The organism is Paenibacillus montanisoli (assembly GCF_003268025.1).
Classification (GTDB): Bacteria; Bacillota; Bacilli; order Paenibacillales; family Paenibacillaceae; genus Paenibacillus_Z; species Paenibacillus_Z montanisoli.
In genome coordinates this window covers 1-57671 of sequence record NZ_QLUW01000008.1, presented here as the reverse complement: position 1 = coordinate 57671, position 57671 = coordinate 1, and the positions used below count along the sequence as shown (strand labels likewise).

Genomic DNA, 57671 nt, shown 5'->3' with positions numbered 1-57671 from the left:
ACAGGCCGCCGCCAAGCAGTATGCCGCACAGCAGGCGCAACAGGGTTATCAGCCGCAAATGCAAGCGCAGACGCAGCAATCGTCATATAGGCCGCAAACGGCTCGCAACCCCTTTATGCAGCCTCAAGGCAATACGCCGCAGCGGCAACAGGCTGCCAGCACCGTACCGGCTTACATGCATCAAGCCGTGCAAGCCGCACAGCAGCAAGCTTCTCAATTTCACCCCCAATAAACGAGGGTTATGTCAAGCTAAGATGATGGGCAGTCCCGCGGCTGCTCAATGCTCTTAGCTTTTCTTTTGACCTTTTGTTATAATATGTGAAGTTTAACGATAACGGACGGGTGAGGCTCATATGAAGATTTACGAAAAGGCGCCGGCGAAAATCAATCTGCTGCTGGATGTCAAACGAAAGCGCGAGGATGGTTTTCACGAGGTCGAGATGATCATGACGATGGTCGATTTGGCGGACCGGCTCGAGATGGAGGAGCTGCCGCGGGATACGATCATTATATCGAGCCAAGCCGGGTACATTCCGCTTGATGAGAAGAATTTGGCTTTCCAAGCGGCAAGGCTGATCAAGGATCGCTACAATGTCCGCAAGGGCGTTTATATCCACTTGGATAAGAAAATACCGGTCGCCGCGGGGCTGGCCGGCGGAAGCAGCGATGCAGCGGCTACACTGCGCGGGCTGAATCGGCTGTGGCAGCTGGGCATATCGGAGGACGAGCTGTGCACGCTGGGCGCGGAGCTTGGCTCAGACGTGCCGTTCTGCGTCACAGGCGGCACCGCTATTGCGCGCGGGCGCGGAGAGAAACTTGAACGGATCAGCAACCCGCCGCAATGCTGGGTCATTCTCGCCAAGCCGCCGATCAACGTATCGACGGCAGACGTGTACGGGAAACTGCGCGCATCGGAGTTGAAGCACCATCCGTCCACGGCGGATATGCTGGATGCGATCAAGAACGGTTCTTTCAGCGACGTTTGCACTTACTTGGGCAACGTACTGGAGACCGTTACGCTGCAGCTCCATCCCGAGGTGCTTCAATTGAAAGAAATTATGCAGCGTCTTGGCGCAGACGGCGTCCTCATGTCAGGAAGCGGCCCGACGGTTTTCGGCTTGGTAAGCAAGGAAGCCAAGGTATCGCGCATCTATAACGGACTTCGCGGTTTTTGCAAAGAAGTCTATGTGGTAAGAATGCTGACATAAAGCCTACGTGCGTCTTGATCAAATCCGTATGAAAATGTTATATTGTCATTATAATATTCGGATTTAGGTAGGGGGAATGCACGGTGAAGAAGTTAAAACGAAGTGCAAGGTTAGTAGAAATGACGCAATACTTACTTACACGCCCCCATACGTTAATATCTCTAACAGCATTTGCGGACCGTTATCAATCGGCAAAGTCCTCCATCAGCGAGGATCTGGCGATTATTAAAGAAGTTTTCGAAGAAGAAGGGCTCGGCGAGCTGCATACGCTTGCAGGCGCGGCCGGCGGCGTGAAATATACACCGAAGATGGGACATGAAGAGGCGCTGGCCATTATGAACGGCGTGTGCCGTCAATTGGAACAGCCGGAGCGGGTGCTCGCAGGCGGTTATCTCTATATGACGGATATGCTGGGACAGCCCGGCTTGCTTGCGGATGTCGGACGCATGTTTGCAACCGCATTCGCGGCTTCGGAAATTGACGTCATTATGACGGTAGAGACGAAGGGGATTCCGCTTGCTTACGCAACGGCGGCCTGTATGAACCTGCCTGTCGTCATCGTCCGTCGGGACAATAAGGTAACGGAAGGCTCTGCCGTTAGCATTAATTACGTATCGGGCTCCAATAAGCGCATCCAGACAATGTCGCTTGCTAGGCGCGCGCTGAAGGAGCATGCGCGGGTTCTGATCATCGACGATTTCATGAAAGCCGGCGGGACGATCCAAGGGATGATGGATTTGCTGTTCGAATTCAACGCCAAGGTCGCCGGGGTCGGCGTATTCGTGGAATCGGGCGGGCTTGAAACGGAGGACCGGCTGCTTGAGGATTACGTTTCGCTTGCTAAGCTTACGGCCGTCGATATGAAAACGAAACAAACGACCGTTGTGCCGGGTAACTATTTCACGCGTACGGAAGCTACATAGCAAACAATCGAGGAGGATTTATTGGCAATGAAAGTACAACCGCAACCTATAGCAACGACCAAAGCGCCTGCGGCCATCGGACCGTATTCGCAAGCGATGAAGCTTGGCAATTTGCTGTTCACTTCCGGTCAAATTCCGCTGACGGCGGAAGGCGCGCTCGTAGAAGGCGGCATCGAAGAGCAGACTCATCAGGTTTTCCGCAATCTGGAGGCTGTCCTTGCCGAGGCGGGCGCTTCGTTCGCCGACGTAGTCAAGGCGACTGTCTTCATTAAAGACATGAATCAGTTCGCAGCGCTCAACACGATCTACGCATCTTACTTTGGCGACCATAAACCGGCTCGTTCAACCGTAGAAGTGGCACGGCTTCCGAAGGACGTTCTTGTCGAAATTGAGCTGATCGTGGCGATTGGAGTCGAATGATAAAGGATAATATTTGACTTTAAAAAATATTTTTATTATAGCCAGATATTTTCCAGATCCATGAAGGAATTCGCATCAAAACGTGGAAGTATACACCAAGTCTTTGATAGGCAAAGGTGGTGAACACAGATGCAAATTACCGATGTTAGACTCCGCCGAGTAAATTCCGAAGGCCGGATGAAGGCAATCGCCTCAATTACCATTGACAATGAATTTGTCGTTCACGATATTCGCGTGATAGACGGAAACAATGGAATGTTTGTGGCAATGCCAAGCAAGCGTACTCCTGATGGAGAATTCCGCGATATCGCACACCCGATTTCTTCGACGACACGGGAGAAGATCCAAGCTGCCGTCCTCGCAGAATACGAACGTGCAGCGACGGAAGAAGAGGTTATCGAAGAAGGCGCCTAAATCAAAGCATTGGGACGTCGAGCAAAGAGAGCCCGTTTACGGACGGCTCTCTTTTCTTTTGCCCGGAGATACGATATGCTCAATAGAGCATTTATGAGCGATGCGTTATGAAGGGGTAAGAAAGCTAGGAGGGACATCCTTTGAAAGTAATGGCAATTGTATTGGCAGCAGGGCAAGGAAAACGAATGAAATCAAAATTATATAAAGTACTGCATCCTGTGTGCGGCAAACCGATGGTAGGGCATGTACTGCAGACGGTAAAGGACGCCGCTTGCGAGCGTACGGTCGTCGTGCTCGGTCACGGCGCGGAAACGGTACGCGCGTACCTCGGGGACGGCGCGGAGTTTGTCCTTCAGGAGCAGCAGCTCGGCACCGGCCATGCCGTGCAGCAGGCGGAGCCGCTGCTTGGCGAAGAGACGGGCACGACGGTTATTCTGTATGGCGATACGCCGCTAGTCACGGCGGCAACGATCGGGGAGCTGCTTGCGCTGCATCATAAGACGGAAGCTGCGGCAACCGTGCTGACGGCTGTTGTGCCGAATCCGCAAGGGCTTGGCCGCATTATCCGCGATGAGGCCGGCAACGTGCTGCGCATCGTGGAGCAGAAGGATTGCACGCCGGAACAAGCGGCGATTACGGAAATCAACACAGGCATGTACTGCTTCGACAATAAAAAGTTGTTCCAGGCATTGAAGCAAGTGACCAACAACAATGCGCAGGGCGAGTACTACCTGACGGACGTGATGGAAATTTTGAAGAACGCCGGCGAGACGGTTGGCGCTTACTGTGCGCCTGACTTTGCCGAAGGGATCGGCGTCAATGACCGTGTCGGCTTGGCTGAGGCGGAATCGCTCATGCGCGCGCGGATTAACCGGAATCATCAAATCAACGGCGTAACGATCATCGATCCGGCCGCAACGTACATCGAAGCGGACGTAGTGATTGGCTCGGACACCGTGATTTATCCGGGCACCGTGCTGCGCGGCCGTACCGTCATCGGCGAAGATTGCGCAATCGGTCCGCATGCGGATGTGACGGATACGCAAATCGGCAACGGCGTGACCGTGAAGCATTCCAATGCCGTGGAGTCGGTGATAAGCGACGATTGCGCGGTAGGCCCGTATGCCTACCTGCGTCCTGGTACTAAGCTAGGCGCTGGCTGCAAAATCGGCGATTTCGTGGAAATCAAGAATGCGGAGCTTGGCGAGGGAACCAAGGTTTCGCATCTGAGCTATGTCGGCGATGCGAAGGTCGGCAAGGACGTCAATATCGGCTGCGGCGCGATTACCGTCAATTACGACGGCTATAACAAGTCGCTGACCGAGATTGGCGACCGTGCGTTTGTCGGCAGCAACGTCAATTTGATCGCGCCCGTGAAGATCGGCGACGGCGCCTATGTGGTTGCCGGCTCGACGATTACGCAGGATGTGCCTGACAACGATGTGGCGATCGCCCGCGAGCGCCAAATCAACAAACCGGGCTATGCGGAGAAGCTGCGCGGCCGCGCGAAAGCGAAGAAAGAGAGCCAAGCGAAGGGGTAGTCCGCCTGGGCCGTTTCATCTTAGTCGTTTATTTCGAAGCCGGAATGGGAAAGAATATATGGAAATCACAACACTCTTTGGAGGTTTCCGACTATGGCGATACCATTTCGGGCAGAAGCACGGACGACTGCCACGCAAGGCCAATTGAAACAAATGAGACAGCAAGGCTTCGTACCTGGCGTCGTATATGGATCCAAGCTGAGCAAGCCGATTCCGGTCTCGGTCAATGAGAAGGAGCTGTCCGCGCTGCTGCGTTCGCATCCGCATGCATTGCTGGAGCTCGACATTCCGGGAGCGGGGAAGCAGCCGGTCATGCTGACCGAAGTGCAGCGCGAGCCGCTTACACGCAACCTGCTTCATATCGATTTCCATCAGGTTAATATGAATCAGTCGATCAAAACGCAGGTACGGCTTGAGATGATCGGCGACTCGACAGGCGTGCGCGAAGGCGGCATCTTGCAGCCGATGCTCCATGAGCTGGAAATCCATTGCTTGCCGAATCAAATTCCGGATGCCATCGAGGTCGACGTATCTGGGCTTGGCATGGGGGAGAACCTGCTGGTCAGCGATTTGCGGCTGCCTGCCGGCGTATCGACGAAGGTGGACACCGATCAGGTGGTCGTCACCATTCTAGTGCCTCAGAAGGATTTGACGGCGGAAGAAGCGGAAGCTGCCGCGGTAGAAACGCACGAAGCGGAGCAGCGCGCGCATGAAGCGGAAATGCATGCTGTAAATTTCGAATAACGGTAGGATTTGGGCTGCGGGCATGGAAGCAGCCCTTTTATTTTTTAATAGCCCGGTCTGGAAACGAAGGTAAACTGCTTGCGGCTGTAGAAAACATTATTCATCATGATGTACGATGGACTGATCGTTTCGACGTAGCCGATATCATGGTGTTCTTTGCGCCAATAGACTTGAACGGGAACCTGGTACTCGTGGTGGTCTTGGAAATGACTGTCGTCGAAAATCAGCTGGCCGTTGACATACATCGAAAATTACGCCCCTTTGCACACGAAGTCCGGCTGCAGTGCCGAATCTATACATATGACAATTGAAGATGAACATTCGTTGCAGGGTGATTTAGAAAATTTTTTTGGCACAGGAGTTGAGCTGTCAGCATGAAATGGATTGTCGGATTAGGCAACCCCGGCACCGCGTATCAAGGGACGCGGCATAATGTGGGCTTTATGGTCGTAGATGAGCTTGCGAAGCGGTGGGGGATTAAAGTCACGCAGAGCAAGTGCAAAGGACTGATCGGGGAAGGCAATGTGGCCGGGACGAAAGTCGCACTTATTAAACCGATGACGTATATGAATTTGTCCGGCGAAACGGTAAGAGGGTATATGGATTACTATAAAACGAGTCTTGAGGACGGCATTATCGTGTATGACGATCTGGATACGGAAACGGGCAAAATCCGTCTTCGCTACCAGGGCAGCGCCGGCGGCCATAACGGGATCAAGTCCATCATCCAACATACCGGTACGCAAACCTTCAATCGGATCCGCATTGGCATTTCGCGGCCGCAGACGGGGATGAGCATCTCAGACTACGTGCTTTCTAATTTCCCGAAGAGCGAGCAGGATCTGCTGAAGGCAATGATTGACGAAAGCTGCGACGCGGCGGAATTTGCGCTGACGAATTCATTCGAACGCACCATGGCCAAATATAACCGTTAAATTTCAGCCATTGCGGGCATACTGAGGGTATAACGACTACTCAGGAGGCATACATATGGCTGTAAATTATATTTGCCGGCATTGTAAATCGCAAATCGGGTCGATCAATAACGCCCATATTTCAGAAACGCAGCTTGGTTTCCATTTCTTGACCCCCGAAGAACGCAGCGATATAATAGCGTATAATCCGAACGGCGACGTTACGGTGAATGTCGTCTGCGATTATTGCCGCGAGGCGATTGACAGCAACCCGGAGCTGCTGCTTGTATCCAACCCGCTGCAGTAATAAGGGGCAAGTGAATGAACAAAGAGCCTTGGCGTATGGCTGAGGCTTCTTTTTGTAATGATCGAAACGGAGAAATGCAGGTTGCTAGAGAGGGAATCCGGCCGATAGCCGATTTTTCATCGAATAGAAGTGTTGTCTTGTGGAAAGAAACGAGGTGCCGCTAACGTTGAAAGCATTACTGGAAGCTTATGCAGCGGATACGGATTTTGGTTCGGTCGTATCCGGAATCAAGAAAGGAATGCAGGAGCAGCTCATATCGGGGCTGGCCGGTTCTTCGCGTCAAGTGATGATCGCTGCGCTGAAGCGGGAGTTCGATCGCCCGATGCTCGTCGTCACCCACAATATGTTCGCTGCCCAGAAGATCGCGGAAGACCTTGTGGAGTGCCTGTCCGAGAGCGAAGTGCTGCTGTATCCCGCCAATGAATTAGTCGCTGCCGAAGCAGCCATTTCGAGCCCGGAGACGCTCGCACAGCGGATGGATGTGCTTATCCGACTGTCGCAAGGGTTTCGCGGGATTATTGTCGTGCCTTTTTCCGGTGTCCGGCGGTTCCTGCCGGTTAGCAGCGTCATGGCTGCGGCTCGGATCGAGCTGAAGGTCGGGGAGACGCTATCGTTGGAAGCGTTTTTACGTCAAATGGTAGAGCTCGGCTATGTGCGTGTCGACAAGGTCGAGGGTAAAGGCGAGATGAGCGTCAGAGGGGGCATCGTCGACCTGTTTCCGCTCACGTCGCCGCATCCGTACCGGGTCGAATGGTTCGACGACGAGATCGATTCGATCCGTACGTTCTATCCGTCCGAGCAGCGCTCCATCGATAAGCTTGAGCAGTATACGGTGCCGCCGTGCCAGGAGCTGACCGCCGACGCAAGGCGCTTCGAGAACGCGGCGAAGCACGCTGCGGACCTGCTGGAACAGCAGCTGCAGAAGATGACCGACCGTACGGCCAAGGACCGCCTTCGTTCCGAGATCGGCTCGGAAATCGAGAAGCTGCGCCAGCATCAGTATTTTACGGAAATCTATAAATATATTTCGCTGCTCTACCCGGAGCGGCAAACGTTGTTTGATTACATGCCGAAAGATACCCTGCTCATCTATGATGAGCCGACGCGTCTGATCGAAACCGGCCGCCAGCTGGAGCGGGACGAAGCGGAATGGGCGATGCACCTCATGACCAATGGCAAGGCGCTTCCTTCGCTTGCGCTTGCGCGGCCATCGGACGACGTGCTGTTCCACCGTCCGTTCCCGACGCTGTTTCTGTCATTGTTCCTGCGGCAAATTCCGCACACGCAGCCGCAAAATATTCTCAACGTCGTATGCCGTTCCATGCAAAGCTTCCACGGCCAGATGAACGTGCTGAAGGCGGAGATGGAGCGGTGGCGCAAGACCGGCGCGAAGGTCATCATGCTGGCCGGCAATCCTGAGCGGATGGACCGCATGCGGCGGGTGCTGCATGATTACGGCATTGAACCGCCGCTTATCATAGAAGGCAATTTACAGACGGGCTTCGAGCTGCCGTCGATCCATCTTATCGTCATTACCGAGGGCGAGATGTTCTCGCAGAAGCAGCGCAAGGCGCGCCGCCTCGACAAGAAGATGGACAATGCGGAGCGGATCAAGAGTTATACCGAGTTGAAGGTCGGCGATTACGTCGTTCACCAGAACCACGGCATCGGCAAGTATATGGGGATCGGCACGCTTGAAATTGCCGGTATTCATAAGGACTACATGCATATTTTGTACGCTGGCGGCGATAAGCTGTCCGTCCCGATCGAGCAGATCGATTTGATTCAAAAATATGTCGGCTCCGAAGAGAAGGAGCCGAAGGTCTATAAGCTGGGCGGCAACGAATGGACGCGGGTGAAGAGCAAAGCCCAGTCGTCCGTCAAGGACATTGCCGACGAGCTCATCAAGCTGTACGCCGAGCGGCAGGCGACGAGCGGCTTCGCGTTCGGTCAGGACACGTCATACCAGCAGGAATTCGAAGCGATGTTCCCGTATGACGAGACGAATGACCAGCTGCGGGCCATAGCGGAGATTAAGAAGGATATGCAAATTCCGCGCCCGATGGACCGTCTGCTCTGCGGCGACGTCGGCTACGGCAAGACGGAAGTGGCCGTGCGGGCGGCGTTCAAGGCCGCCATAGAAGGCAAGCAGGTGGCCATTCTGGTGCCGACCACGATTTTGGCGCAGCAGCATTACGAGACGTTCCGCGAGCGCTTCTCGGGCTTCCCGTTTAACGTGCAGGTGCTGAGCCGTTTCCGTTCCAAGAAAGATCAGACCGCGACGATGAAGGGCCTGAAGGCGGGGACGGTCGATGTCGTCATCGGCACGCATCGGCTGCTTTCGCAGGATATTATATTTAAAGATTTGGGACTGCTCATCGTCGATGAGGAGCAGCGCTTCGGCGTGTCCCATAAAGAGAAGCTGAAGCGGCTGAAGACCAATGTCGACGTATTGACGCTGACTGCGACGCCGATTCCGCGGACGCTGCATATGTCGATGCTCGGCGTGCGCGATCTGTCCGTCATCGAGACGCCGCCGGAGAACCGGTTCCCGGTTCAAACCTACGTCGTGGAATACAGCCCTTCGCTTGTGCGCGAGGCTATTGAGCGCGAGCTTGCGCGAGGCGGCCAGGTCTATTATCTCTACAACCGCGTACAGGGTATCCACCAGATGGCCGAGCAGATCCATGCGCTCGTGCCCGATGCGCGGGTGGCGGTCGGTCACGGCCAAATGTCCGAACAGGAGCTGGAGAAGACGATTCTGGACTTCCTCGACGGCGAGTCCGACGTGCTTGTCAGCACCAGCATCATTGAGACAGGCGTCGATATTCCGAACGTCAATACGTTGATCGTCCACGACGCGGACAAGATGGGCTTGTCCCAGCTGTATCAGCTGCGCGGACGGGTAGGCCGCTCCAACCGGATCGCATATGCGTATTTCACGTACCAGCGGGATAAGGTGCTGACGGAAGTGGCCGAGAAGCGGCTTCAGTCGATCAAGGAGTTCACGGAGCTTGGCTCCGGCTTTAAGATCGCGATGCGCGACTTGTCCATCCGCGGAGCGGGAAATTTGCTGGGCGCGGAGCAGCACGGCTTTATTGCTTCCGTCGGGTTCGATTTGTATTCGCAAATGTTAGCCGACGAAATCAAGAAGCGGAAGGCGGATATGGGCGGCGAAGTTGAGGAGCCGGTGAAGGAAGTAAGCACGGTGATCGACATGAGCATCGATGCCTACTTGCCGTCGGCTTATATTTACGATAGCATACAGAAGATAGAGATTTACAAAAAAGTGGCATCGGCCCGTACCTTCGAAGAAGTAGAAGACCTGCGGGAGGAGCTCGTTGACCGGTTCGGCGATCTGCCTCAAGCGGTCGACAACCTGCTTTCTGTAGCTCGTTTGAAGGTGTATGGCGCGCTTCTGGGCATCGAGCAAATCGGCGGGAAAGGCGAGGACTTTACCCTGCGTTTCGCGGAGCGCGAGAAGAAGCGGTTCGACACGAAGAAGGTCGACATGCTTTGCCTGCAGCTGGAGAACCGGTTCAAGCGCTCAACCGGACAAGAGCCGTATCCGCTTATGCAGTTAAGGGGAAAAGGGCTCACGGTAGAACAGAAGCTTGAGCTGCTGGAACGTTTTTTGACACAATATAAAGACACCATTCAATCGAAAGGGGAACTACAGAATGTTACGCACTAACTATTGGAGAAGAGCGACTCTGCTTGCTCTGGCCGCCGTGCTTGTCGTCGTACTGGCAGCAGGCTGCGGCAAGAAGAAAGAGGAGGGCGCGGCTCCTGGTACGGGCGAAGGGAAAACGATCGCTACGTATAAAGACGGCACGGTCACGGACACCGAATTCAAGAAGTATTCGACGTTCTTCGGCATCGTGCAGCCCCAAACTGAAATGTACCTTAGCATTCCGCAACTGCAGGAGCAATTTCTGCGTGAATATATCGGTTACAAGGTGTTGTATAAACAGCTAGGCGATCAGAAGCTGGACGATGCTGCGCAGAAAGAGGTCGACACCTTCTACTCTCAGATGAAGCAGGCCATCGACGAGACGCCTGATGTGAAGAAGAAGGCGGAAGAAGCGAAGCTGACGGAAGCCAACATCCGCTACTTCTACACAATGATTTCATCGATCATGAAGGATCAGGAGAAGAAGATCACGGACGATCAAGTGAAGAAGGAATTCGAATCGACGAAGGCGGATTACAACGTTGTCAGCGTTCGCCATATTCTGATCGGCACGGTAGATCCGCAGACCGGCGAGGAAAAACGTAAAGACGACGAAGCGCTGAAGCTCGCGAAGGAAGTCAAAGGCAAGCTGGATGCGGGCGGTGACTGGAAAGCGCTGGCGAAGCAATATTCCGAGGACGAAGGCTCGAAAGAGAACGGCGGTTTGTACGAGAACCAGCAAGCAAAAGGCTGGGTACAGGAGTTTAAAGACGCAGCCAATAAGCAGGAAATCGGCAAAGTCGGCGAACCGGTCAAATCCCAATTCGGCTACCATGTCATGAAGGTCGAGAAGCGTGAGCCTACGCCGTTTGATAAATTGTCGGATCAAGACAAAGCGTTGATCAAGCAAGGTCTTGCTTCGACGAACTTGAATAAATTTATGACGGACGAGCTTCCGAAGCTTATCACGAAGATCGATCTGCCGAAGACGGAAACGCCGGCGACAGACGACACGAAGACGGACGATTCCAAGACAAACGATAGCAAAGCGGACAACAACAAAGCGGAAACCGAGAAGAAGGAAGAAGCTAAGTAGAATTTGGCCGCATTCGTACAAGCAACAAGACAAGCTCAGCCGATGGCTGGGCTTGTTTTGAGCATAAAGCACAAAAAATGGGAGGCGTTTCGATGGGACAGCAGCTATTTTTTGTAGGATCGTATGCAGCGAAGGAGCAAGAGGGCATCTCGGCCATGGTCTTACATACTGAAGACGGAAAGATTACACGGCTTTCAGGGCAGGCAGGCATTTTTAATCCATCCTTTCTAAGAAGCAACGAAGCGGGCACGAGATTATATGTCGTAAGCGAGACGGGCGCGGAGCCGGGCAGCGTGTACAGCTTCGTGATCCATGCCGATAACGGCGAGCTGAAGGCGATCAATGAATGGACGACGAAAGGCGGCTCTCCGTGCCATGTTGAAATCGACGCGACGGGCAAGCTGTTGATCGTGACCAACTATAGCGGAGGCAATCTATGCCTGTACGGGATCGAGAACGAGGACGGCTCGCTGGTGCCGGCCGATTTCGCGGCGCATGAAGGAGGCGGGCCGCGTAATGACCGCCAAGAGGTGCCGCATCCGCATTCGGCGATCATTGATCCGGCGAATCGCTATGCGCTGATTGCCGATCTTGGCACGGATCAGATCGTGCACTACGCGATCGACCACGATGCGCGGAAGCTGGACAGACAGCATGCGACGGCGCTGCCGGCAGGTGCGGGCCCTCGTCATATGGCGTTTCATCCAAACGGGCAGGTGCTCTATGTCATCAATGAGCTGGACAGCACGGTTGCTGTATTTAGTTATGAGGCGGAGAAGTCGCAGCTAACGCTTAAGCAGGTGATTTCGACGCTCCCGGAAGGGTATGGCGAAGAGACAACCTGCGCGGACATTCATGTGACGGCGGACGGCCGGTTTCTATATGCCTCCAATCGCGGACATGACAGCATCGCGGTTTATCGCATCGCGGCGGAAGGGAAGCTGGAGCTGGTCGAGATTACGTCAAGCGGAGGCATGACGCCGCGGAACTTCGCGATTTCGCCGGATGGCCGCTATTTGCTGGCCGCTAACCAGAACACGGATAACATAGTTACATTCCGGATAGATGGCGAAACCGGCGCTTTGCGGCCGACAGGCCATGAGATCGCGATGAGTAAACCGGTTTGCATCGCGTTTGTGTAGAGGAAGATCAGGTTGGAAAGCCGGGCAGGCACTTGAGGTGCTTGCCCGGTTCTTTTTTGTATGTTATGTTATATATGTGTTATATATAACAAAAAACTTTGAATAATTCAATCAAATATGTGATTAAAACTAACATAAAATCCATTAAATTTAATCATATATCCATTAAAAATTAATTTTCCTTTCTTTTACGTAAACTTTATTGACATGAAACTTATGCTGCTTTTATAATGAAACCACGAACAATGGAAGGTTAATCCAGTACAACGTTCGGAATAGAGAGGGAAAATGGATAGGGAGTGGGAGAATGAGGAAGAACGTTTGGAAAAGCGGGGTTTTCGTGCTGCTGGCCTCCATGCTGGTGCTGGCCGGCTGCGGCAAGAACGAGAATAAGGCCGCATCGACGAATGAAGCCGAGTCAGACAGCGGCAATGAAATCAAAGTCGGCATTCTGCACTCGCTTAGCGGCACCATGGCTATCAGCGAAGTATCGGTCAAGGACGCAGAGATGATGGCGATCGACGAGATTAACGCTAAGGGCGGCGTGCTTGGAAAGAAGCTTGTTCCTGTCGTTGAAGACGGCGCTTCCGACTGGCCGACTTTTGCGGAGAAAGCGCGCAAGCTGATTTCCGAAGACGAAGTTGCGACCGTATTTGGCGGTTGGACGTCCTCCAGCCGCAAAGCGATGCTGCCGGTATTCGAAGAATTGAAGAGCCTCCTCTGGTACCCGGTTCAATACGAGGGCTTGGAGCAATCCCCGAATATTATGTACACGGGCGCAACCACCAACCAACAAATCGTCCCTGCGGTCAGCTGGCTGCTGGAAAACCACGGCAAGAGATTTTTCCTCCTCGGTTCCGACTACGTATTCCCTCGCACCGCAAACAAAATCATCAAAGAACAGCTTAAGGTCGAAAGCGGCGAGCTCGTCGGCGAAGAATATACTCCTCTCGGACATACGGACTATGCGACGGTCATCGCCAAGATCAAGGAAGCGAAGCCCGACGTCATCTTCAATACGCTGAATGGCGACAGCAACGTTGCGTTCTTCAAGCAAATGAAGGATGCCGGCATTTCTCCTAAAGACATCACCACCTTATCCGTCTCGGTAGCTGAAGAAGAAATCCGCGGTATCGGCGTCGACGTGCTGGCCGGTACATATGCGGCTTGGAACTACTACCAAACGACAGATACCCCTGCGAACAAAACCTTCGTTGAAAACTATAAGAAAAAATACGGCGCTGACCGCGTGACGGCCGATCCGATCGAGGCAGGCTACGATGCCGTCTACCTGTGGGCCGCAGCGGTGGAGAAAGCCGGCTCCACGGACGTGGAGAAGGTGAAGGAAGCGGCCAAGGAGCTCGAGTGGGACGCGCCGGAGGGCAAGGTCAAGATCGACGGCGAAACGCAGCACCTGTACAAAACGGTCCGGATCGGCGAGGTGCAAAGCGACGGCCAGTTCAAGGAGGTGTGGAACTCGGGCGACCCGGTTAAGCCGGATCCGTACTTAAAAGGCTACACTTGGGCGGCCAGTCTAAGCGAAAGCAAATAAAAAATCCGGACCGAGCAGGCTGGGCAGCCGCCAAGCGGCGGTCCAGCTTGCATAAGGGGTGAATGCCAATATGGATGTGATCGTGCTTCAGCTGTTCAACGGAATAAGCGTCAGCTCCATTTTGCTGTTAATCGCACTGGGTCTGGCCATTACTTTCGGGCTTATGAAGGTCATTAACATGGCGCACGGCGAGTTGATCATGATCGGCGCCTATACGGCTTACGTCGTGCAAAATCTCTTTGCCGCTTACTTGCCGGACGCGGCCTTCGGCTGGTACTTTGCGCTGGCGATACCGGCGAGCTTCGCGGTTGCATTCGCATTCGGCCTAGTGTTGGAAATGGGTCTGATCCGCTTCCTCTACGGAAGGCCGCTAGACAGTTTGCTGGCCACCTGGGGTGTCGGACTCGTGCTGCAGCAGATCGCCCGCAGCCTATTCGGGGCGCCGAATGTAGGCGTCACGAGCCCGGAGTGGCTGAACGGCGGGATAACCGCGTTTGGCGGCGCCGTGTTTCCGTACAAGAGACTGTTCATTATCGGGCTTGTGCTCGTCTGCCTGTTCGTCATGTATCTGTACATTTATAGAAGCCACTCCGGCCGCCGGATGCGGGCAGTCATGCAAAACCGCGAAATGGCCGCTTGTCTCGGCATTTCCACGCGCAGCGTCGATGCGGTTACGTTCGCGATCGGCTCCGGCATCGCGGGAATCGCCGGCTGCGCGCTTACGCTGATCGGGCCAATTGGGCCCTCAATCGGCACGTATTACATCGTCGATGCGTTTATGGTCGTAGTGCTCGGCGGCGTCGGGAAGCTGGTCGGCACCGTGTTCGGGGCGCTAGGCATCGGATTGTCGAATACGCTCTTCGAATATTGGACGACGGCATCGCTCGGTAAAGTGCTGGTGTTTCTGTGCATCGTCGCATTTCTGCAATGGAAGCCGATGGGGCTTGTCGCCATGCGTTCGCGTTCGCTTGATAACTAGTAGAGACGGGGTCACTCTTGAAAGGTGGAATGCAAGATGTTGCTTCGGACAATGCCGCCCCAGCGGATATGGCTGCTGGCGGGCTATGCGGCCGCCGCTGCGGCGCTCTTCTGCGCGCCGCTTGTGCTCAGCGATTTCCGGCTGAATCTGCTCGCGAAGTTTTTGGCGTATGCCATCGTCGCGCTGGGGCTTGATTTGATATGGGGGTACACCGGCATCCTTAGTCTGGGACATGGCGTTTTCTTTGGCCTCGGCGGCTATGCGATGGCGATGTACCTCAAGCTGAATGCCGGCGGGGGAAGATTGCCCGACTTTATGGACTGGAGCGGGCTGACGGCGCTGCCGTGGTTTTGGAAGCCGTTCGGCTCGCTCACCTTCGCCGTGCTGGCAGGTATTCTGCTGCCGATGCTGCTTGCGCTCGTTCTGGGCTATTTCACGTTCCGCAACCGGATTCGCGGCGTATATTTCACGATCCTGACGCAGGCGCTGGTCATTATCACGGTCACGCTCTTCATCGGCCAGCAGGCTTACACGGGAGGGACGAACGGCGTGACCGGCTACGGCAAGCTTTTTGGCTATTCGCTTGCTTCGCCCGATACGAAGCGGTTTCTGTATTGGGTTACGGTCGTGCTGCTGTTCGGCGCGTTTTCCCTCTGCCGCTACCTGGTGAAAAGCCGTTTCGGCAAGGTGCTGCGCGCGATCAGGGACGGCGAGAATCGGGTCCGGTTCATCGGCTACAACCCGGCCGTCTACCAGAAGGTTGCCTTCAGCATTTCGGCCGGACTCGCCGGACTTGCCGGCATGCTGTTCGTGCTCCATGTCGGCATCATCTCGCCTTCCATGATGGGGATTGTGCCGTCCATTGAAATGGTGCTGTGGGTTGCGATCGGCGGGCGGGGAACGCTGGGCGGCGCGGTGCTTGGGGCAATCCTGCTGAACTCGGCCAAGAGCGCATTCAGTGAATCGTACCCGGATATTTGGATCCTATTCATGGGCGCGCTGTTCGTCGTTGTCGTGGTGTTCCTGCCTAAGGGGGCAGCGGGGTTATTCAGCCAGTTGAAACGGGTCGGAAGGAGGAAGGCAGCCGATGAAGGAGCAAACGGGGTCCGTCATCCTGCGGTGTGACGAGGTAACCGTCGATTTTGACGGGTTCAAAGCGGTGCAGGGCATGAATTTCTCGCTGACGCGCGGCGAGCTGCGGTTTCTGATCGGGCCCAACGGAGCGGGCAAAACGACTATGCTCGATGTCATTTGCGGCAAAGTGAAGCCGGCGGAAGGGAAGGTGCTGTTCGGTGGCGGGGTCGACATTACGCGGAAGAAGGAGCATCAGATCGCGGAGCTCGGCATCGGGCGCAAATTTCAGACGCCGTCGATTTTCCCGTCGCTCACGGTCTTTGAGAACTTCGAAATCGCCATGAAGCAGAATCGCGGCGTATTCGCGGCTATGCGCGCCAAGCTGCGCCGGGAAGAACGCGAGAGGATCGCTGCCCAGCTTGCGCTGGTCGGGCTGGAAGAGAAGGCAGCCTGGCGGGCGGGCGGGCTCTCGCACGGCGAGAAGCAGTGGCTCGAGATAGGCATGATGCTGCTGCAGGAGCCGGAGATTTTGCTGCTTGACGAACCGGTGGCGGGCATGACCGACGGCGAGACGGAGAAGACCGGCGAGCTGCTGCAGCAGATCCGCAAGACACAGTCGATCGTCGTCGTGGAGCATGATATGGAGTTCGTGCGGAGCTTTGCGAGCAAAGTAACCGTCATGCACGAGGGCAAACTGCTCAAGGAAGGCTCGATGGAGGATGTGCAGCGCGACAACCGCGTGACGGAAGTGTATTTAGGGAAAAGGCGGGATGCCGATGCTAGCCGTTCAACAGCTTGAAGCGGGGTACGGGGAGAGCGTGATTTTGCGGCAAGTGACTCTTCAGGTGCGGCCGGGCCAAGTCGTCTGCCTGCTTGGACGCAACGGGGTCGGTAAGACGACGCTGATGAAGAGCATTATGGGCGTGCTGAAGGCGCATAAAGGAACGGTTTCCTACAAGGGTACCGATTTGACGAAGCGGGCACCCGGTGAGCGGGCGAAGAAAGGGATCGGGTACGTACCGCAAGGGCGAGAAATCTTCCCGCAGCTTACCGTTTTTGAAAATATACTGCTGGGACTGGAAGCGTCCAAAGAGAAAAAACGCGCCATCCCGGAGTCCGCAATCGCAAAGTTCCCGGTATTGCCGACAATGTACGGCCGAAGGGGCGGCGATTTGAGCGGCGGGCAGCAGCAGCAGCTGGCTTTCGCCAGGGCGCTAGCCTCGGAGCCGGATTTACTGCTGCTCGATGAGCCGTGCGAAGGCATTCAGCCCTCCATTGTCGATGACATCAGGGATGTTATCCGGTCTATTAAGGCGGACGGGAAGACGTCGATCCTGCTGGCAGAGCAAAGCCTGGAGTTCGTAAAGAGTGTCGGCGACTACTTTTACATCCTTGAAAAAGGCTCGATTGCCTGGGAAGGCGGCTTGTCCGATTTGAATGAAGAAGTGATCCGGCATTTCTTGACCGTTTAGAATATGTAAGAAAACATAACATTAAGATTGACAAAGTCATCGATTCCCTCTTACAATACAGATAAATGTTAGGTTATTTAACAATTTAATAAAGGTCCCCGGCTCTACATGGGGACGAAAATGCTGTCTAGGGTTCCGTGGCGTGACAACCAGGCTGGTCCAAGAGGCGGCGTATGGAGAATGGCCCACATGACGCAGAGGGCTTCCGGAAGCTCCATATAACACGGAAGGACAAAAGCCTGGGAGATCAAAAAACTCCTCAGGCTTTTTCTATTCTTACAGAGAATCGATGGGAGTGGAGAGAAATGAAGAGAACGAAACGGATGATTACGCTGCTTCTGCTTGCGGCGATGCTGACGGCACTGGCCGGCTGCGGCGGCTCCAAGGAAGTCTCGACGGGTACGGACGACTCGCCGATCACAATCGCGCTCAGTCCTTGGCCGGGCTGGTTCTTCTGGTTTCTGGCCGACGAGAGGGGGTTCTTCGACAAGCATGACGTAAAGGTTGACCTCAAATGGTTCCCGGTCTACAGCGATTCCCTTCAAGCGCTCTCGACAGGCAAGGTGGACGCGAACAGCCAGACGCTCAGCGATACGCTCGCTCCGGCATCCAAGGGCATTGGTCTGAAAGCCGTTCTCGTCAACGATAACTCTAACGGCGGCGACGCTATCGTTAGCAAGCCGGAGATTGGGTCCATCGCCGATCTGAAAGGCAAAACGGTCGCGACCGAGCTCGGCACCGTCGACCATTTGCTGCTGCTGACCGCGCTTGACCAGCATGGGCTTTCAGAGAAGGACATCAATTTCGTGAACATGACGGTCAACGATGCGGGGCCGGCTTTTATCTCCGGTAAAACGGATGCTTCCGTCCTCTGGGAGCCGTTCCAAACGAAAGCCGTTAAAGAAGGAAAGGGCAAGATCCTCTTCTCTTCCGAAGATACGCCGGGGCTCATTCCGGATCTGCTCGTCTTCCGTGAAGAGGTAGTTAAAAACCGTCCGAACGATGTTCAGAAGATTGTCGATGCTTGGTTCGACGCGCTGGACTATTTCAAAACCCATGAAGACGAAGCGATCGAGCTGATGGCGAAGAAAGCGGAAACGACGCCGGAGGACTTCAAGCTCGGACTCGAAAGCATCAAGCTGTTTACGCCAGAGGATAACGTGGAGGCATTCGGCAAGCGGGAGGACTATACGTCGCTCTCCTATACGGCTCAGAAGACGGCGGACTTCCTGAAGAATCTTGATATGGTGGATGACATCGAAGATGTAGAGGCGCTCTTCGATTCGCGATTTGTTGAGAAAGCAGCTAAGGAGTGATCCCTTTGTCGACTACGAGCTTAACGAAAGCCAGCCGCAAAAGGCCGAACCGTCTTCAAATTTTTAAAGAAATTGGCGGAAGGCCGTTCGCCATGACCGCAAGCTTTTCCTTCGTGCTTCTGCTGGGCATCTGGGCGGCGCTCAGCTACACCGAAGCGGTCGATCCGATCTTCCTGCCGACGCCGGGAGAAGTAGTTGTCGAAATGGTTCGGCTCCTGGGCACATCCGAATACTGGAACCACATCGGCATCAGCGTATTCCGCGTATCGGCAGGGTTTCTGCTCGCCTGCATCATCGGCATCCCGCTGGGTATCTTCGCCGGGACGTTCAAGTACGGCGAAGCGTTCGTCGAGCCCCCGATGGAGTTTATCCGCTATATGCCGGCCGTTGCGTTCATTCCTCTCATTATGGTATGGGCGGGAATCGGGGAATGGGCCAAAATCCTGCTTATCTTCATCGGCTGCTTTTTCCAGCTTGCGCTGATGGTGGCGGACATCACGCGCCGTGTCTCTCATGACCTGCTTCAAGCTTCCTTCACGCTTGGGGCCGGCCGCTGGAAAGCGATCGAGACGGTGCTCATTCCCGCCATCCAGCCTCAGCTGATGAACACGCTCCGCCTGATTCTCGGCTGGGCTTGGACGTATCTCGTCGTTGCCGAGCTCGTCGCGGTTAACAGCGGCCTGGGTTACGCCATTATGAAGGCGCAGCGGTTTCTGAATACGGATCAGATTTTCGTAGGCATTATCGTGATCGGATTGCTCGGACTCATTAGTGACCGGATATTCGCTTTCTTAAACCGCAGATTATTCCCTTGGGCATAGAGCGGTTACGGGAACATGCAATAGGCACAGGCGTGAAGCTAAACAAGGAGTTGATGGCCATGGAAGCTTTAAAACGAGAGACGATCTTTGAAGAGCAGCCAGCGGAGGGAAAGACCGGCGTCCGGGCGGTGCCTCGCGGCGAAATTGCCATCCGCGGCTTGCAGAAGGTGTACGAGACGAAGAAGAGCCGGTTTGAGGCGTTGCGCAATATCGATCTCAACATCGGGACCAACGAATTCGTGACCATCGTCGGCCCGTCGGGCTGCGGTAAATCGACGCTGCTGCGCATCGTCGCGGGTCTTGATGAGCTGACGGCAGGGTCCGTGGCGCTGGGCGGCGAAGAAGTTATAGGGCCGGGCGCGGAGCGGGGCATGGTGTTCCAAGGCTATACGCTTTTTCCTTGGCTCACCGTTCGCGAGAATATCGAATACGGTCCGAAGCTGAAAGGGATACCGACTCTTGAGCGGCGGGCGCTCAGCAATCATTTTCTGAAGGTCATTAAGCTGGAGCCGTTCGCGGGTGCTTATCCGAAGCAGCTCTCCGGCGGGATGAAGCAGCGGGTTGCGATTGCGCGGGCGCTCGCCAACCGCCCGAAGGTGCTGCTGATGGATGAACCGTTCGGCGCGCTGGATGCCCAAACGAAGCTGGAGATGCAGGAAATGCTGCTGGAGGTATGGGAGAAGGAGAAGACGACCGTTTTATTCATCACCCACGATATCGACGAGGCGATTTTCCTTTCACAGCGGATCGTCGTCATGGGCGCAGGCCCTGGCCGTATATTGAAGACATTCGAGGTTCCTCTGCCGGATAAGCGTTCGCCGGAGGTGCGCGAGCTGCCTGAGTTTTTGGCGCTTAAGCGGGAGCTGGGACAGTTGTTGAAGCACTAGCGCGGCCATCATGAGGCGAAGGAGTGATCCGGCATGACGGGCAAGGATTCGAACGGCGCCGATCGCGGCAAGGTAAGCAAGCGGACATTATCCATTTTAGGCTGCATCGCCACCATGATGTTCTTCCGGCATCCCGGAGCTCTTCGTTAGAGCTGCGGGGTGCTTTTCTTGTATTGGTTCATGGGCGAAGGTATGGAAGATGCCGCCAATAGCGGCGATACAAGGCTTTTGCCCCTTTTCCACGTGCATAAGAAATTGGGAGGGGATGAATACTATGGTCAGATCGAAAATCACCTTATTCAAGGATCCTCTCCTCTTGAACGATAAAGTTTTGCAGCTTCCGTCCAGTCCAATTCAAAACCTTCAAGGAAAGTGGGGCAACTAGAACATGAAAGCAACTGGAATTGTCCGTCGTATCGATGATCTCGGCCGGGTCGTAATCCCTAAGGAAATCCGCCGAACACTGCGCATACGCGAGGGCGACCCGCTGGAAATATTTGTTGATCGTGACGGCGAAGTTATACTGAAGAAGTATTCCCCAATTGGAGAGCTTGGCGATTTCGCGAAAGAATATGCGGAGTCCTTGTCGGAGAGCACGGGCCATATCGCGCTCATTACGGATCGGGACAACATCATTGCCGTCGCGGGAGCGTCCAAGAAAGATTACTTGGAGAAGCAAATCGGCTCCATGCTGGAGAACTGCATGGAAAATCGCAAGACGGTTCTGGAAGCCGGAGGCGGTTCCTTCGAGGTCGTCAAGGATAGCGGCGAAATGTTCAGCTCCTTCGTTGCGGCTCCGATTGTTGCAGGCGGTGATCCGATCGGTACTGTCGTGCTGCTGAGCAAGGACGAGAACACCAAGATGTCGCAAATGGAAATGAAGATGGCGGAAACCGCAGCGGGGTTCCTTGCCAAGCAAATGGAACAGTAATTCGCATACAAGCTTCCTTGAAGAGTACGATCTTCTTGGGAGCTTTTTTCTGTTCGCGGCTCATCCCGATGGTGTTTGGGGTATAATGGGAGCAGGAGAAGAGAGTAGGAAGGTGCACCAGGGTTGAGAAAAGGGGAAGTGGAGCATCCCGGCCGCGTGGATGAGAAATGCCGGGGAGCTGAACGGGATCGGATTTATGTGAGGAAAAAGACGGGGATGCTGCGCGGGGCAGCGTTGATGGGAGCCGCCATGCTGATCAGCAAGACGCTCGGCACCATGCAGAAAATTCCGCTGCAAAATATAGCGGGGGACCGCGTGTTCGGGATTTATAATGCGGTTTACCCCCTTTATCAGCTGCTGCTCGTCATGGTTACCGCTGGAATCCCGGTTGCTGTCTCGCTGCTTGTGGCCGAGCGCGAAGCGGCCGGCGATGGGGGCGGCGCCAGGCGGGTGCTCCGGGCCAGCTCATGGCTGCTGTTTGGAAGCGGCGCGATTGGGTTCGCGTTACTTTGGCTGAATGCGGATCGCATCGCATTATGGATGGGCGATTCGGCTACGGCGCCAGCCGTGCGCACGGCCTCGCTAGCGTTGTGGGTAGCGCCGGTGATGGCAGCGCTGCGCGGCTATTTTCAAGGGCAGGGGGACATGCTGCCATCAGCCGTATCGCAGTTGTCGGAGCAAACCGTCCGCGTTGGGGGCATGCTGATTATGCTCGCTGTAGGTTGGCATTATGGCTGGTCGGACGCGAAGCTTGCAGCCGGAGCGACCTCCGGCTCGGCCATTGGCGGGGCTGCTGGGCTTGCCGTCATAGCCGGGTACTGGATGCTGCGGGAGCGGGGCAATTCGGGGTACAGCTATGAGGGCAATGGGGACGGAATGACGGCTGAGTCGGGCATGGAGCATACGAAAACGCGGGCTCGGGACCGTCTGGAAGGCGACGGTTTACTTGCGCTGATGAAGAGGCTTTCGATGCTCGCCGTGCCCGTTACCCTTGGAGCTCTGGCCGTGCCGGCGCTTGGCGTCGTGGACGCCTTCACCGTTCCGCGGCTGCTTCGCGGTACGGGCGTGTCGCAGGCCGAAGCGATGTCGCTCTTCGGCCTCTATAGCCGGGGCCAGCCGCTTGTGCAGCTGGTCGTCATGGTTGCGGGCGCGATGGGCGCCGCGCTTGTACCCGCGCTGGCAGCCGCCCGCGTCCGCGGGGACGAGGCCGTCATGCGGCAACAGGCGGCTTTTGTGCTGCGAGTCGCATGGGGTCTCGGCGCAGCCGCGGCTCTAGGGCTCGCGCTGCTGGCCGAGCCCATTAATGTGATGCTGTACGCGGACGATGCCGGCACGCGCACGTTTGCCCTTGTCGGGTGCACGGCGCTTGCGGGCACCGTCAGCGCGATCGCGGCAGCGGTGCTGCAAGGGCTGGGGGCCGTCAGCGCCCCTGCGCTGTTCATGCTGGCCGCGGCAGCGCTGAAGGCGGCGTTCAACGCCGCCCTTGTGCCGGCGTACGGCACCGCCGGCGCGGCCTGCGCCGGCATCGCTGCGCTCACGGCGGCCGCCCTGTTAGGCACGGGCGCCGTCCGCCGCGCCGCCGGCGCGGCCTTGCCCGCGCGGCGCGCCGCGGGCATTGGACTCGCACTCGCGGTCATGGCCGCGGTGCTCGTCCTGGCCGAGCGCGGCGGCGCCCCGCTGCTCGGCCTTGCGCTGCCGCCTAGGGCGGCAGCCAGCGCGCTCGCGCTCGGGGGCACCGCCCTCGGCGGAGCGCTCTTCGCCGCCGCCGTGCTGCGTTTCGGCGGCGTCACCGCGCGCGAGCTGCGCGCGCTCCCGGGCGGCGATGCGCTCGCCGCCCGCCTGCGCCGTTGGCGGCTGCTGCCCGCCGCCGAGTAGCCGCTCAAGCGAAAGAAAGGGTTTGCGTGCCGGTGCAGAAGAGTCTCAGGAGCACCACATTTGAACAAACTGAGCAAAATAAGCTAATGATGTGCCTCAGGAGCACTACATAGTACTAAACTAAAGTGAAACAAGCCGAAGAAGAGCCCCCAGTGCACCTTTTAATACACTATGGAGTTGTAAGAGCCTAAGAGTTGCTTTAGCAGGGCCCGACTCCAAAGGAGGAACCATACATACATGCAACAACAACCAACCATCACCGTCGTCGGACTCGGCTCCGGCGATGAAGACCAGCTGACGCTGGGTGTCTGGCGCCGGCTGCAAGAGGCGTCCCATCGCTACGTACGCACGGACAAGCATCCGATGATGCGGCTGTTCAGCGGCCATCAGCTCGCATACGAATCCTTCGATTCGCTCTACGAGCGGATGGATTCGTTCCCGGACGTCTACGATGCGATCACCGAGCAGCTAATCGAACGCGCCCAAGCCAACGCGAGCATCATCTACGCCGTGCCCGGCCACCCGATGGTGGCGGAGCGAACCGTACAGCTGCTGCGAGAGCGCTGTCCGCAGCACGGCATTGAGCTGCATATCCTCGGCGGCGAGAGCTTCCTCGACCAAGCCTTCACCCGGCTCGGCTTCGACCCGATTGAAGGCTTCCAGCTGCTTGACGCCGCAGAGCTTAAGCCATCGTTCATCCGCACCGAGCTGCACACCGTCATCGGCCAGGTGTATGACGAATTCACCGCGTCGGACGTCAAGCTGGCACTTATGGAGATGCTGCCCGACGACTATCCCGTTACGATCGGCCATGCCCTCGGCGTTCCCGGCGAGGAGCAAATCCTCACAGTGCCGCTCTATGAGCTGGATCGGACGCCGGGATACGGCAATTTGTCGCTGATCTGGCTTCCGCGCTCGACGGATGATAACCTGCGTAACCGATCCTTTGAGCGGCTGCACGAAATCGTCGGCATTTTGCGCAGCCCGGAGGGCTGCCCGTGGGATCGCGAGCAGACTCATCAATCCATCCGCAAGAACTTCATCGAGGAGACATACGAAGCTATCGAAACGCTCGATAACGATGATCCGGACGGGATGCGCGAAGAATTCGGCGATGTGATTTTGCAGGTGATGCTGCACAGCCAGATGGAAGAGGAGCTCGGCACCTTCTCGATCTATGATGTGATTCAGTCGCTGAACGAGAAGCTGCTATTCCGTCACCCGCATGTCTTTGGCGAGACGAACGCGGGCAACTCCGAAGAGGCACTTGCGAACTGGGAGCAAATGAAGGCCGAGGAGAAACGCCGCAAAGGCGTCGACCCGGACAAAGTCTCGCTGCTGGACGGCATCCCGCCTGATTTGCCCGCGCTGATGAAAGCTTATAAGATTCAGAAGAAAGCGGCCAAGGTAGGCTTTGATTGGGACGACGTCGGGCCGGCGCTGGACAAGATCGCGGAAGAGCTCGGAGAGCTCCGAGAAGCGATCGGCTCCAAAGATGCCGAGGAGCAAGCAAGCGAGCTGGGCGATCTATTATTCGCCGCCGTTAATGCGGCGCGCTTCATCAAGGCGGATCCGGAAGAGGCGCTCTCCCGAACCAATCTCAAATTTAAGAAGAGATTTTCATATATTGAGGAGAAACTTCGTATAAGCGGCCGTACCTTTGACCAAACTGATTTAACAGAGATGGATCGTTACTGGGAGGAAGCTAAGAGGCTGCCCTAGTAAAAGGATGTTAGATTCGTCAAAATTCGGCTTATTTCCTCACCAATCGCGAAAAAAATTTTCCAGACGGCAGGATTTATTTGCTAAAAGCAGAATAGTACCCTGAGGAAACTAAGCTATGCGGTCAGCGATAACGCTGCCTACAAGTATATTTTAAACTATTAGGAGGCTAGCAAACGATGAACAAAACAGATCTGATCAACAACATTGCAGCAAAAAGCGGTTTGACAAAACGCGACGTAGAAGCAGTTCTGAACGGTTTTCTGGGTGAAGTTACGGATGCGCTGGCAGGCGGAGACAAAGTGCAATTGATCGGCTTCGGCACGTTCGAAACTCGCAAGCGTTCCGGCCGTACGGGCCGCAACCCGCAAACGGGCAGCCCGATTACAATCGCAGAATCGAAGGTTCCAGCGTTCAAAGCCGGCAATAAATTGAAAGACGCGATCAAGTAAGCATGCGTCTGGACAAATTTCTCAAAGTATCGCGTTTGATCAAGCGGCGTACCGTCGCGAAGGACGTGTCCGAGCAAGGACGCGTCTGGATCAACGACCGTGAAGCCAAAGCAAGCAGCACCGTCAAAGCCGGCGACGAGCTCAAGATCCAATACGGCCAGAAAATCGTCACCGTCCGCGTCGAGCGAATCGTAGAGACGACGAAGAAGGACGAGGCGAGCGGGATGTATACTTTGTTGAAAGAAGAAGCACGCCAGCCCGATAAGCTCGACTGGCAGGCATAAGCTCCTCATTTGAAACGGCCAAGCCCGCGGGTTTGGCCGTTTTTCTTTACCTCAGTGCGTCCTAGGCTCCTCCTATTTCATTCTTCTGGCATTCTCATCTATATATGATCCTGCAAGAATAGCAAGCTACCGTCTCGCAGTTCTAAAACCTGTCCTTTCCCCATAGGCTAGTCTCAGTATGGATGCGCTGGAGGAGGGGGACGGGCAATGAACGATCAAGGCAAAGGGCAGAAGCGCCAGGAAATCAAAATGCTTAACCGCAAGATCCTTGAGATTACCGGCGTTATGAATGTGGAGAGCTTTGACAGCGAGGAGTTTCTGCTGGAGACGGAGCTTGGCTATCTGGCTATCCGCGGGCAAAATCTGCACATGAAGCATCTCAGCCTGGAGCAGGGACTGGTTGCCATTGAAGGGTTGGTCCATTCGCTCACCTATTTGGATGGCAATACGGGCGGCAAGTCGAAAGGCTTGTTTGGGAAGTTGTTTAAGTGAGTCTATCCGTACAGTGGCTGACCATGTTGTCGATGCTGGTCTCTGGGATCGGGATGGGCATCGTATTCGACGGGTATCGTGTCATCTCGGACGAGCTGCGGATTAGCCGGTTGTGGATCCCGATCTTCGATTTGCTTTACTGGATCGCGGCTACGCTGGTTGTCTTCCAAGTGCTGTCCTCCAGCAATGAAGGCGAAGTAAGGGCGTACGTGTTTATCGGCTTGCTGCTCGGCATTGGCTGCTATTACTGGCTGTTCAGCCGTATTACGATGAAGCTGGTGCAGGTGCTCATTCGCACCACTAAGGCCATCATCCGTTTTATGATCCGGGCCTTCGATATGCTCATTATCCGGCCGCTGGTGCTGCTCTATCGAATCGGCAAGCTATTTTTAGCATTTTTGAGGGCGTTTGCTATTTTCCTTTTCAAAATTGTGGTACAATTGGTTCGTCCATTTTGGCTGTTGACTGCATGGATGACGAGGCCGATTTGGAAGCCGCTGCTTCGCTACTGGAAGCGGTGGGTAAATCCAATTATAGCCAAGTGGCGCGTCCCGGAACGGATCGCTTCGCTGCGAGCCGGCGCAAGCAAGTTGTGGCAGCGCTGGAAGAATCGCAAGGAAGAGAAGAAAGACGATTAAATTTTACGTCAGGAGGTCCATGATATGGCGACAACTACGGCAGGTTCACAGTCACCAGCTGCATCTCAACATGCAGGAACGAAGCGCCGGCTGAAGATCTGGTTTGTATTTATCGTTCTGTTCATGGGCTGGGCGCTATATACGCTTCTTATGCAGATGAGCCGGCAAGGAGAAGCCGAGATCAAGCTGGCGAACGCTTCGCAGAAGATCGATGCGGCCGCCAAGCAAGTGGAAGAGTTGAAGCTGCAGGTTGCGCGGCTTAGCGATCAGGAATACATCGGCCAGCTGGCCGCCAAGGAACAAGGAATGGTCCGCAAAGGCGAGAAACGGATCGAGGTTATCACGCAGCCTTAGACGTTTTTCGATGAGGCCTTAGGCCGAATCAACATTCGGCCCGAGTAGCGTAGAATCGGGTGTTCGTCCTGTTGCCATGGTTCCTCCGTTGGAGTATAATCAGCTTAAGTAACCGCATTTTTAAACTTATCTAGCGGATTACCGTCATATCTTTTTAAGATTCCGGCCAAAGGCTGGGAAAACTCGAAGCATAGGCTTCGCATAACGGTTAGGGAGGAACATTTTTATCTATGGCAATTGAAGTGGGCGCCAAGTTAGAGGGCAAGGTGACAGGCATTACGCATTTCGGAGCATTCGTCGATTTGTCGGGAGGTGTCACAGGGCTAGTTCACATCTCAGAGATTGCCGATAACTACGTCAAAGACGTTAAAGACCATTTGAAACTGGAAGATGTCGTTACAGTAAAGGTCATTAATGTAGATAAAGACGGGAAGATCGGACTTTCCATCAAGCAAGCAATCGACCGGCCAGAAGGCTCCGTGCCTCCACAACGCGAGCGCAGTGGAGATCGTGGTCCTGGCGGCTTCAACCGGACTGGTGCCGGCGGCGGCAGCTTCAATCGTACAGGCGGACCAGGCGGCGGTGGAGATCGCGGACCGGGCGGCGGCGGATTTAATCGCCAAGGCGGCGGCGGACGTCCATTCAATAAAGCCGGCGGCGGCAAGCCTGCATACGGTAAACCTTCCTTCGAGGATAAAATGTCTCGCTTCCTGAAGGATAGCGAAGAGCGGATGTCGTCTTTGAAGAAGAACACGGAATCCAAACGCGGCGGCCGCGGCGCCAAACGCGTATAAATAGTATCATTACGAAGGCAGTGCCATAGCGGCACTGCTTTTTTATGCCTTATCCCCCGTTTCATCTGCTGAAATGAGGTAAATATGCAGCCCACACAAGAAATATACCCGCCCACGCCAAAAACTTTTCCCTTGTTCTCACGCAATCCCGACAGGTTCGGACGGCGATTCGCCACGCAAAGGCGAAACGAAAGAAACGCTTTTTGTTGAAATGGTGGGTGACGGCAAGACGCAAAGTGCCGTTAATGCCTTGTTAATGCTAGAACGCCGCTAGCCTGACAAGGGGCCGCCCACGACGCGTGAAAATGTCGGAAAAAACTTTTGGCATGACAACGCTTTCTGACAAACTTTCCGATTGCGGTCCACCTATAATGGGGATACAAATTCGGCAAGGGTGGTGTCTTCGGGAATGGTGGACAAACCTAAAGTTGTGATGTTCCCTGGTGTACGCAAAACGAGTTTCGTTCGAACCGCGCTTAAGAAAGGTATGGAGCGAACCGGAATGCTTCGCTTAGCGGGGATGCTGGCCTCGCGTAAATGGACCTTTGCCTTGATGGCTGTTGGCTTCTTGCTTGGACGAGCTGTCATCTTGGAGTCGCTGACTCCATTCGCGGTTGCATATTTTACAGTTATCTTCTTCCTGCGGCGGGATTTGCTCCTCCCGGTTGCGGCGGCGATCATAGGAGGGAGCTGGCTGGCTGTCCAGCCGGAGCCGATGTGGATCGCCATGGAGCTCGCGGTTATCTATTTAATGCTGCGAGGATTGGAAGCCTACGAGCGAGCGGAGTTATCGTATGCGCCGCTGCTTGTCTTCCTCTCCACGATGCTGGTCAGGCTGTTCGGCGTCGTAACGGCGGACACGCTGGGCTGGTACGAATTAATGATGGTTGGCGTGGAAGCCTCGCTCGGCTTCGTCTTGACGCTCGTGTTCGTCCAGGCGATACCGGTGCTGACGCTGACGAAGAAGTCCTCGGCCTTAAAGAACGAGGAGATCATCTGCTTGATGATTATGCTGGCTTCGATCATGACCGGAGCCGTAGGGTGGACGGTGTACGGATTGTCCATCGAGCACATCCTGTCGCGCTTCATGCTTCTGCTCTTTGCCCTCGTAGGCGGCGCGCCACTCGGCGCATCGGTTGGCGTCGTCGCCGGTCTGATTCTAAGTCTTGCTGATACGAATGCGATTGTGCAGATGAGCCTGCTCGCTTTCGCCGGCTTGCTTGCCGGACTGCTGCGCGAAGGCGGCAAAATGGCCGTAGCCTTCGGCATGCTGCTCGGTTCCTCGATCCTGTCCGTCTACGTCGGCAACCAGGCGGACGTGATGGCCTCTACGTGGGAGTCCGTGGCCGCGGCGACGCTGTTGATCCTAACCCCTAGATCGATGATACGCATGATTTCTAAATACGTGCCAGGCACGCAAGAACATGTCAAATCGCAGCATGAATACGCCAAACGTGTACGGGATGTGACCGCGCAGCGGGTATCCCAGTTCTCGGAAGTGTTCCGTCAGCTTTCCCGAAGCTTCGGCCAGTTCGGCGGCGCCACGGATGAGAAGGAGAAGCAAGATGAAGCGGCCGGCCACTTTATGAATGCGGCCGCGGAACAGACGTGCAGTACATGCCATAAAAAGGATTTATGCTGGGAGGGACGATTTTATGAGACGTATAAGATGATGACGAACATGATGACGACGGTAACGGAGGGCCGCCGATTGGGGCCGAAGGAGGTGCCAAAAGAGTGGAGTGTGCACTGCAGCAGGCCGCACCAGGTGCTTGGCGTGATGCAGCAGCAGTACGAGCTCTATCAGCACGATCAGTACTGGAGGAAGCAGCTGAACGATTCGCGGCAGCTCGTCGCGGAGCAGCTGTCCGGCGTATCCCAGGTCATGGAAGACCTGGCGCGGGAGATTCAGCGGGAAGGACAGCAGCTGCATTTACAGGAAGAACAGATCCGGGAGGCGCTAGAAGGGCTCGGTTTATCCATACAAGGCATCGAAATCATTAATTTGGAGGAGGGGAACGTAGAAATCGAGGTGTATCACACGTTTGGCCGTGGGTATGACGAATGCCGCAAAATTATCGCGCCGCTTCTATCCGATATCTTAGGCGAGCCAATCGCCGTCATGTCGGAGAAGTTTCCGGAGAAGAACGGAGGCGCTGCGCACGTCATATTCGGCACGGCCAAGGCGTATGAGGTGGAAACGGGAGTCGCCGGACTCGCCAAGGGAGGCGATTTGCTGTCGGGAGACAGCTTCAGTACGGTGGAGCTCGGCAACGGCAAATTTGCCGTCGCCATTAGCGATGGAATGGGCAACGGCGAGAGGGCGAAGCAGGAAAGCAGTACCGCATTGACGATTCTGCAGCAGCTGCTGCAGTCCGGCATGGATGAGAAGCTGGCGATAAAATCGGTCAATTCCGTGCTGCTGCTAAGATCCTCGGATGAGGTATTCGCCACGGTCGACGTTGCGCTCATCGACATGTATTCCGCCAAGACCACCTTTTTGAAAATCGGATCAACGCCCAGCTTCATTAAGCGCGGGAACGAAGTGATTCCGATCTCGGCCAACAATTTGCCGGTAGGGATATTACAGGACATTGACATAGACCTTATTCGCATTCAGCTGCAGCCGGGTGACACGCTCATCATGATGACCGATGGCATCTATGACGCGCCGGGGCATGCCGTGAACAAGGAGCTATGGATGAAGCGGGTGATCCAGGAGATCCGCTCCAATGAGCCGCAGGAAATCGCCGACGCGCTGCTGGATACAGTCGTTCGGTACCACAAAGGCGACATTGTGGATGATATGACGGTTGTCGTCGCGAGAGTGGATAAACATCAGCCCGAGTGGGCTACATTCCGCTGGCCTGGCACTGCCAAGGTTGAGCGACCAAGGACGGTGAGTTGACTATGTATACGTATCGCATAGCAAACAAACAGAAGATCCAAAGGCGCAGGCAGCGGAAGAGAAGCCGGTACTCCAATGCCGCCAAACGTGCACCGGCAATCTTGAATGATGAATAAGCAGGCGTTTTTTGGCGGGCGACCGGTTCGGATTGTCACCTAAGAGCAGGCACACATCAGCCCGAGGGGCTGCATATTCAGCCGGCCCGGCAAGGTCCGGGCGCGAGCAACCGAATAGGATGGTGAGCTGATCGATGGACAGCAAACGGAACGGACGATGTCTCCATAAGCGCAGCAAACGAAAGCGAACGCGGCAGTCAGGGCCGCCTAAACGCGCACCGGCAATTATTAAGGATCCATAGATGAAAGAAGCCTGTTCGGCCGGCAGGCTTCTTTTTTTTGCGCGCTAAGCCGGAGCCGCTCTTAGAAGCCTTGATCGGCCTTTGAAAGGGTTATCCCCTCTTAAAATTGGCAATGCTGATAGAGCTAGTACTAGCAGTAGATTCCAAGGTTTTGGGGGAATGAGCTTATGAAGCAGATTCTTTTAGTAACGGATGGCTGTTCCAATGTCGGCGTAAGTCCGGTCGTTGCCGCCGCGCAGGCGCATGCGGTGGGCATAACGGTAAATGTCGTCGGCGTTGTCGATCAAGGGGATATCGCCGAGTTCGGGACGGCGGAAATTGAGGAAATCGCGCGGGCGGGAGGCGGCTTAAGCCGGCTGACGCAGACGAGGCAGCTGTCGCAAACGGTTCAAATGCTGACTCGCAAAACCGTCGTGCAGACGATTCAGCATGCCGTTCAGCGCGAGCTGAAGCATGTGCTCGGCGCCTCGACCATCGAGGAGCTGCCGCCGGAGAAACGCGGCGAAGTGGTGCGCGTCATTGACGATCTGAGCGAAACGAGCAGGCTGCGCGTCGCGCTTCTGATCGATGCGAGCGCGAGCATGAAGCCGAAGCTGCATGCGGTGGAGGAAGCGATCCGCGATCTGGCGCTCAGCCTGCAGTCGAGACAGGGCGGCAGCGAGATTGCCGTGTTCCATTTCCCGGGCTCCGCTTACGGGGAAGATTGCAAGCTCGATCTGGATTGGACGGACAACATCAGCGGCGTCCATTCTTTATTCCCGAGGCTTCAGATGCGGGGAACGACGCCAACCGGTCCGGCGATCCTGCACGTGATTGATTTTTATCAGAAAGGCGATTATGGTAATAGGAAGAATGATGAAACGGACGGGATGATGAGTGACTACGTCGTTTGAATGGACGCTTCCACGCGGTACGATCATTCGCGGGAAGTGGAAGCAGGGCAGCTACCGCGTGGATCGTCTGCTCGGCGAGGGCGCCAACGGCAAAGTGTTTTTGGTTGAACGCGAGCGCGAGCGCATGCTGTACGCGCTGAAGATCGGATCGGATACGGTAGATCTTCAGTCGGAGGTCAATGTGCTGCAAAGCATCGCCAGGCAGAAGCAGAAGCGCAGCGGCGGCGGGTCCAGGACCGGTGCCTTTCTGGTAGATGTCGATGATTTCCGCGGATCGGACGGGAAGGAACATCCTTTCTATGTCATGCGATATATCAAGGGATTGACGCTCGGGGATTATCTGGTTCGAAACGGGAAGGAGTGGTTTCCCGTTGTCGGCTTCAACTTGCTCGGCAAGCTGGCGGAGCTTCATGAAGCAGGCTGGACGTTCGGGGATCTGAAGGTTGAAAATGTCCTTGTCGGGGACTACGGGAGGCCGGAGCTTGTCGATTACGGCGGCGCCACGGCATTCGGCAAGGGCGTCCGGCAGTTTACGGAGATCTACGACCGGGGCTATTGGAACGCGGGAACGCGTACGGCCGATGCTTCTTACGACCTATTTTCTTTCGCGGTGCTTTGTTTGCAGCTGCATGAGAGCCGCAGACTGGCACAGCTCTCGGCCGGGCTGCTGCCGCAGACGCGGACGCCGGACGAGCTTGCGAAGCTCGCGGCGACAAGCGCGGCGCTGAAGCCGTTCAGCGGCTGGCTGCGCAAGGCGCTCTACGGCGAGTTCGCGAACGCCCGGGAAGCAGCTGCCGCCTGGCAGCAGTGGATGCACCGCGCCGGAACTGTTCCGGCATCGGCGCCTGCGCCCCGCTGGATGAAGGGACTGTTTGCCGTATCGGCAGCCGTGCTGGCCACCACGATATACTGGCTGCTGCGAAGCGCGCCTTAAAGAACACGCGAATGCTGAAAGGATGATGAACGTGGAGGATCGGCTTAGCGGGCTGTCTTTGCTTGCCCGAGAGGAACGGCTATGGCTGCCGGGGGAGACGGTGGTCGTGGCGGTGTCCGGAGGGCCGGATTCCATGGCTTTGCTCCATATGCTCCACTCGCTGCGCGAGGAAGAGCGGCTCAAGCTGGTGGCAGCCCATGTAGACCATGGCTTCCGCGGCGAGGAATCGGCGCGGGAAGCGGAATCCGTGCGGCAATACTCGGCGCAGCTTGGCATCCCGTGCGAAACGGTGCAATTCAATTTGCCTGCTTATATAGAAGAAACAGGAATGAACGCTCAGGCGGCGGCCCGCGAGAAGCGCTATGCATTCTTGCATCAAGTCGCCCGTACATACGGCGCAGCGCGAATTGCGCTCGCCCATCACGCCGATGACCAGGCCGAGACGGTCCTGATGCGGATCGTCCGCGGTACTGGGCCTGCAGGGCTAGCAGGCATCCCGATTCGGCGAATCGAAAAAAACGTGGAACTTATTCGGCCTCTTTTGCGTACATACAAGGCAGACATCCTGCGTTACTGTGAACAATGGGCGATCCCGTTCAGCCAAGACAGCAGCAATGGGCAGAAGTATTATTTTCGCAACGCCGTCCGCCTGGACGTTCTGCCTTATTTGTCGTCGTTTAACCCGCAGCTATCCCAATCGCTTGTCCGGTTGGCGGATCTTGCGGCAGCCGAGGACGACTGGCTGGAACAGGAGACAATGGCAGTTTTCGAGCGTCAAATCGCACCTCACGGCGAAGGATGCCAATTGACCCGCAAAGCGCTGCTTGGCCTGCATGTCGCTTTACAAAGGAGATTGATTAAACTAATATTGAGGTATATTGGCTTGGAAACGGAAACCACTTCATTCGAACGCGTAGAAACGATAAGGCTTGCCGCCGCCGATGGCGCACCTTCGACGTGGAGCTTCGATGTTGGCGGCGGTGTTCGGTTTCTGCGTGAGTACGACAATTTGGTGTTTATCCGCGCGAATGAGGGAAGAACGATTTCTGAACGCGGCGGATACGCTTATGTTGTGCGGAGAGATACGGCAAGCTTGGCACTGCCCGAGGCGGAAGCGGTATTAACGCTTGCGGAATTAGCCAAGGATGAAGCGCCCAGACCGGCTAGCCGGCACGAAGCGCTGTTCGACGCCGACGCTCTCGCATTTCCGCTCACGGTACGAAATCGCAAGCCCGGTGACCGAATGCAAGTGCTTGGTTTAAATGGTACCAAAAAGGTACAAGATATGTTCGTTGATGATCGTATTGCGCCCTCCAGACGGGAGTCGGTGCCAATCGTCGTCGACGCCAATGGATATGTGCTTTGGATCCCCGGCATTCGAAGGTCAAGCCATGCTCAGGTGAAGGAATCGACAAGTCGCGTCATCAGAATGGTGGCGCAGACGAAGCCGAGTTCCGATATACCGAACAACCTTGAATAAGATGTACGGCTCCATTCATAGTATAGGCTAGGCAAGAACCATTTAGGAGGGCCCGTGTTGCTGAACGACATTCAAGAAGTGCTTTACGACGCAGACCAAATTCAGCAGAAAGTGCAGGAGCTTGGCGATACCATCAGCCGTGAGTTCGAGGGGCGCAACCCGCTCGTGATTTGCGTACTCAAAGGCGCGTTTATTTTTATGGCTGATCTGGTGAAGACCATCACGATTCCGCTGGAGATTGACTTTATGGCGGTGTCCAGCTATGGCGCATCTACGAAGACAAGCGGTGTCGTGAAAATTATTAAGGACCTTGACGCGTCGGTGCAAGGCCGGGACGTGCTCATTGTTGAGGACATTATCGACAGCGGGCTTACGCTCAGCTACCTTATCGACGTGCTGGAGCGCCGCAGCGCCAAGTCCATTACGCTTGTTACGCTGTTCGATAAGCCGACAGGCCGCAAGGTGGATTTGGAAGCGGACTATAAAGGATTTGTTTTGCCGGACGCATTCGTCGTCGGGTACGGGCTTGATTATGCGGAGAAATACCGCAACCTGCCGGTTATCGGCATTCTGAAGCCCGAGATTTATGAGAAGTAACAGCAGATGCAACTCGCCCTGCCAGAACGGCTCCCGCTCGCGGGAGCCTCTCGTGCAAGGTCAACTTATTTTTTGCGTCTTGAGAGGAGGTAGGGGATGAATCGGATCATCCGCAATACTGGCTTTTATTTGATTATTTTTTTGGTGACCGTCGGGATCTTCCAATTTATCAGCAGCCAAAATGATTCCACCACTGAAATCCGTTACGATCAATTTAGGCAAGAGCTGACTGCTGACAACGTGAAGCAAATCGAGCTTCAGTTCGACGGCTACTCTTACCTGATTACCGGCGAGTACAAGAACAAACCGGAAGGCTCGGATTCAGCCCAATTCTACACTCACGCCAGCGTTGAGGAGTTTGTCGTCAAAGAGATTAATGACGCACAGCTAAAAAACAAATTCGCGTATGAAGTCAAGCCGATGGAAGGCCAGAGCATCTGGCTTACGTTCCTGACCTCAATCATTCCGTTCGTGATTATCTTTATTCTGTTCTTCTTCCTGATCAATCAGGCTCAGGGCGGCGGCGGCAAAGTGATGAACTTCGGCAAGAGCCGTGCCCGTCTCTATAACGAAGAGAAGAAACGCGTTACGTTCGAGGATGTGGCAGGCGCCGACGAAGAGAAGCAAGAACTCGTCGAGGTCGTTGAATTCTTGAAGGATCCGCGTAAATTCGCCGCTGTTGGCGCCCGCATTCCAAAAGGGGTTTTGCTCGTCGGTCCTCCGGGTACCGGTAAGACGCTCCTTGCGCGCGCGGTTGCCGGCGAAGCCGGCGTACCGTTCTTCAGCATTTCGGGCTCCGACTTTGTTGAGATGTTCGTCGGTGTCGGCGCTTCCCGTGTTCGCGACTTGTTCGAGAATGCGAAGAAGAACGCGCCATGTATTATCTTTATCGATGAAATTGACGCCGTAGGTCGTCAGCGCGGCGCCGGTCTCGGCGGCGGCCATGACGAGCGCGAGCAAACGCTCAACCAACTCCTCGTGGAGATGGACGGCTTTGGCGCAAATGAAGGCATCATTATCGTAGCGGCAACGAACCGCCCGGATATTCTGGACCCTGCGTTGCTCCGTCCAGGCCGTTTTGACCGTCAAATTACGGTTGACCGTCCGGATGTGAAAGGCCGTGAGGCGGTACTGAAAGTACACGCCCGCAACAAGCCGCTCTCCAAAGACGTCAAGCTGGACGTAATCGCGAAGCGGACAACGGGCTTTACCGGCGCGGATCTCGAGAACCTGCTTAATGAAGCGGCCCTTCTCGCTGCCCGCCGCAATAAGCGTGACATTGCGATGGTGGAGATTGACGAAGCCATCGACCGCGTAATCGTCGGTACGGAGAAGCGCAGCCGCGTGATCAGCGACCGCGAGAAACGGATCGTCGCTTACCACGAAGCCGGCCATACGATTGTTGGCTACTTCTTGGAGCACGCCGATCAGGTTCATAAAGTAACGATTATCCCGCGCGGACGCGCAGGCGGATATGTCATCATGCTGCCTAAGGATGGCGACCGCATGTTGACGACCAAGCAGGAATTGCTGGATAAAGTGACCGGCTTGCTCGCGGGCCGCGTAGCCGAAGAGATTTACATCGGCGAAATCGGTACTGGCGCATACAGTGACTTCAAATCCGCGACAGGCATCGTACGCAGCATGATCATGGAGTACGGGATGAGCGACAAGCTCGGACCGATGCAGTTCGGCAGCTCGCAAGGCCAGGTCTTCCTGGGCCGCGATATCGGGCATGAGCAGAACTACTCCGATGCGATCGCATATGAAATTGACCAAGAGATGCAAAGCATCATCCAAGATTGCTATGCTCGCGCGAAGCAGCTGCTTACCGAGAAGAGCAAGGAAGTGCATTTGATCGCGCAAACGCTTCTTGCGGAAGAAACGCTGGAGCTGGAGCAAATCAAGCGTCTTATCGAAAGCGGCTCCGCGGAAGGAAGCGAAGGCGAAGGCGGCTCGACCGCCGTTACTTCCGAACCGAAGGCTGAACCGATTATCGATACGATCGGCGGCGTGAAGGTACGCATCGGATCGAAGGAAGCAGGCGAACAAACGCCTCCGGCCGATCCGGACCCGAACCCGAACGACAATGACGACGGAACCGGCACACCGCCGCAAACTTAATCGCTGGATGACAAAGGCTGTCCGGGCGCAGGCAACTGCGCCGGCAGCCTTTTTTTTATTAAAGCATGCGGGCCGCAGATACATGCTTGAACCCTGCGTATTACGGGAAAAACGGCTTCATGCGCAAAGAAACTTAATGTGTCAATAAGGTGGCTGATGTCGTTTCTTCGTGGTTGACAGCATACCCTACCTTGTGTAAATTTAAGGTTAATCCCTTGTTATGCTCCCTGAGAATGAACCGGCTTGCGCCGAGGGCATCATAAGGATGATATCCAGCGTGAAATCACGTAATTTTCTATAAATAAAGGTGAACGAACATCCAAGATTGTGCACCAGTTCACAAAGTTAGTGAAAAGAGGGGAATATAGCTATGGAAGCATTGGCTCTCGAGCGAAAAGCGGAGCAAAACCGCGAGCTGCGTGAACGATTGGCGCAGTTGAAGAAAGAACGCAACGCAATTATACTCGCCCATTATTATCAGCGTGATGAAATTCAAGAAGTAGCCGATTTCCGTGGAGACTCCTTCCTGCTTGCGCAGAAGGCAGCGGAAACGGATGCGGATGTCATCGTTTTCTGCGGCGTGCACTTCATGGGAGAAAGTGCGAAGATTCTTGCGCCGAACAAGACCGTCATCATTCCTGACGAGCGTGCCGGCTGCCCGATGGCCGACATGGTCAACGTCGACGGCTTGCGGAAGCTGAAAGCCCAGCACCCGAACGCGAAGGTCGTCACGTACATTAATTCCTCGGCCGAAATTAAGGCGGAAACCGATATTTGTTGTACATCCGCTAATGCCGTTCGCGTCGTGAATTCGGTTGATTCCGATGAAATCATTTGGGTCCCGGACAAGAACCTCGGCCACTACGTGCAGCAGAAGACCGACAAGAAGATGATCATTTGGGAAGGCTATTGCAATACGCATGACATGCTGACCGTTAAAGACGTCGAGGAAATGAAAGCCAAGTATCCGAACGCGCAGTTTGTCGTTCACCCGGAATGCCGTCCTGAAGTAGTCGCGCTTGGCGATTTTGTCGGCAGTACAACCGCTATCATCAAATATTGTAAAGAATCCGATTGCCAAGAATTTATCGTAGGTACCGAGGACGGAACGGGTTATCAGCTTCGAAATGACAGCCCGAATAAGACCTTCCATTTTGCAACGAAATATTTGGTTTGCCCGAATATGAAAGTGAACAATTTGAAAAAGCTCGTAAAATGCCTGGAGACGATGCAGCCGCAAATTTACGTGCCTGAAGAAGTTGCAAGCAAAGCCCGATTGTCCCTGGAGCGCATGTTACAAGTGAAGTAGCATGCGCTACTCTCTTTCCGCAGAAAGGAAAGTTGCACTTATGATTCCACGTTATCTCGTTGATGTTGATCTCCAATCGCTGCCGGTTATTCATAAAGACGTCATTGTGATCGGGGCCGGCATTGCCGGTCTTTTTACCGCGATCAAAGCCAGTGAAACGAATGATGTGCTAATGATTACGAAGAAGTCGCTCATGGATAGCAATACCCGCTATGCGCAAGGGGGCATCGCCGCCGTTTTTTCCGATGACGACTCGCCTGCCTACCATCGCCAGGATACGCTGATTGCCGGCGCAGGCCTTTGCTCGCATGAAGCCGTCGACGTGCTGGTGCATGAAGGACCTAAAGGCGTCGAGGATTTAATCCGGATGGGGACGCAGTTCGACACGGAGAACGGTGAATATGCGCTCACGAAGGAAGGAGCGCACAGTCAACGTCGTATATTGCATGCCAATGGGGATGCGACCGGATATGAGATCGTTCGGGCATTGTCGGAGAAAGCGGTAGCAAACCCGCGGATCGACGTGTGGGACGATCATTTTGCCATTGATCTGATTACCGATGACGGCGTTTGCGTGGGCGCGCTCGTGCAAAAGCCGGACGGGCAGCGCTTGTTTGTGCGCGGCAAAGCAACCATTCTTTGCTCAGGCGGCGCGGGACAGCTGTATCGTTATACAACGAACCCAGAAGTCGCTACAGGCGATGGCATAGCAATGGCTTATCGTGCGGGTGCTTACATACAAGACGTAGAGTTCGTTCAATTCCATCCGACGTCGCTTTGCTACCCGGGCGCTCCTCGCTTCTTGATTTCCGAAGCGGTTCGCGGTGAGGGCGCGGTTCTGCGCAATATTCGCGGCGAACGGTTTATGGAGAAATACCACGAGCAGTTGGAGCTGGCGCCTCGCGACGTCGTTGCGCGTGCGATTGTCAGCGAGATGGAAGCGACGAAGTCGACATTTGTTTATATTGATGTGACGCATGAATCGGCCGACATGGTCAAGCATCGGTTTCCGAATATTTACGAGTTCTGTTTGAATTTCGGGCTCGATTTAACGACGGATTGGATTCCCGTCGCGCCTGCGGCGCATTATATGATGGGCGGCGTCAAAACCGACTTGAACGGTGAAACGAATTTGCGGCGGCTGTTCGCCTGCGGCGAATGCTCGTCTACCGGCGTCCATGGCGCCAATCGGCTTGCCAGCAACTCGCTTTCGGAAGCGATTGTCTTCGGTCGGCGGATCGTAGAGCGAATCAATACGCTGCCTCCGCTTGAAGGCCACGCGGAGGTTCAGATGAAGTCCCTTGCACGGAGAGAGGCTCCGATTCAGGCGGTTGTCGAAAAGCGCCTGAAGCTGCAAAAAATCATGGTGCGCTACGTCGGGCTGCGCCGCAATGCCAACGGCCTGCATAAAGGGCTGGAGGAACTCAAACGGCTGCGCTCGATATTCCAATGCGTCATTACGAAGCGGGAAGAATATGAGTTTGCGAATCTGCTCACCTGCGCGATGCTGACGACGCAGTCCGCGCTGGGCCGCGAAGAAAGCCGCGGCGCGCATAGCAGGGAAGATTTTCCTGAGCGGGATGACCTGCTCTGGCGCAAACATACCGTCCTCCATCGGGAGTATGGGTTAACAGAGGAGCGAATCGAAGATGTATGAGGCACAATTTGCGGCAGCCGTAGGAAGCAGCGCGGAGGTGTTGCGGAATCAGATCCGGGCATGGCTCGCTGAAGATATCGGAACGGGTGACATTACGAGCTGGGCGACGATTCCTGCCGGCACTCGTTCCAAGGCGGTGATTCATGTGAAGGAAACCGGGATTTTAGCAGGTATCCCGATCGCTCGCCTTGTATTCGAAGTAGTCGATCCGGCGCTCGAATTCCGCCCGCTGGCTTCCGATGGCGATGCGGTAACCAAAGGTACGGTACTGGCGGAAGTCGAAGGCAGCACTCACAGCATTTTGACAGGTGAGCGTCTGGCATTGAATTTGATGCAGCGTTTGTCCGGCATTGCGACCAAAACCCGCGCATTCGTCGAGGCGATCGAAGGGCTGCCTGTGCGGCTGGTCGATACTCGCAAGACGACGCCAGGACATCGCATGCTGGAGAAGTATGCCGTGCGCGTTGGCGGCGGATTCAATCACCGATTTGGCTTATATGATGCCGTCATGATCAAGGACAATCATATTAAAGGTTCCGGCGGCATTACTGGCGCTGTTCGCGCTGCCCGCCAAGCGATTCCGCACACGATGAAGATCGAGGTTGAAACGGAGTCGATCGCGCAGGTGGAAGAAGCGCTCGCATGCGGCAGCGATATCATCATGCTCGATAATATGACGAATGACCTGATGCGCGAAGCCGTTCAGCTCATTAAGTCGCAATCCCCCCATATCATCGTGGAGGCATCCGGCGGCGTTAATTTGAACACGATCCGGGGCATAGCGGAAACCGGCGTCGATGTCATTTCGGTCGGCGGCCTAACCTACTCGTTTCAGTCGCTCGACATTAGTCTCGATTTGAACGGGAAGAAAGGGAGGCCTGGAGCATGATCGTCGTCGTTGACGTAGGCAATACGAATATCGTGCTGGGCATTTACCAAGCCCGCAAGCTGCTGTACCACTGGCGACTGAGCACGAACCGCTCGGCTACCGTTGATGAATACGGCATCATGATCCATAATCTGTTCCAAATCGCAGGCGTTAAGCTGGATCAGATCGATGGCGTGATCATCTCCTCCGTCGTACCGCCGCTTATGCGGACGCTGGAGCAGCTGTGCCAGAAATACCTTCGCAAATCGCCGCTCATCGTAGGGCCGGGCATTAAGACGGGCCTTAACATTCGCTATGAGAATCCTCGCGAGGTAGGCGCGGACCGAATCGTCAATTCCATCGCAGGCATTGAGAAATACGGATCGCCGCTGATCATCGTTGATTTTGGCACTGCGACTACGTTTGATTATATAGATGCGGGCAACAATTACTTAGGAGGCGCAATCGTACCCGGGATCGGGATTTCGACGGAAGCGCTGTACCAGCGTGCAGCCAAGCTGCCCCGCATCGAGTTGGTAAAGCCGAAGAGCGTAATCGGCCGTAACCCGGTGACCTCGATGCAAGCCGGCATTATTTACGGCTATGCGGGCCAGGTGGATGGGATCGTAAACCGGATTCGCAAGGAATTCGGGGTAACGCCGCGTGTTATCGCGACCGGCGGATTGGCTGATCTCATTGCCGCGGAGTCCGAAACGATTGAAGAGGTGGACCCGCTGCTAACCCTAGAGGGCTTGCGTATTATTTACGAACGAAATCAAGAATAGAAGAGGTAACGAACGCTATGGCAGAAAAAGATTATTTGGTGCGCGGCACCGCTTGGAATGGACAGCTGCGCGTATTCGCCGTGAAGACGACGGCGCTGGTCGAAGAACTGCGGAGGCGGCACGACACGATGCCGACCACCACGGCTGCGCTTGGACGCACGGCGACCGCAGGCGCAATGATGGGCGCCATGCTGAAGGGCAAGGAGAAGCTGACCATACAGGTAAAAGGTGACGGGCCGGTCGGCCAAATCGTCGTGGATGCCAATGCGAGCGGCGAAGTTCGCGGCTATGTGGATCATCCGCAAGTTCAATTGGCCAGCAATGCCCAAGGCAAGCTTGATGTCGCGGGCGCGGTCGGACGCAGCGGCTATATTCACATCATCAAGGATTTGGGTCTGAAAGAGCCGTACCGCGGCAGCGTACCGATTATTTCGGGTGAGCTTGCCGAGGATTTTACCTATTACTTCGCGACCTCGGAACAAACGCCTTCCGTCGTTGGCCTCAGTGTGCTGGTTGATGAGTACGGGAAGCTGAAAAATGCCGGCGGCTTCATCATTCAAGTGCTGCCAGGCATTTCAGACGAAGACATTGCGAGGCTGGAGCAGGCTATAGCGTCGCTGCCGCAGATTTCCACTTTATTCGAGCAAGGCGAAACGCCGGAAAGCCTGTTGCGCCGGGTCGTAGGCGATGATATTCAGCTTATGGACGAACTGAGTATCGTCTTTCATTGCCAATGCTCTAAAGAGCGTGTGGAGCGAACGCTCATAAGCATGGGCGAGCACGAGTTGAAACAGTTAATTGAAGAAGACGGACAAGCTGAGGTCGTGTGTCATTTCTGCAACGAGAGATATGTTTTTGACAGTCCGCAGCTGGAAATGCTGCTCGATCAGGCGAAGCCGAAACCGATCCAATAATCGGAGGCTAAGCGATAATGAAGAATGACCGGGTGCTGAAGAGCGTTGTGCTGCTTCAGGCTGTATGTATGATTGTTTTGGCGCTCGTTGTCGTGTTTCGGGTCGTGCTGCCGCCAAAAGCGGACCCACAGGCGCCTTCGTCCACGCCGCAGGATCAAGAAGGCAGCCCGCCGTCGGATACGGACCCTCCGCATGATGAGCCGCTGGCCGCGAAGGTCGGTCAAGAGCAGATAACAGCGAAGCAGCTGAATGAAGAGCTGCGGAAGCAGTACGGCGATCAGCTGCTGCGAACCCTCATGGTACGAGCGGCGACTCGGCAGGAAGCAGAAGCACAAGGCATCAATGTCTCGGAAGCCGAGCTCAGCGAAGAGTTGGAGTCGATGATGGCGGGCTATGAGGACGAGGAAGACTATTTTGCATCGATGAAGGAGCAGCTAGGCTTAACTCCGGAAGGGATTCGGGAGGATTCGAAGTATCGTCTGCTGCTGGAGAAAATCGCCGTTCGTACCACCGAGGTAACCGAAGCGGAGATTGATGCTTACATTGCGGACAATCAAGAGCAGTACGCGCCCCGGAAACAGCTGCATTTAGCGTGGATTGTACTGGCGTCGGAGAAAGACGCGAATGAGTTAATGCGGAAGCTGGAGAACGGTGAAGATTTCGATCTAATGGCAAAGACCTATTCATTGGATGCCAATACGGCGGAAGCTGGCGGCGATATCGGTTTTGTCGAGGCCGATGATCCATTTGTGGACGATGCCGTGCTGGAGGCTGCGAACGGGCTGGCGGTCGGCGAGGTGGCCGGGCCGATTCCCGTTGAGCAGGGCGAAGCGATCATTCGGCTGCTCGAGACGAGGACGGAGCAGCTGGTGAGCGGTGACCGCCTGCGCGACCAAGTTCGGAAGGAACTGGCGCTCGCCAAACTGAACGGTCTGCGCGAAGTTGAGAATTCGCTGCTGACGAAATATCATGCCGTTGTACTACCGGAAGCCGCAAATCCGGCGTCGCCATAGGCCTTTTGTTTCAAAACTGGCTATTGACAACTGCTGGGTTCCATTGATACTATATAAGTAAAACCAACTAATCTGGTCGGAATAAGGGAGGAGCACTTATCATGGCTAAAATTGTACAAAGCGTGACTGAGCTTATCGGAGATACACCACTTGTTCGTTTGAACCGTTTGGTACCAGAGGACAGCGCAGAAGTTTACGTAAAACTGGAGTACCAGAACCCCGGCGCAAGCGTTAAGGACCGCATTGCAATCAGCATGATTGAAGTGGCTGAGCAGCAAGGCATTCTGAAACCAGGTGACACGATCGTTGAACCGACGAGCGGAAACACAGGTATCGGTCTCGCAATGGTAGCAGCGGCTAAAGGTTATAGAGCGATTCTCGTTATGCCGGAAACGATGAGCATTGAGCGCCGCAATCTGCTTCGCGCATATGGTGCTGAGCTTGTGCTTACCCCGGGTTCGGAGGGCATGAACGGAGCGGTTCGCCGTGCGGAAGAACTGCAGGCCGAGAATCCTTCGTACTTTATTCCTCAGCAATTCAAGAACCAAGCGAACGTGAAGATTCACCGCGAAACGACAGGTCCGGAAATCGTCGAAGCGATCAACTCGCTTGACGGCAAACTGGATGCATTCGTTGCGGGTATCGGCACAGGCGGTACGATTTCCGGTGCAGGCGAAGTGCTGAAGCAGAACTTCCCGGGCATTAAGGTCGTGGCTGTTGAGCCAGCGGCATCCCCGCTGCTGTCCGGCGGCAGCCCAGGCGGCCACAAGATCCAAGGGATCGGCGCAAACTTCATCCCTGAAATTTTGAACCGCGAAATCTATGATGAAGTAATCACGATTGAGAACGATCAAGCGTTCGAAACCGCTCGCCGCGCAGCGAAAGAAGAAGGCATTCTTTGCGGCATCTCCTCCGGCGCAGCCATCTTCGCAGCGCTGAAGGTAGCTAAGGAGCTCGGCAAAGGCAAACGCGTCGTGGCGATTGTTCCGTCCAACGGCGAGCGTTACTTATCCACGCCGCTGTTCAACTTCGAAAACTAATCGTAAGTCTCAGGCTTGCGCGTATAAGAAGATCCCCCTCCCAGGGGGTCTTTTTTTTGTTCTCATAAAACGTTCCGGCACAGGAAAAAATAAGACGATCCTTTTCTGATGGCAAGTGAGGAGTTGATCTACATGCCGAACACGAACAAGAACAAGAAAGCAAACATGAACGCAAACATGAACGTCAAACCGAAAACGGATGACTGGCATACCTATTTGCTAGAGCTTCAAGAGCGGACCTACCGCATCGAATGGCTTTCGTCCATGGCCGATCAGCAAATCATGCGCGAACGGATCTTGCCCATGTTACAGCAATACAGGCCGCGCTCAAGCGAAGACATGAAGTTGATTCTGCCAATCGCGGACATTGAGATTAGGACCCATCGGGAGAAACATGCCTTCTTGATCACAGGGTACATCAGCATCACGCTTGAAACCGCAGGCGTGGCCCATCCGGACGTCCTGTATGCTCCATGCAAGTCGATCAATTACCGGAGCGTTGAAGAACCTAAGGAGGAGTATTCCGAATCCGGCCCCAAGGATGCATTCACGGAATCGCTCAATGTGAATTTGAACCTGATCCGCAGACGCCTGATGTCCGAGCAGCTGCATGTCCGTATGCTAACCGTGGGATCGGGAAAGCTTCCTGCAGCGGTAGTTTTTATGGCGGATAACCGTTTGACGGCTGACCGTTTAATCTATCAAGTGGAGCAATCATCGATCGATCATCCGAAGGCGCTTCTTGATATTTCAAATTTCGCTACCCTGCTTTACAACGGTAAACATACGTTTTTCGAGCCTTTTGAATTTACGGAGCTGCCGCTGCAGACCGTCCACATGCTGGAGAACGGCAAGGTCGCGCTGCTCATGGAGGGCTCGCGGAAAGCGATGATCGGGCCTGCTTCTTTCGAGGATACATTCGTGGCGTCATCGGACCTCTTTTTGCCGCTGCCGCAGGTGAGAGCTATCCGGTATGCCCGCGTGATATGCTTCGTTTTTTCTTTGCTGCTTACTCCGCTCTACGTTGCGGTCGCTACCTACAACTTTGAGATGTTTCCGTTGAAAGTCATTCAAACGCTGCTCATTTCCCGGCACAACGTACCCTTCTCTCCGTTCGTAGAAGCGTTCATGATGGAATCGCTGGTCATGGTTCAGCTTGAAGCCATCGCGCGGCTTCCGAACAAGCTCTCGCAAAGCGCAGGCGTCGTAGCGGGGATTATTATCGGCACGGCAGCCGTCGAAGCGGGGGTCATCAGCAATGTCATGCTCGTACTGGTATCCGCGTCTTCCTTGCTTACGCTCGCTTCGGCGACCGTGCAGCTGCGCAACATGTTATTCCTTCTGAAGCTGCCTTCTCTTCTGATGGCCATGGTTTTAGGGCTGCCCGGAATCTGCGTGTTCTGGTTCCTTCTGCTCTCCCGGTTGTTTGTCGTTCGTTCGCTGGACAGGCCGTTCACGCTATTCGGATTCAATCCGATGTCCCGATATTTCAAGGGAAAGGGGTAATCGGCAGATGACACAAGAGCGGTTAACGGCTTGGCAGCTTTTCTATATCGCTTCGGGGACGATGGGCTGCATTAATTTCTATTTGATGATGGATCAGCTTATCGATATGTCGAGTACATCGGCGTATATGGTTTTATTGGCTATCGGGGCCGTAATCGGCCTGCTTTGCATGCCTATGCCGTCCTTGTTGACAAGAGAGGAGGGCAAGGATTTCACGGCGAGCCATATGGCGGCTTTCGGAACCTTTTTCGGCGTGTTCATACTGATCTTGTTTTTGGCATCGCTTATATTAGCGGGAGGAATGATGCTAAACGAGATGATGCAGATTCTGGACCGTTACCAGACGCCGAACCTGGAATATTACTGGATTGCGGTGCCTCTTATGCTCGTTTGCGCGGTGGTTGCGGGGAAAGGAGGCGTGCGGGTGCTTGCAGGGTTGTTTTTTATCGTTTTATGTTTGCGGATATTTGAAACGGGGCTTCTTGTTCTTGGCGTTACCTCTAGTTTCGAGCTGAGGTCCATACTGCCCTTATGGAGCGGACTTCCTGAGCGGCCCGGGGCGGCAATCGCAAGGGGGTCGGCATTATTCAGCGGTATCGAGATGCTGGTGTTTCTCAGATTGTATACTGCCGGCCTCAAAGCGCGATCCGTTCGTGGGGCCATTTGGTCGGCCGTCGGCGCGCACTGCGCGTTTCTAATCATTGGGAGCTGGTTAATGCTTGGCATATGCGGGTTTGACATGATCAGGCTAGTGGATCTCACGACCATCGATTTTTATAGAGTCATCTCTTTTCAATTCTTTGAGCAGTTGGACGAGGTCGGCATTAGCATTCAATTGTTTTGGACTCTTTCCACGCTGGCGTTTGTTTTGTGGATTAACGCTACGATGCTGAGAAAGGCCGTTTTTCGGCGATGGCCGGAAGCGATGCATTACGGGACGGCGGCGCTGCTGATGCTGGCTGTGGCGGCAGGATTATGGGAGTTCCGCTTGAATCAGCTGTTACAGAAATGGCAGCCGATCGTTCTGCTGGTTATGCTGTGCGTGTATATCCCGATCTACGGGCTGCTTCTCGCTAGAGCGCGGAAGTCCGGGCAGCGCGTGCCCACTGTTGGTGGTGAAAGCTCATGATGCCGCGCCGGTGCCGCACCTTTCAAGCGGGTCTTGTCGTGTTCATTCTGCTGATGGTCACAGGGTGCCAGACTGAAACGCTCGAGCAATTAAGCATTATCTATGGGATCGCTGTTGAAGCCGATGAGAACGACAAAGAGAAACTTTCTGGAATCATCAGCATTCCGTTCTACAAGAAGGACGGTTTTGAGAACCACACGGTTACCGCGCAGGGAAAAACGCCGGCCGAGATCCAGAACGAGCTGTCTCTCCAATCATCGGGGAGGCTCGTGGTTGGGAAAGCCCAGGTGCTGCTGATCGACGAGCAGCTTGCCAGGCAGCCGGTGTACCGGTTTATGGGCTTTTTTACAAGCGAATTCAACTTGCCGGCGAGCACGTCTTTGGCTTTGACTGAAACATCCCCCAAAGCGATGCTGGACATGAGCACGAAGAACGTGGACCCCGCCACCAATATCAGCACGACGATATCGAAGCATGAGAGGCTGGGTATCATTCCGGGGACCAACCTGCTTACGTTTGTCAAACAATACGTGAGAGAAGGGCAGGATCCTTACCTCCCCCTCGTAGGGATGGAAAACGGGAATAATAGCGTCAAACTGAAGGGCTTGGCCTTATTTAAAGATGACCGATATGTCATGCCTTTAAAAGGAGCTCAGAACCTTCTCTTGTTCGCTTTGCTGGAGGAGTCGGTCAGCCATGTTCTATACGAATCCGAGAATGACGGGTTGCCGCTGATTATGATGTTTGAACATTCAAACGCTTCCTACGATTGGAATCCTTCCGAAAAAAGCATGAAGGTACGCGTTCGGGTTCATGCGAGGCTGCAGGAACGCACGAATTCGCCGATGGATGTCCACTCGGAAGCCGAGAAAGGACAATTGAAAATGAAAGCGGAGCAGCAATTGGCGGCAGAGCTGGACAGGCTTGTTCGGCGATTTCAGCGAAATGACTTGGATCCCGTCGGCTTCGGAGAAATCGCAAGATCGCAGGATCGGCATTGGAAGGCTAAGGAGTGGAAAGCCATCTATCCGCAGCTCAAGTTTCAGACTGCCGTTAGCGTGGAATTCGATTCGGAGCGCAGATAGAAATCACCTGGCTTCTCTTTCCTTTTTCTCGCAAGTTCGGTATACTAGCAGGCAAACAAAGAGCGCAGGCGGTCCGCTTGGCAAGCTCTTCGAACGGAAACGAAGTGGAGGGGGCTGCGAATGGAACGTACAGCCTTTAAAGATTGGCTCAATTGGCGGGAGCAAGGCTATAGCATGCTTCCTTTGCTTGCGAAGCGCCCGCTTGGGAGCGGAGAAGGGCGCCCGGCTTCATGGGAAGCGGCTTGGAAGACGGCTTCACCTCACGCATTCGTGCTGGAGAGCGGAAAAGACGGGCGGTATACGTACCTAGGGCTGCATCCGTCTTCGGTCATTCGCGGGAAAGGGATGAGAGCGGAGGCGGTCGACCAAGCGGAAGGCCGCGTAACGGTGTACGAGGCCGAACCGCTGGAAGCTGTGCGCTGCTGGATGGACGGGCGCAAAGCTCCCCGGGTGCCGGAAGCGCCCAAGTGGACGGGCGGCTGCGCAGGCTTCTGGAGCTACGATGTCATTCGCTCGATAGAGCGGCTGCCGGAGATGGCAGCGGACGACTTGGGTCTGCCGGATTATTTATTCATGCGGATGGACGAGCTGTGGATCGTCGACCATCAGAAGGAGCAGCTTTATTTCGCGGTGCATACGGCTATCGACGGGCAAGAATCGCTTGAGCAGCTGGAGCGCTTGTACGCTGCGGCATGTGGGCGGGCGGACGGCATGGCCGCGCAATGGTCGGCCTTCGCCGGCGGAGAAGCGGCTGTATCTGCGGATGCGCTGCGCCGGGCGCGCACGCGCTTTATGGAGGACGGTTCGCTTCTCATTGACGTGGAGGCGGTAAAAGGCATCGAGTCGCCTTTTGCCAAGGAAGCGTTCAAGGCTGCGGTCGAGCGGATTCGAAGCTATATCGCGGCAGGCGATGTGTTCCAGGTCAATCTCTCCCAGCGTCAAAGCCGCAACACGCAGTCGAACCCGGAGGAACTTTACGAATGGCTGCGGCTGTTCAATCCGTCGCCTTATATGGGCTTTCTGAATTGCCCCGATTTCCAGCTTGTATCGGCTTCGCCGGAGCTGCTGGTCGAGCTTGCGGACGGGAAGCTCGCCACCCGTCCAATTGCGGGTACGCGCCGCCGCGGGCGCACGGAGGAAGAAGACCGGCGGATGACTGAGGAGCTGCGGAGCAATGAGAAGGAGCGGGCGGAGCATATTATGCTCGTCGATTTGGAACGCAACGATCTCGGACGCATATCGGCATACGGTACCGTTCAAGTGTCCGAGCTGATGGTCATTGAATATTACAGTCACGTGATGCATCTGGTCTCGCAGGTGGAAGGCACGATCGCCGAGGGCAAGGACGCTTACGATGTCATCGGGGCGACCTTCCCGGGCGGCACCATAACGGGCGCGCCGAAGATCCGCACGATGGAGATTATCGAGGAGCTGGAGCCGACCAGGCGGGGCCCATACACCGGATCTCTCGGATGGATTGACTACAACGGGGATATGGAATTTAATATTATTATCAGAACGATGTCGGTTAAGGATGAAGTCGTCCACATTCAAGCCGGAGCGGGGATCGTGATCGATTCCGACCCGGAACGCGAATACCGCGAATCATTGAACAAAGCCAAGGCCTTATGGAAGGCCATCGAGTACAGCGAGCAATGGGCGGAAGCAAACCGTGTGCGGCTGTAATTACCAAGGGGGAAGCGCAAATGATATTGGTCATCGATAACTACGACTCATTTACGTACAATTTGGTGCAGTACTTAGGAGAGCTCGGCGAAGAGGTCGTCGTCAAACGCAATGACGAAATCAGTCTGGATGAGATCGCGGCCCTTGCGCCTGATCATATCCTGATCTCGCCGGGACCTTGCAGCCCGAACGAAGCGGGAATCAGCCTCGCGCTCATCGAACGGTTTAAAGGGGTAATCCCGATTTTCGGCGTTTGCCTTGGCCACCAGTCGATCGGACAAGCCTTCGGCGGCGAAGTGGTGCGGGCGGAGAAGCTGATGCATGGCAAAACGTCGCAGATCTACCATGACGGGCGCTCGGTTTTCGAAGGCATCCCTTCGCCTTACACGGCGACTCGCTACCATTCGCTGATCGTGAAGAAAGAAACGCTTCCCGACTGCCTGGAAATCAGCGCACAGACGGAAGAGGGCGAAATTATGGGGCTTCGCCACAAGGAGTATCTCATCGAAGGCGTGCAATTCCACCCGGAATCGATCATCACCGAGAACGGGCACAAGCTGCTTCGCAATTTCCTGAACATGCGGGCAGGCGCGGTACGATGAAGATCGGATGGAATGGCAAAATCATGCGTCAGGAGGAAGCCGTGATCTCGGTCTACGATCACGGTTTTTTGTATGGAATGGGCTTGTTCGAAACGTTCCGGACTTATGAGGGCGAGCCTTACTTGCTAGAGAGGCATTTGTCGCGCTTGTCGGCAGGCTGCGAATCGCTAGGCATCCGCTGCAGACTTGATGCCGCGGAACTCAGAAGCTGGCTGCGCGAGCTGATGGCGGTGAACGAGCTGCCGGAAGCGTATGTGCGGCTGACCATTACCGCAGGCGAAGGCGTGCTCGGTCTGCCGGCGGGCGACTATGAGCAGCCGAACATGCTGCTGCTCGTCAAAGCGCTGCCGGCCGCGTCCCCATCGCTTTATGTGGAAGGCCGTGAGCTGGTGCAGCTCCGTACGCGCCGCAATACGCCTGAAGGCGAAGTGCGGTTGAAATCGCTGCATTATATGAACAATATAATAGCCAAGCGGGAATTGGCCGCGACCGGCGGAGCAGCGCCAGGCGCGGAAGGGCTCATGCTGACACGGGAAGGCTGGCTGGCCGAAGGCATCGTCAGCAATCTCTTCTTCGCATGCGGCGGAGTCCTATATACGCCGTCTATTGAAACAGGGATATTACCGGGTATTACCCGCGGGCGTGTCATCGAACTGGCAGCAGGACTGCCTGCCGCAACCGCTGTGAAGGAAGGCTTCTACACCTGGTCGGATTTGCAGGAGGCGGATGAAGTATGGGTGACCAACTCCATTCAGGAGCTGGTTCCGGTAACGACGATTAGGGATGAATCCGGCCGCTGCCGCCGGGTCGGGAACGGACAGTCCGGCCCGATCACAAGAGAGCTGCTCTCAGCTTACCGGGAGGATACGAAACGATGAAAGCAACGATTACACGCTCGGCCCCAGTCGGCTGGCCTTATGAGCGAACCTATAGTTTTACGGACGGAGTCACTCTAACGCTAGGCAGTCGAACGCTGATCATGGGCATTTTGAACGCGACGCCGGACTCCTTCTCAGACGGCGGACGGTATAACGAAATCGAAGCCGCAGTCCGTCACGCCCGCGAGCTGGTTGAGCAAGGGGCGGACATTATCGATATTGGCGGGGAATCCACGAGGCCGGGCAGCGCGGCGGTTCCGCTTGAGGAGGAGCTGAAGCGCGTCATCCCCGTCATTCGGGCGATTCGCGAGGCATTACCGGATACGCCGCTGTCCATCGATACGTATAAAGCCGAGACGGCGAGCCAAGCCTTGGAAGCAGGCGCCCATATTATCAATGATGTATGGGGACTGAAGGCCGATCCCCGCATGGCGGAGGTTGCCGCGGCGCACCGCAGTCCGGTCATCATTAGCCATAATCGGCAGGCACGCGATTACACGGATCTGATGCCGGATGTGATAGCCGATCTGCAGGAAGGCATCGCATTGGCACGGGAAGCGGGCGTGGCGGAGTCGGCCATTTGGCTTGATCCGGGGATCGGCTTTGCCAAGACATATGCCGACAATCTTGCGCTTATGGGACAATTGGACCGGCTGGTAGCCGAGGGCTATCCCGTGCTGCTCGGCACCTCCCGCAAGAAATTCATACGAGAAACGCTGCAGCTGGATACCGCCGAGGTCGTATTCGGCACAGCCGCGACAACCGCGCTTGGCATCATGCAGGGCTGTCAGATCGTCCGCGTGCATGATGTGCTTGCCAATAAACAGACGGCGTTAATGGCAGACGCTATCGTATATCCGCAGCTTGATGTCATTAAATGAAGACGTTTATCGAAAGCGGGGGAATGAAGGATGGATAAAATGACGCTGAGAGGGATGCGCTTCTTCGGTTATCACGGCGTATTTCCGGAAGAGAACAAGCTTGGCCAGCAGTTTTATGTGGATTTGACGCTTGCGATGGATTTATCTCGGGCCGCCCGAACGGACGACTTGGAGCATACGATCAACTATGCCGAAATTCACGCGCGGGTCAAGAGTATTGTCGAGGGACCTCCGTTCAAACTGATCGAGGCTTTAGCTGGCCACATTGCATCGGCCGTGCTCGACGCTTATACTAGTGTAAATGAAGTGACGGTGTCCGTAACGAAGCCGCATCCGCCGTTTGAGATCCATTTCGACGGCGTGACGGTGGAAATTAGCAGAAAGCGGGATGACCATGGAACACGACAGCCCGCGAGGCAATAATGAACGGAACGGCAGCGCTGCCGGGCAATCGGCGTATATCGCGCTTGGAGCCAATCTCGGCGACCGAGAGCAGCAGCTGAAGGCTGCGCTCCGTCTGCTGGATGACCATCCTGCCATTACGGTAGTACGCGCATCTGCACTTTATGAAACCGACCCGGTCGGCTATACCGACCAGCCGGCTTTTCTAAACATGGCTGCCGCGCTGCGCACGTCGCTAGAGCCGCATGAGCTGCTGCGCGCCATGCTTGCCATGGAGAATCAGCTTGGCCGCAAACGCGATATACGCTGGGGGCCGCGCACGATCGATTTGGATATGCTGCTTTACGATGGCGTGACCCTTACGGAAGAGGAGCTTACGCTGCCGCATCCGAGGATGATGGAACGGGCCTTCGTGCTGGTTCCTCTCGCCGATGTGCTGCCGGATGAACATGCGCTGCAGAAGCGAGTGAAGGAACGGGCGAAGCGGGCGCTACAAGACAGAGGGGAAGGAATCGCGCTATGGAATATGATCAATTGGCCGGGCGTGTCCGCGCATTCCGAAAGCTGAAAGGCTATACGCAGCAAGAGCTGGCTGCAAAGCTGGGTGTATCCGTAGCCGTGCTCGGCTCGTTAGAGCGCGGGACGCGCAAGCCGGACCCTAAGCTGCTTGACCGGATATCGGAAACGCTAGGCATTAGCTACAGTGAGCTAACTGCGGATTTGAAATGAATGAAACGTTAACATGTGCCAGATCGGAAGGGAGCTTGGACTACCATGCTTAAAATCGGAAACATCGAGATGAAAAATAAAGTCGTGCTGGCGCCGATGGCAGGCGTGTGCAACCCGGCTTTTCGACTGATTGCCAAAGAGTTCGGCTGCGGCCTGGTTTGCGCCGAGATGGTCAGCGATAAAGCGATCCTGCACGGCAATAAGCGGACGCTTGAAATGCTATACGTGGATGAACGCGAGAAGCCGCTCAGCTTGCAAATTTTTGGCGGTGACCGCGAATCGCTGGTTGAGGCGGCGAAGGTCGTGGATAAGCAGACCAACGCGGATATTATTGACATCAACATGGGCTGCCCCGTCCCTAAAGTAACAAAATGCGATGCGGGTGCCCGCTGGCTGCTCGATCCGAATAAAATCTATGAAATGGTGTCGGCCGTTGTCGACGCCGTCGAGAAGCCGGTAACGGTTAAAATGCGGATCGGCTGGGACAGCGAGCATATCTATGCCGTTGAGAATGCCCGCGCGGTAGAGCGCGCAGGCGGCAAAGCGGTCAGCGTTCATGGCCGTACAAGGGAGCAATTGTATACAGGTAAGGCCAATTGGGACATTATAAGGGATGTTAAGCAATCCGTATCCATTCCTGTCATTGGGAACGGAGATGTTTTCACGCCAGAGGATGCTCAGCGCATGCTTGATCATACAGGCTGCGACGGCGTCATGATCGGCCGCGGCGCGCTTGGCAACCCGTGGATGCTGTACCGGACGATTCAATATTTGTCTACGGGAGAGCTTCTGCCGGACCCGACGCCGCGCGAGAAGATGGACGTGGCCATCCTTCATATGGACCGTCTCGTGAACCTGAAAGGCGAGTCTACCGCCGTACGCGAAATGCGTAAGCACTTGGCATGGTACCTAAAAGGGGTCCCGGGAGCGGCTCGCGTCAAGGATGTTATCATGGAAGAAACAACGCGTGACAACATGGTGCAAATTTTAGGACAGTATGTCGAATCGCTTGGCAATCTGAGCGAAACGCCTACAGCGTCCATCACGCCGGCAACTTCTCCGGAAGAAGCCGTATATCACTGATCGAAGCGCAAAGGAGCTCATCGCCTGAGTCCTTTGCGTTTTGCGGAGTTAAGCGATTACATTTGCTGCCCCGCTTTCGTTGACATATAGGGGAACATGAAATATAATCTTCCAATAACAAGCCGTCCGCCTGGGTTTAAGACGATGATTTCTCATTCCTGCGCGGTGTCATCATAGGCATGATGCGTAATATATTAGGTAACAGTGATTCATACACGGTATGAAAAAATGCCACACGACAGGAGAATTGGTACCATGAGCGATAAAGAAATTATCCTTACGCAAGATGGGCTCAAGAAGCTGGAAGATGAACTGGAAAATCTGAAGTCCGTCAAACGTCGTGAAGTTGCAGAACGGATCAAAGTGGCTATCGGCTATGGCGATATCAGCGAGAACTCTGAATATGAAGATGCGAAAAACGAGCAGGCATTCATCGAAGGCCGCATCATTACGCTGGAGAAAATGCTCCGCAACGCCCGCATTATCAATAACGATGAGATCAATATCGATACGGTAAGCATCGGTTCCATCGTAACGGTGGAAGATTTGGAGTTCGGCGACACGATGGAGTATACGATTGTCGGTACGGCCGAGTCCGATCCGCTCAAGAACAAAATTTCAAATGAAAGTCCGGTTGGCAAAGCTATTTTGGGCAAAATGAAAGGCACGATCGTTGAAGTAAGCGTACCAGCCGGCATCATTCAATATAAAATCGTTGATATTAAAAAATAACCAGGCATGCCTTTTGAGAAAGCTTCCTTGTGGAAGCTTTTTTCCTCATTGTGGAGCAGAAATAGCTTTCGGGCTGATGCCGGCGCCGCATAGGCGTTTGCGTGCTGGATTAATAAGGAGATGAATTACGGTGGAGCAAGGGACACAAGAGCAAGAATTAAGCGAGCTTCTGCAAATTCGCAGAGACAAGCTGGACGAGCTGCGGGGACTGGGCATTGACCCTTTCGGCGGCAAATTTGAACGGACTCATCATGCCAAGAACATCGTTGACGCGTATGAAGCTGCAAGCAAGGAGGACCTGGAAGCGCAAGCGGTTGAGGTCACTGTCGCAGGCAGGATTATGCAAAAGCGCGGAATGGGCAAAGCGGGCTTTGCGCACATTCAAGATCTAAGCGGCAAAATTCAAATTTACGCGCGCAAGGATACCGTTGACGAAGCTCAGTACCAAGCGTTCGAGCTGCTGGATATCGGCGATATTATCGGCGTCCGAGGCACCGTGTTTAAAACCAACACAGGCGAAACGTCGATTAAGGCCAATGAAATCGCGGTTCTTTCGAAATCGCTTCTTCCGCTGCCTGAGAAATATCACGGCTTGAAGGACGTAGAGCTTCGCTACCGCCAGCGTTACGTCGATTTGATCGTGAATCCGGAGGTGCAGCAGACGTTTATTGCGCGTTCGCGCATTATTCAATCGATGCGCCGCTATCTTGATAGCCTCGGCTATTTGGAAGTGGAGACGCCGACGCTGCATGCCATTGCGGGCGGTGCTGCCGCACGGCCGTTTATTACCCATCACAATGCGCTTGATATGCAGCTTTACATGCGTATTGCCATTGAGCTTCACTTGAAGCGCCTAATTGTCGGCGGGATGGAGAAAGTATATGAGATTGGCCGCGTTTATCGGAACGAAGGAATTTCGACGCGCCACAACCCTGAATTTACAATGATCGAGCTTTATGAGGCATACGCCGATTATAAAGATATTATGGCTCTTACGGAGTCGCTTATTGCACATATTGCGCAAGAAGTGCTCGGTACGACCAAGATCACTTATCAAGGCACAGAGGTTGACCTCTCGCCGCCATGGCGCCGTGTGTCTATGGTGGATTTGGTTAAGGAAGCGACCGGTGTCGATTTCAGCCAGCAGATGACGGACGACGAAGCGCATGCTCACGCCAAGGCTCACAACGTCAAGGTTGAGCCGCATATGACGTTCGGCCATATTCTGAACGCGTTCTTCGAGGAGTTTGTCGAGCATACGCTGATACAGCCGACGTTCGTGACCGGACATCCGGTGGCTATTTCGCCACTTGCGAAGAAGAGCGACATCGATCCGCGCTTTACGGATCGTTTCGAGCTGTTCATCGTAGCCCGTGAGCACGCCAATGCTTTCACGGAGCTGAACGATCCGATCGACCAGCGCCAGCGTTTCGAAGCGCAGCTGCTTGAGAAGGAGCAAGGCAACGACGAGGCGCACGAGATGGATGAGGACTTTATCCGTGCGCTCGAATACGGTATGCCGCCTACAGGCGGTCTCGGCATAGGGATCGACCGTCTTGTTATGCTGCTGACCGATGCGCCGTCCATCAGAGATGTACTGTTGTTCCCGCTGATGCGCGAACGCGCAGGAGAATAATAAGCGAGTAGTGAACCGCCAAGGAGTTGATTCTTGGCGGTTTTTTTGTTGTCTAAAGAGCACTTCAACGCTGTTTTTACAAAAGAAAATAAAAAAGTTTTAAAAAAGGGTTGCAATGTTGTTGTGGGCTATGATATATTAATCAAGTAGCCGCTGAGACACGGGCGAACGAGTGAGAAACGAATGAATTTGTTCCTTGAAAACTGAACAATGAGCGACCTGTCAAAAGGTTTTAAAACAAGCTAGTTTTTGAATGAGCTAACAAGCGAATTCATAAATGGTCTTCGGACCACTTTTATGGAGAGTTTGATCCTGGCTCAGGACGAACGCTGGCGGCGTGCCTAATACATGCAAGTCGAGCGGATCTTCCCTTCGGGGAAGGTTAGCGGCGGACGGGTGAGTAACACGTAGGCAACC

The 57671-nt window shown here is 55.0% G+C and carries 56 protein-coding genes, 1 rRNA gene, 1 pseudogene and 1 riboswitch (1 of these 59 running past the window's edge); of the genes and pseudogenes, 56 read left to right on the top strand and 2 right to left on the bottom strand.

The window, feature by feature from the left end; all coding sequences use genetic code 11:
* From DL346_RS28055 to DL346_RS28025, 7 genes and pseudogenes are all read left to right on the top strand, one after another.
* Positions 1–19, top strand: a pseudogene (locus DL346_RS28055) (small, acid-soluble spore protein, alpha/beta type); its annotated part reaches 152 nt to the left of the window's first position; the annotation flags it as partial.
* A gap of 334 nt (positions 20–353) precedes the next feature.
* Complete coding sequence (ispE, locus tag DL346_RS28050) at positions 354–1208, top strand: 4-(cytidine 5'-diphospho)-2-C-methyl-D-erythritol kinase (RefSeq protein WP_112885712.1); 855 nt, start codon at positions 354–356, stop codon at positions 1206–1208.
* Between the two features lie 83 nt (positions 1209–1291).
* The gene (gene purR / locus DL346_RS28045; RefSeq protein WP_112885711.1) at positions 1292–2131 is read left to right on the top strand and encodes a pur operon repressor; all 840 of its coding nucleotides are present in this window, start codon (positions 1292–1294) and stop codon (positions 2129–2131) included.
* A gap of 27 nt (positions 2132–2158) precedes the next feature.
* On the top strand, positions 2159–2551 hold the full coding sequence (locus DL346_RS28040) for a RidA family protein (RefSeq protein ID WP_112885710.1): 393 nt from the start codon (positions 2159–2161) through the stop codon (positions 2549–2551).
* A 129-nt stretch (positions 2552–2680) separates the two neighbouring features.
* Positions 2681–2965, top strand: coding sequence for a septation regulator SpoVG (gene spoVG, locus DL346_RS28035; protein ID WP_018759486.1), 285 nt, complete (start codon positions 2681–2683; stop codon positions 2963–2965).
* 140 nt (positions 2966–3105) lie between these two features.
* Positions 3106–4506, top strand: a complete 1401-nt coding sequence (gene glmU / locus DL346_RS28030; protein WP_112885709.1) for a bifunctional UDP-N-acetylglucosamine diphosphorylase/glucosamine-1-phosphate N-acetyltransferase GlmU — start codon at positions 3106–3108, stop codon at positions 4504–4506.
* A 93-nt stretch (positions 4507–4599) separates the two neighbouring features.
* Positions 4600–5250: a 50S ribosomal protein L25 gene (locus DL346_RS28025; RefSeq protein WP_112885708.1), complete on the top strand. Its 651-nt coding sequence runs from the start codon at positions 4600–4602 to the stop codon at positions 5248–5250.
* 44 nt (positions 5251–5294) lie between these two features.
* Here DL346_RS28025 and DL346_RS28020 read toward each other — a convergent pair whose 3' ends face one another.
* Complete coding sequence (locus DL346_RS28020; RefSeq protein WP_112885707.1) at positions 5295–5495, bottom strand: hypothetical protein; 201 nt, start codon at positions 5493–5495, stop codon at positions 5295–5297.
* 129 nt (positions 5496–5624) lie between these two features.
* Here DL346_RS28020 and pth point away from each other — a divergent pair, with 129 nt between their 5' ends.
* From pth to DL346_RS27955, 13 genes are all read left to right on the top strand, one after another.
* On the top strand, positions 5625–6185 hold the full coding sequence (pth, locus tag DL346_RS28015; RefSeq protein ID WP_112885706.1) for an aminoacyl-tRNA hydrolase: 561 nt from the start codon (positions 5625–5627) through the stop codon (positions 6183–6185).
* A gap of 55 nt (positions 6186–6240) precedes the next feature.
* Positions 6241–6471: an anti-sigma-F factor Fin gene (locus tag DL346_RS28010; RefSeq protein ID WP_112885705.1), complete on the top strand. Its 231-nt coding sequence runs from the start codon at positions 6241–6243 to the stop codon at positions 6469–6471.
* A 166-nt stretch (positions 6472–6637) separates the two neighbouring features.
* Positions 6638–10165: a transcription-repair coupling factor gene (gene mfd / locus DL346_RS28005; RefSeq protein ID WP_112885730.1), complete on the top strand. Its 3528-nt coding sequence runs from the start codon at positions 6638–6640 to the stop codon at positions 10163–10165.
* Positions 10152–11240 carry a peptidylprolyl isomerase gene (locus DL346_RS28000; RefSeq protein WP_112885704.1) on the top strand — a complete coding sequence of 363 codons (1089 nt, stop codon included), beginning with the start codon at positions 10152–10154 and terminating at the stop codon, positions 11238–11240. The genes mfd and DL346_RS28000 overlap by 14 nt, the downstream gene beginning before the upstream one ends.
* Positions 11241–11332: 92 nt before the next feature.
* Entirely contained in the window at positions 11333–12382 is a 1050-nt protein-coding gene (locus tag DL346_RS27995; RefSeq protein WP_165822711.1) for a lactonase family protein, read from the top strand.
* Positions 12383–12737: 355 nt separating this feature from the next.
* A complete protein-coding gene (gene urtA, locus DL346_RS27990) occupies positions 12738–13934 on the top strand; it encodes an urea ABC transporter substrate-binding protein (RefSeq protein WP_420849618.1) in 1197 nt (398 codons plus the stop codon).
* 70 nt (positions 13935–14004) lie between these two features.
* Positions 14005–14913 (top strand): urea ABC transporter permease subunit UrtB, encoded by a 909-nt coding sequence (gene urtB, locus DL346_RS27985; RefSeq protein ID WP_112885701.1) that lies wholly within the window; start codon positions 14005–14007, stop codon positions 14911–14913.
* A 36-nt stretch (positions 14914–14949) separates the two neighbouring features.
* Entirely contained in the window at positions 14950–16038 is a 1089-nt protein-coding gene (gene urtC / locus DL346_RS27980; protein ID WP_112885700.1) for an urea ABC transporter permease subunit UrtC, read from the top strand.
* Positions 16001–16786 carry an urea ABC transporter ATP-binding protein UrtD gene (gene urtD, locus DL346_RS27975; RefSeq protein WP_112885699.1) on the top strand — a complete coding sequence of 262 codons (786 nt, stop codon included), beginning with the start codon at positions 16001–16003 and terminating at the stop codon, positions 16784–16786. The genes urtC and urtD overlap by 38 nt, the downstream gene beginning before the upstream one ends.
* Positions 16764–17459 (top strand): urea ABC transporter ATP-binding subunit UrtE, encoded by a 696-nt coding sequence (gene urtE / locus DL346_RS27970; RefSeq protein ID WP_112885698.1) that lies wholly within the window; start codon positions 16764–16766, stop codon positions 17457–17459. The genes urtD and urtE overlap by 23 nt, the downstream gene beginning before the upstream one ends.
* A 116-nt stretch (positions 17460–17575) precedes the next feature.
* A riboswitch (guanidine-I (ykkC/yxkD leader) is annotated at positions 17576–17707 on the top strand.
* Positions 17708–17764: 57 nt separating this feature from the next.
* On the top strand, positions 17765–18775 hold the full coding sequence (locus tag DL346_RS27965; protein ID WP_112885697.1) for an ABC transporter substrate-binding protein: 1011 nt from the start codon (positions 17765–17767) through the stop codon (positions 18773–18775).
* Positions 18776–18780: 5 nt separating this feature from the next.
* Positions 18781–19596 (top strand): ABC transporter permease, encoded by an 816-nt coding sequence (locus DL346_RS27960; protein ID WP_338066337.1) that lies wholly within the window; start codon positions 18781–18783, stop codon positions 19594–19596.
* Between the two features lie 59 nt (positions 19597–19655).
* On the top strand, positions 19656–20483 hold the full coding sequence (locus tag DL346_RS27955) for an ABC transporter ATP-binding protein (protein WP_206098598.1): 828 nt from the start codon (positions 19656–19658) through the stop codon (positions 20481–20483).
* Between the two features lie 96 nt (positions 20484–20579).
* Here DL346_RS27955 and DL346_RS28855 read toward each other — a convergent pair whose 3' ends face one another.
* Positions 20580–20786 carry a hypothetical protein gene (locus DL346_RS28855; protein ID WP_133257582.1) on the bottom strand — a complete coding sequence of 69 codons (207 nt, stop codon included), beginning with the start codon at positions 20784–20786 and terminating at the stop codon, positions 20580–20582.
* An 85-nt stretch (positions 20787–20871) separates the two neighbouring features.
* On the opposite strand from DL346_RS28855, the gene spoVT reads away from it, so the two are divergent.
* From spoVT to DL346_RS27775, 36 genes are all read left to right on the top strand, one after another.
* Complete coding sequence (spoVT, locus tag DL346_RS27950; RefSeq protein WP_112885695.1) at positions 20872–21414, top strand: stage V sporulation protein T; 543 nt, start codon at positions 20872–20874, stop codon at positions 21412–21414.
* A 123-nt stretch (positions 21415–21537) separates the two neighbouring features.
* Complete coding sequence (locus tag DL346_RS27945) at positions 21538–23289, top strand: polysaccharide biosynthesis protein (RefSeq protein WP_112885694.1); 1752 nt, start codon at positions 21538–21540, stop codon at positions 23287–23289.
* A gap of 237 nt (positions 23290–23526) precedes the next feature.
* On the top strand, positions 23527–25011 hold the full coding sequence (gene yabN, locus DL346_RS27940; protein WP_112885693.1) for a bifunctional methyltransferase/pyrophosphohydrolase YabN: 1485 nt from the start codon (positions 23527–23529) through the stop codon (positions 25009–25011).
* Between the two features lie 179 nt (positions 25012–25190).
* Positions 25191–25463, top strand: coding sequence for an HU family DNA-binding protein (locus tag DL346_RS27935; protein WP_112885692.1), 273 nt, complete (start codon positions 25191–25193; stop codon positions 25461–25463).
* Positions 25464–25465: 2 nt separating this feature from the next.
* Positions 25466–25747, top strand: coding sequence for an RNA-binding S4 domain-containing protein (locus DL346_RS27930; protein WP_112885691.1), 282 nt, complete (start codon positions 25466–25468; stop codon positions 25745–25747).
* Between the two features lie 207 nt (positions 25748–25954).
* Positions 25955–26239: a sporulation protein YabP gene (gene yabP, locus DL346_RS27925; protein WP_112885690.1), complete on the top strand. Its 285-nt coding sequence runs from the start codon at positions 25955–25957 to the stop codon at positions 26237–26239.
* Complete coding sequence (gene yabQ, locus DL346_RS27920; RefSeq protein WP_240633493.1) at positions 26236–26877, top strand: spore cortex biosynthesis protein YabQ; 642 nt, start codon at positions 26236–26238, stop codon at positions 26875–26877. Before yabP ends, yabQ begins: the two co-directional genes overlap by 4 nt.
* Positions 26878–26901: 24 nt before the next feature.
* Complete coding sequence (locus DL346_RS27915; protein WP_112885689.1) at positions 26902–27231, top strand: FtsB family cell division protein; 330 nt, start codon at positions 26902–26904, stop codon at positions 27229–27231.
* A gap of 230 nt (positions 27232–27461) precedes the next feature.
* Entirely contained in the window at positions 27462–28025 is a 564-nt protein-coding gene (locus DL346_RS27910) for a S1 domain-containing RNA-binding protein (protein WP_112885688.1), read from the top strand.
* A gap of 409 nt (positions 28026–28434) precedes the next feature.
* On the top strand, positions 28435–30933 hold the full coding sequence (gene spoIIE, locus DL346_RS27905; protein ID WP_112885687.1) for a stage II sporulation protein E: 2499 nt from the start codon (positions 28435–28437) through the stop codon (positions 30931–30933).
* Between the two features lie 525 nt (positions 30934–31458).
* Positions 31459–32184, top strand: coding sequence for a vWA domain-containing protein (locus DL346_RS27900; protein ID WP_112885686.1), 726 nt, complete (start codon positions 31459–31461; stop codon positions 32182–32184).
* Entirely contained in the window at positions 32168–33118 is a 951-nt protein-coding gene (locus tag DL346_RS27895; protein ID WP_112885685.1) for a protein kinase domain-containing protein, read from the top strand. The genes DL346_RS27900 and DL346_RS27895 overlap by 17 nt, the downstream gene beginning before the upstream one ends.
* A gap of 31 nt (positions 33119–33149) precedes the next feature.
* Complete coding sequence (tilS, locus tag DL346_RS27890; RefSeq protein ID WP_240633492.1) at positions 33150–34598, top strand: tRNA lysidine(34) synthetase TilS; 1449 nt, start codon at positions 33150–33152, stop codon at positions 34596–34598.
* Between the two features lie 57 nt (positions 34599–34655).
* The gene (hpt, locus tag DL346_RS27885; protein ID WP_112885683.1) at positions 34656–35195 is read left to right on the top strand and encodes a hypoxanthine phosphoribosyltransferase; all 540 of its coding nucleotides are present in this window, start codon (positions 34656–34658) and stop codon (positions 35193–35195) included.
* A gap of 96 nt (positions 35196–35291) precedes the next feature.
* Positions 35292–37319, top strand: a complete 2028-nt coding sequence (ftsH, locus tag DL346_RS27880) for an ATP-dependent zinc metalloprotease FtsH (protein ID WP_112885682.1) — start codon at positions 35292–35294, stop codon at positions 37317–37319.
* Positions 37320–37689: 370 nt separating this feature from the next.
* Entirely contained in the window at positions 37690–38628 is a 939-nt protein-coding gene (nadA, locus tag DL346_RS27875; RefSeq protein ID WP_112885681.1) for a quinolinate synthase NadA, read from the top strand.
* Positions 38629–38668: 40 nt separating this feature from the next.
* Positions 38669–40285 carry an L-aspartate oxidase gene (nadB, locus tag DL346_RS27870; RefSeq protein ID WP_112885680.1) on the top strand — a complete coding sequence of 539 codons (1617 nt, stop codon included), beginning with the start codon at positions 38669–38671 and terminating at the stop codon, positions 40283–40285.
* Positions 40278–41174 carry a carboxylating nicotinate-nucleotide diphosphorylase gene (gene nadC, locus DL346_RS27865; RefSeq protein ID WP_112885679.1) on the top strand — a complete coding sequence of 299 codons (897 nt, stop codon included), beginning with the start codon at positions 40278–40280 and terminating at the stop codon, positions 41172–41174. The genes nadB and nadC overlap by 8 nt, the downstream gene beginning before the upstream one ends.
* Positions 41171–41938: a type III pantothenate kinase gene (locus DL346_RS27860; RefSeq protein ID WP_112885678.1), complete on the top strand. Its 768-nt coding sequence runs from the start codon at positions 41171–41173 to the stop codon at positions 41936–41938. The genes nadC and DL346_RS27860 overlap by 4 nt, the downstream gene beginning before the upstream one ends.
* Before the next feature lie 17 nt (positions 41939–41955).
* Positions 41956–42852, top strand: a complete 897-nt coding sequence (gene hslO, locus DL346_RS27855; RefSeq protein ID WP_112885677.1) for an Hsp33 family molecular chaperone HslO — start codon at positions 41956–41958, stop codon at positions 42850–42852.
* A 17-nt stretch (positions 42853–42869) separates the two neighbouring features.
* Complete coding sequence (locus DL346_RS27850) at positions 42870–43865, top strand: peptidylprolyl isomerase (protein WP_112885676.1); 996 nt, start codon at positions 42870–42872, stop codon at positions 43863–43865.
* A 101-nt stretch (positions 43866–43966) separates the two neighbouring features.
* The gene (gene cysK, locus DL346_RS27845; RefSeq protein WP_112885675.1) at positions 43967–44905 is read left to right on the top strand and encodes a cysteine synthase A; all 939 of its coding nucleotides are present in this window, start codon (positions 43967–43969) and stop codon (positions 44903–44905) included.
* 132 nt (positions 44906–45037) lie between these two features.
* A complete protein-coding gene (locus DL346_RS27840) occupies positions 45038–46411 on the top strand; it encodes a spore germination protein (RefSeq protein ID WP_165822710.1) in 1374 nt (457 codons plus the stop codon).
* Positions 46412–46418: 7 nt separating this feature from the next.
* Positions 46419–47540, top strand: coding sequence for a GerAB/ArcD/ProY family transporter (locus tag DL346_RS27835; protein ID WP_112885673.1), 1122 nt, complete (start codon positions 46419–46421; stop codon positions 47538–47540).
* Entirely contained in the window at positions 47537–48625 is a 1089-nt protein-coding gene (locus tag DL346_RS27830; protein WP_112885672.1) for a Ger(x)C family spore germination protein, read from the top strand. Before DL346_RS27835 ends, DL346_RS27830 begins: the two co-directional genes overlap by 4 nt.
* A gap of 120 nt (positions 48626–48745) precedes the next feature.
* Positions 48746–50311, top strand: coding sequence for an anthranilate synthase component I family protein (locus tag DL346_RS27825; RefSeq protein ID WP_112885671.1), 1566 nt, complete (start codon positions 48746–48748; stop codon positions 50309–50311).
* 20 nt (positions 50312–50331) lie between these two features.
* Positions 50332–50913: an aminodeoxychorismate/anthranilate synthase component II gene (pabA, locus tag DL346_RS27820; protein WP_112885670.1), complete on the top strand. Its 582-nt coding sequence runs from the start codon at positions 50332–50334 to the stop codon at positions 50911–50913.
* Entirely contained in the window at positions 50910–51791 is an 882-nt protein-coding gene (pabC, locus tag DL346_RS27815; protein WP_112885669.1) for an aminodeoxychorismate lyase, read from the top strand. Before pabA ends, pabC begins: the two co-directional genes overlap by 4 nt.
* Positions 51788–52672, top strand: coding sequence for a dihydropteroate synthase (gene folP, locus DL346_RS27810; protein ID WP_112885668.1), 885 nt, complete (start codon positions 51788–51790; stop codon positions 52670–52672). The genes pabC and folP overlap by 4 nt, the downstream gene beginning before the upstream one ends.
* 30 nt (positions 52673–52702) lie before the next feature.
* On the top strand, positions 52703–53095 hold the full coding sequence (gene folB / locus DL346_RS27805; RefSeq protein WP_112885667.1) for a dihydroneopterin aldolase: 393 nt from the start codon (positions 52703–52705) through the stop codon (positions 53093–53095).
* Complete coding sequence (gene folK / locus DL346_RS27800; protein WP_338066336.1) at positions 53061–53642, top strand: 2-amino-4-hydroxy-6-hydroxymethyldihydropteridine diphosphokinase; 582 nt, start codon at positions 53061–53063, stop codon at positions 53640–53642. Before folB ends, folK begins: the two co-directional genes overlap by 35 nt.
* Complete coding sequence (locus tag DL346_RS27795; protein ID WP_112885665.1) at positions 53594–53803, top strand: helix-turn-helix domain-containing protein; 210 nt, start codon at positions 53594–53596, stop codon at positions 53801–53803. The genes folK and DL346_RS27795 overlap by 49 nt, the downstream gene beginning before the upstream one ends.
* A gap of 45 nt (positions 53804–53848) precedes the next feature.
* Positions 53849–54886 carry a tRNA dihydrouridine synthase DusB gene (gene dusB, locus DL346_RS27790; protein WP_112885664.1) on the top strand — a complete coding sequence of 346 codons (1038 nt, stop codon included), beginning with the start codon at positions 53849–53851 and terminating at the stop codon, positions 54884–54886.
* A 255-nt stretch (positions 54887–55141) separates the two neighbouring features.
* The gene (gene greA / locus DL346_RS27785; protein WP_112885663.1) at positions 55142–55618 is read left to right on the top strand and encodes a transcription elongation factor GreA; all 477 of its coding nucleotides are present in this window, start codon (positions 55142–55144) and stop codon (positions 55616–55618) included.
* Between the two features lie 130 nt (positions 55619–55748).
* Complete coding sequence (gene lysS, locus DL346_RS27780) at positions 55749–57254, top strand: lysine--tRNA ligase (RefSeq protein WP_112885662.1); 1506 nt, start codon at positions 55749–55751, stop codon at positions 57252–57254.
* Positions 57255–57548: 294 nt separating this feature from the next.
* A 16S ribosomal RNA gene (locus tag DL346_RS27775) occupies positions 57549–57671 on the top strand; the annotation flags it as partial.

Bases quoted from the DNA above. Each gene is read 5' to 3' on its own strand.
- ispE (WP_112885712.1), top strand. From the start codon at position 354: ATGAAGATTTACGAAAAGGCGCCGGCGAAAATCAATCTGCTGCTGGAT.
- DL346_RS28040 (WP_112885710.1), top strand. From the start codon at position 2,159: ATGAAAGTACAACCGCAACCTATAGCAACGACCAAAGCGCCTGCGGCC.
- spoVG (WP_018759486.1), top strand. From the start codon at position 2,681: ATGCAAATTACCGATGTTAGACTCCGCCGAGTAAATTCCGAAGGCCGG.
- DL346_RS28025 (WP_112885708.1), top strand. From the start codon at position 4,600: ATGGCGATACCATTTCGGGCAGAAGCACGGACGACTGCCACGCAAGGC.
- DL346_RS28020 (WP_112885707.1), bottom strand. From the start codon at position 5,495: ATGTATGTCAACGGCCAGCTGATTTTCGACGACAGTCATTTCCAAGAC.
- pth (WP_112885706.1), top strand. From the start codon at position 5,625: ATGAAATGGATTGTCGGATTAGGCAACCCCGGCACCGCGTATCAAGGG.
- DL346_RS28010 (WP_112885705.1), top strand. From the start codon at position 6,241: ATGGCTGTAAATTATATTTGCCGGCATTGTAAATCGCAAATCGGGTCG.
- DL346_RS28000 (WP_112885704.1), top strand. From the start codon at position 10,152: ATGTTACGCACTAACTATTGGAGAAGAGCGACTCTGCTTGCTCTGGCC.
- DL346_RS27995 (WP_165822711.1), top strand. From the start codon at position 11,333: ATGGGACAGCAGCTATTTTTTGTAGGATCGTATGCAGCGAAGGAGCAA.
- urtA (WP_420849618.1), top strand. From the start codon at position 12,738: ATGCTGGTGCTGGCCGGCTGCGGCAAGAACGAGAATAAGGCCGCATCG.
- urtB (WP_112885701.1), top strand. From the start codon at position 14,005: ATGGATGTGATCGTGCTTCAGCTGTTCAACGGAATAAGCGTCAGCTCC.
- urtC (WP_112885700.1), top strand. From the start codon at position 14,950: ATGTTGCTTCGGACAATGCCGCCCCAGCGGATATGGCTGCTGGCGGGC.
- urtD (WP_112885699.1), top strand. From the start codon at position 16,001: ATGAAGGAGCAAACGGGGTCCGTCATCCTGCGGTGTGACGAGGTAACC.
- urtE (WP_112885698.1), top strand. From the start codon at position 16,764: ATGCTAGCCGTTCAACAGCTTGAAGCGGGGTACGGGGAGAGCGTGATT.
- DL346_RS27965 (WP_112885697.1), top strand. From the start codon at position 17,765: ATGAAGAGAACGAAACGGATGATTACGCTGCTTCTGCTTGCGGCGATG.
- DL346_RS27955 (WP_206098598.1), top strand. From the start codon at position 19,656: ATGGAAGCTTTAAAACGAGAGACGATCTTTGAAGAGCAGCCAGCGGAG.
- spoVT (WP_112885695.1), top strand. From the start codon at position 20,872: ATGAAAGCAACTGGAATTGTCCGTCGTATCGATGATCTCGGCCGGGTC.
- yabN (WP_112885693.1), top strand. From the start codon at position 23,527: ATGCAACAACAACCAACCATCACCGTCGTCGGACTCGGCTCCGGCGAT.
- DL346_RS27935 (WP_112885692.1), top strand. From the start codon at position 25,191: ATGAACAAAACAGATCTGATCAACAACATTGCAGCAAAAAGCGGTTTG.
- DL346_RS27930 (WP_112885691.1), top strand. From the start codon at position 25,466: ATGCGTCTGGACAAATTTCTCAAAGTATCGCGTTTGATCAAGCGGCGT.
- yabP (WP_112885690.1), top strand. From the start codon at position 25,955: ATGAACGATCAAGGCAAAGGGCAGAAGCGCCAGGAAATCAAAATGCTT.
- DL346_RS27915 (WP_112885689.1), top strand. From the start codon at position 26,902: ATGGCGACAACTACGGCAGGTTCACAGTCACCAGCTGCATCTCAACAT.
- DL346_RS27910 (WP_112885688.1), top strand. From the start codon at position 27,462: ATGGCAATTGAAGTGGGCGCCAAGTTAGAGGGCAAGGTGACAGGCATT.
- spoIIE (WP_112885687.1), top strand. From the start codon at position 28,435: ATGGTGGACAAACCTAAAGTTGTGATGTTCCCTGGTGTACGCAAAACG.
- DL346_RS27900 (WP_112885686.1), top strand. From the start codon at position 31,459: ATGAAGCAGATTCTTTTAGTAACGGATGGCTGTTCCAATGTCGGCGTA.
- ftsH (WP_112885682.1), top strand. From the start codon at position 35,292: ATGAATCGGATCATCCGCAATACTGGCTTTTATTTGATTATTTTTTTG.
- nadA (WP_112885681.1), top strand. From the start codon at position 37,690: ATGGAAGCATTGGCTCTCGAGCGAAAAGCGGAGCAAAACCGCGAGCTG.
- nadB (WP_112885680.1), top strand. From the start codon at position 38,669: ATGATTCCACGTTATCTCGTTGATGTTGATCTCCAATCGCTGCCGGTT.
- nadC (WP_112885679.1), top strand. From the start codon at position 40,278: ATGTATGAGGCACAATTTGCGGCAGCCGTAGGAAGCAGCGCGGAGGTG.
- DL346_RS27860 (WP_112885678.1), top strand. From the start codon at position 41,171: ATGATCGTCGTCGTTGACGTAGGCAATACGAATATCGTGCTGGGCATT.
- hslO (WP_112885677.1), top strand. From the start codon at position 41,956: ATGGCAGAAAAAGATTATTTGGTGCGCGGCACCGCTTGGAATGGACAG.
- DL346_RS27850 (WP_112885676.1), top strand. From the start codon at position 42,870: ATGAAGAATGACCGGGTGCTGAAGAGCGTTGTGCTGCTTCAGGCTGTA.
- cysK (WP_112885675.1), top strand. From the start codon at position 43,967: ATGGCTAAAATTGTACAAAGCGTGACTGAGCTTATCGGAGATACACCA.
- DL346_RS27840 (WP_165822710.1), top strand. From the start codon at position 45,038: ATGCCGAACACGAACAAGAACAAGAAAGCAAACATGAACGCAAACATG.
- DL346_RS27835 (WP_112885673.1), top strand. From the start codon at position 46,419: ATGACACAAGAGCGGTTAACGGCTTGGCAGCTTTTCTATATCGCTTCG.
- DL346_RS27830 (WP_112885672.1), top strand. From the start codon at position 47,537: ATGATGCCGCGCCGGTGCCGCACCTTTCAAGCGGGTCTTGTCGTGTTC.
- DL346_RS27825 (WP_112885671.1), top strand. From the start codon at position 48,746: ATGGAACGTACAGCCTTTAAAGATTGGCTCAATTGGCGGGAGCAAGGC.
- pabA (WP_112885670.1), top strand. From the start codon at position 50,332: ATGATATTGGTCATCGATAACTACGACTCATTTACGTACAATTTGGTG.
- pabC (WP_112885669.1), top strand. From the start codon at position 50,910: ATGAAGATCGGATGGAATGGCAAAATCATGCGTCAGGAGGAAGCCGTG.
- folP (WP_112885668.1), top strand. From the start codon at position 51,788: ATGAAAGCAACGATTACACGCTCGGCCCCAGTCGGCTGGCCTTATGAG.
- folB (WP_112885667.1), top strand. From the start codon at position 52,703: ATGGATAAAATGACGCTGAGAGGGATGCGCTTCTTCGGTTATCACGGC.
- folK (WP_338066336.1), top strand. From the start codon at position 53,061: ATGACCATGGAACACGACAGCCCGCGAGGCAATAATGAACGGAACGGC.
- DL346_RS27795 (WP_112885665.1), top strand. From the start codon at position 53,594: ATGGAATATGATCAATTGGCCGGGCGTGTCCGCGCATTCCGAAAGCTG.
- dusB (WP_112885664.1), top strand. From the start codon at position 53,849: ATGCTTAAAATCGGAAACATCGAGATGAAAAATAAAGTCGTGCTGGCG.
- greA (WP_112885663.1), top strand. From the start codon at position 55,142: ATGAGCGATAAAGAAATTATCCTTACGCAAGATGGGCTCAAGAAGCTG.